Consider the following 57,671-nt stretch of genomic DNA (forward strand, 5'->3'; position numbering starts at 1 on the left):
ACGGCGGTGAGGAATTCGCGCAGCCCCTGGAAGTCGTGAATGCTCTGGGCGAAACCGCCGATGGTGGCCGGTCGCGCTTTCATCGACATGCCGGTGATACGCTCGAACAACGTCGCGGAGAGGATCACATCGGTTTTCTTCCCGGCGGTGTCGAGCAAGTGCGCACGCACCAGGCGCAGCACCAGTTCAAAACCGGTGCCGATCAACAGCCCGATCGACAATACCCACAAGGTCGACGTGGCCTGGTTCGGCACCACGCGGTCGTAGGTCTGCATGACGAACAGCGGCACCATCAAACCCAGCAGGTTAATCAGGAAACTGGCGAGAATCGCATCGCTGTACAGCCATTTCGATAATTTCAGGGTGTCGCGAAACCACGCATCCACCCTCGGTACCAGCGGCGCGCGCAGGTCTTCGAGCTCGTGGCGCGGGCGCGCGAACAAGGCTTGCCCCGTGTAGTCGGCCGTCAGTTCTTCACGGCTGACCCATTGCTCGCCGCCGTCGGCTTCGCTGGGCAGAATCAACAGGCGCCCGTCATCGCCGACGCGTCGCAGCACGGCGGTGCGTCCGTTGGTGAGCATCAACATGACCGGCAGATTGAGCGGCGAGATGTCCGCCAGCTCGCGCCGCAACAGGCGCGCCTGCAAACCGGCCCGGGCCGCTGCACGAGGCAGCAGGTCCAGGCTCAAGCGTTGGTGTGCCATAGGCAGCCCGGCACTGAGGCTGGCGCGACTGACAGTCGCGCCATGAAGTTTGCAGAGAATCAACAGACCATCCAGAAGCGGGTCGTCGAAGCTCAGCCGCGGATCGACGCCGGTATTGCCGGTTTCCATGCTGGTCACACTGATTGTTCCTGTAGATCCGTAGTAATGCAGCTGAGCGCAGGCGTCACCGAAGGCTTGAATATTTTGATCTTAAGGACAGCAAGATCAAAGGATCGCAGCCTCCGGTAGCTCCTACGGCTTATCTGAGTTCAGGCAAACGGGCTTCGCTTTTCACTTCAGTCTGAGCGACTGCATCGGCCGGCAGCACCACTCGTTGCTTGCTCAACAGCTGGCCCATGTTCGCCAGCACACGGTACATGGAATATTCCTCGGTGTAGCGAACTTCTGTGTAGCGACGGTTGGCATTGTAGAGTTCGTTTTCGCTGTCGAGCACGTCGAGCAGGGTCCGTTGGCCGAGACCAAACTGATCCTGATAAGCGGCGCGCACGCGAGTGGTCGTCTCGGCGTATTCGCGAGCGGTCGGGGTTTGCTTGCGCGCGTTGACCATGGCGTTCCAGGCCAGGTGAATGTTTTCGTTGAGCTGACGCAGGGCGTTGTTGCGAATGTCCATCGCCTGGTTGATCAGGTGCGCGTTGGAAGCCAGGCGTGCCTTGTCGCTGCCGCCGCGGAACAGGTTGTAGTTCATCACCACACCGACGCGCCACTCGTTGTCGTGGCCTTCCTCGCCTTGCACGTTGTTGTTCGCGCCTACTGCGGCTTCAGCGTCGAAGCGCGGGTAGAACGGCGACTTGGCAACTTCGTACTGGCTCTCGGCCGACTGCACATCAGCCTGGGCGGATTTCAGGTACGGGTTGTTGTCGACCATGCTCGTCTGCGCGTCTTGCAGATTGGCGGGCATTTCCCCGCGGATCGACGGCAGGGTTTCCAGTTCGTCGGGCATGCGTCCGGTCACCGCGAAGAAGTTCGACTCGGCATCGGCCAGATCGACTTGCGCGGTGTCGAGGTTGTTCTCAGCCAGCGCGCGACGGGCAGTGGATTGATCGGCGTCAGCATTGCTGCCGATGCCGCGCTGCGTGCGCAGGCCGATCTGGTCGTTGACCCGCAGGTGCGCCTGCAGATTGTTGGTGGCCAGTGTCACCAGCTCGCGACGCTTGAGCACTTCAAGGTAGACCTCGATGGTGCGCAGGGCCAGATCCTGGGCGGTGCCCTGAGCGTAATAGGCCCGGGAATTGACCACGCCTTTGGTGCGCTCGACTTCGTTGGCAGTGTTGAAACCATCGAAGAGCATCTGCCGCAGACGCAGTTCCGATTGGGTGTAGGTGAGGATTTTGGTGTTGTGGTTGCCGAACGCCCGGGTGTTGGTGTTATCGCTGTACCCGCGCCCGTACGCGGCATTCAGATCCACCGACGGATAAAACCCGCCTTTGGCAACTTTTACATCTTCGTCAGCGGACAAACGGCTGTCTACGCGCGAAGCCAGTTCCGGGTGTGTGGCGAGGGTACTTTGGATGGCCTCTGTCAACGACATGGCCTGAGCCTGAGTTGTGCAGGCCATGGCCAGTAATATCGCGCTGCAGAGGGGTGTTAAAAGGCGCATGGGTGCATCTCCCTGGATTCTGATGGTGCTTTATCAGTCGCCAAATATTTGACGACATTTATAGGTAAAACCGTTTCATGCTTGTAACAACAGAGCTAAGAACATTCCAGCGAAAAGTTAAGAAGAATTTCTCATAAACCTTATTCTAAAAAAAACTTATGCGCTATGCTGATTCCACGACATTGTTCACTCGTAAAACCCTTGAAGCAAGAGACTTGTAGCGCGATCAAGGGAACGTACAAAAAGTTCCATCCACTTATCGACATAGAGCGAAGAAGTGCTGGAGGGGAGGAAAAGTGTAACGGTTTGAGCGACATTTTTTTGTCACTCTGTGTGGTTAGACCGTTACAGATCGTTGACAGGGCTGCATTGCACGGTGAGTTGGATGCCACAGATGGCGAAGATTTTCACTGTTGCGGGCTTAACTGAAAACGAAGCGCTGGACGTAATTGAGGACTGACTTGCGGCTTGTTTTATCGTGCCCGCAGTCTTCAGCTACCAGCCACCTGCTCGAGCCAGTGCACCTTCTTCGCTGACAACAGGTGCCGACAGCGGTTGGCAGCGGAGGAAATGTTAATGGCTACGCTCATCGGTACCGTCACTCAAATCATTGGCCAGGTGTTCGCGGTTGCGGGCGATGGCGCGCGTCGGGTCTTGACCGAGGGCGACAAGCTGTACGCTGGCGATCAGTTGATGACCGGAGCCGACGGAGCGGTAGCGGTGCGCTTGCAAAACGGCCAGGAGCTGACGTTAGGGCGTGGCAGCAGCCTTCAGATGAATGCGCAGCTGCTTGCCAATCAGGCGCCGCACGTGGATACCGCTGACGCGACCACGCCGACCCAGGCGCAACTGACCGATGTCGAACAGCTGCAGAAGGCCATCGCTGCGGGCGCTGACCCGACTCAAACCGGCGAAGCCACGGCGGCCGGCCCGGGCAATCCGGGAGCACCAGGTGGTCCGCTGGGTGGCGGCCACAGTTTCGTGTTGCTGGAAGAAGTGGCAGGGCGCGTCGATCCTACCGTCGGCTTCCCGACCGAAGGCTTCAACGGCATCCCCGAGTTCCCGCTGGGGCGTCTGGCCGGTGACCCGGATAACGGGGATGATGGCCTGGGCGATCCTGGCGACCTCCCGGTTAATCCGATTGATCCAGTGGACCCGGTTGACCCGGTTGATCCAGTGGTGCCCGGTGACCCGCAGGTTCCCAACACGCCAAACAACCCTGTCACCCTGACGGGCCTCTCGGTGGCCGGTGGCGAACTGACGGTCAACGAAGCCAACCTCGCTGACGGTTCCGCACGCGACGCTGGCGCGTTGACCCAGAACAGCACCTTCAGCATTACCGCACCGGATGGTCTGACCAGCCTGAGCATCGGCGGGATCAACGTGATCAGCGGTGGCGTGGCTGCCGGTTTCCCGCAATCGATCACTACCCAGTTGGGCAATACCCTGACAGTGACCGGCTACAACCCGGCCACTGGCGTGGTGAGCTACAGCTACACCCTCACCGGCAACGAAACCCATTCGGCCGGTGACGGCATCAACAACCTCAGCGAACAGTTCACCGTCGTTGCCGGCGACAACAACGGCGATACCGCTACCGGTACGCTGGACGTCAACATCAGCGATGACGTGCCGCAGGCAGTCGATGACAGCAACGACAGCACGGCTTCGGAAAACCTCGTCACGCTGACCGGCAGTGTCCTGCCGAATGACGCGCAGGGCGCCGACCGGATTCCGGTTGGCCCCGACAGCGGCCCTATCATCGGCGGCACGTTCACCGGTACCTACGGCACGCTGGTGCTCAACCCCAACGGCACGTACACCTACACCCTCAATACCAGCGATGCGGATTTCAAAGCGTTGACCGGTGGCGGCAATGGCACTGAGACGTTCACCTACACCCTCACCGATGCCGACGGCGACACCAGCACCGCCAACCTGGTCCTGGAAATCAATAACAACGATGACCCGGTGGTTATCGATGGGCTGACCCTTGCGGGCGGCGAGTTGACGGTCCGTGAACAGAACCTCGGCGACGGCACCAGCCCGGACGCGGCGGCACTGACCCAGAGCGGCACGTTCACCATCACCGCTCAGGACGGCGTGCAAACCCTCACCGTCGGTGGTATCGCCGTGGTCACCGCGGGCGTGGCAGCAGGCTTCCCGCAATCGGTCGTCACACCGCTCGGCAGCACGCTGACCATCACCGGTTTCGACAGCGTTACCGGCATCGTCAGCTACAGCTACACCCTGGCCGACAACGAAGCTCATCCAAGTGCCAATGGCAGCAACAGCATCGCCGAACAATTCGCTGTGACCGTGGTGGATGACAACGGCACCACCGCCAATGGCAGCCTCGACGTCAACATCGTCGACGACGTGCCGCAAGCGATCAACGACAGCAACACCGGCACCGGGTCCGAAGCCCTGCCGGCGCTCGAAGGCAATGTCCTGACCAATGACGTGCAAGGCGCCGACCGTGTCGCGACCGGGCCGATCACTGCCGGTACGTTCACCGGCACCTACGGTACGTTGGTGCTCAACGCCAACGGCACGTACACCTACACCCTCGACGTCAGCGACGCCGATTTCAAAGCCTTGAATGGCGGCGGCAACGGCACGGAAAGCTTCGTCTACACGCTCACCGACGCGGACGGCGACACCAGCACCGCAACGCTGGTGCTGAACATCAACAACAACAACGATGACGTGATCCTTAACGGCCTCGACGTCAACGGTGGCGAGCTGACCGTTTCCGAACAGAATCTCAGCGACGGCACCAGCCCTAACACCCCGGCGCTGACCCAAAGCGACACCTTCACCGTCACCGCGCTGGACGGCCTGCAAACCCTGACCGTTGGCGGCATCGCCCTGGTCACCGGTGGCGTCGCCGCAGGTTTCCCGCAGTCGACCGTGACGCCGCTGGGCAGCACGCTGACTATCAACGGGTACAACCCGATCACCGGCGTGGTCAGCTACACCTACACGCTGGTCGACAATGAAACCCACCCGAATGCCGACGGTGCCAACAGCATCAGCGAGAGCTTCGACGTGGTCGCGACCGACACTGACGGCAGCACCGCGTCGGGCCAGATTAACGTCAACATCGTCGATGACCTGCCGACCGCCAACCCGGATGCCGACACTGTGCAGGAAGGCGGCACGGTCAGCGGCAACGTGCTTAACAACGACATCGGCGGTGCCGATGGTCCGGCGCTCAGCGGTGCCGTGGTGGGCGTGCGCGCGGGTAGCGACACCGCAAGCTCGGCCATCGGCGGGCTGAACTCGCAGATCAACGGCAGCTACGGTTACCTGACGCTCGACGCCAGTGGCAACGCGGTTTACCACAGTAATCCGAACGCAGTCAGCGCACCGGGTGCGACTGACGTGTTCACCTACACCGTGCGCGATGCGGACGGTGATGAAAGCACCACGACCATCACCATCAACGTGGCGGACTGCACTTTGGTTGCGGCCGTCGATACTGATGTCACAGTCAAAGAAAATGCGCTGGATCTGACCAAGGATGGCCAGGACCTCGCGCCTGGCACCGTGACTGGCAGCCAGTCTGGCAACACTGGCGAAACTGCGTCCGGCACCCTGGTCGGTTCGGTCACCGGCACGACCGGTGCGCTGACGTACACCCTGGTCGGCAACGCCACCGGGACCTACGGTCAGATACAGGTCAACCCGGATGGCACTTACACCTACACCCTGACTTCGCCACCGACCACCACGCCGAATGCCAACGACGGACCGAACACCCTGAGCGAAAGCTTCACCTATCAGGCCACCGACCCGCTGGGCAACAGCGTTACCAGTACGATTGTGATCAACATCGTCGATGACGTGCCTACCGCCTCTGTCGACCTCACCTCGGTGGCGGAAGGCGGGACTGTCAGCGGTAATGTGCTGGTCAATGACGTACTCGGCGCTGATGGCCCGGCCGCAGGCGGCGCAGTGGTTGGCGTGCGCGGCGGCAGCGACACCTCGAGTTCGGCCATTGGCGGTCTGAATTCGCAGATCAACGGCACTTACGGCTACCTGACTCTGGATGCCAACGGCAACGCCGTTTACCACAGCAACCCGAACACAGTTGGCGCTCCGGGTGCGACTGATGTATTCACGTACACCATCCGCGATGCCGATGGCGACGAAAGCACCACGACCATCACCATCGACGTCTCTAACAGTCGCCTCTTGGCGGCGACAGACAGCGACGTGAAAGTCTACGAAAAAGCCCTCGACCTGATTCGCGACGGCCAGGACCTGGCGCCGGGCGTCGTCGAAGGCAGCCGTCCAAACAGCACCGCTGAAACAGCGACTGGCACGCTGGTCGGTTCAGTCACCGGTGCGGTTGGCGCGATTACCTATTCGCTGGTCAGCAATGCCACCGGTAACTACGGGCAGATTTTGCTCAATGCCGATGGCAGCTACACCTACACCCTGACGTCGCCGGCCACGACCACGCCGGGCGTGGATGACGGACCGAACAGGCTGACCGAAAGCTTCACCTATCAGGCCACCGACTCGCTCGGCAACACGGTTACCAGCCAGATCGTGGTGAACATTGTTGATGACGTGCCGATCGCCCACTGCGATTTTGTCTCGGTCGTGGAAGGCGGCACCGTCACCGGCAACGTGCTGGGCAACGATATTCTCGGTGCCGACGGCGCTGCAGCGGCAGGCGCGGTCATCGGCGTGCGCGCCGGCGACGACAATTCGAGCTCGGCGATTGGCGGGCTGAACACTCAGATTCAGGGCACTTACGGTTACCTGACGCTGGATGCCCAAGGTAATGCGGTCTATCACAGCAATCCGAACAGTGTGAAGCCCGCTGGCGCGACTGATGTGTTCTCTTACACCGTACGAGATGGCGACGGCGATGAGGCCACCACGACCATCACCATCGACGTCTCCAACAGCGCCCTCGTGGCCGCGACAGACAAAGATGTGAAGGTCTCGGAAAAAGCCCTCGACCTGACCCGCGACGGCCAGGACCTGGCCCCGGGCACAGTCATTGGCAGCCAGCCGGGTAGCACTGCCGAGACAGCGAGCGGCACGCTGGTCGGCTCCGTCACCGGCGCAGTGGGCGCGATCACTTATTCGCTGGTTGGCAACCCCACCGGGACTTACGGGCAGATTTTGCTCAACGCCGATGGCAGCTACACCTACACCCTCACGTCGCCAGCCACGACCACGCCGGGCGTGGATGATGGCCCGAATCGGCTGACCGAAAGCTTCACCTATCAGGCCACCGACTCGCTCGGCAACACGGTCACCAGCCAGATCGTGGTTAACATTGTTGATGACGTGCCGATCGCCCACTGCGATTTTGTCTCGGTCGTTGAAGGCGGCACCGTCACCGGCAACGTGCTCGGCAACGACAAACTCGGGGCGGACGGCGCTGCAGCGGGTGGCGCGGTCATCGGCGTGCGCGCTGGCGACGACAATTCGAGCTCGGCCATTGGCGGGCTGAATACCAAGATTCAGGGCAACTACGGTTACCTGACGCTGGATGCCCAGGGCAATGCGGTTTACCACAGCAATCCGAACAGCGTTAACCCTGCTGGCGCGACTGATGTGTTCTCTTACACCGTGCGCGATGGTGACGGCGATGAAGCCACCACGACCATCACCATTGATGTCAACAACAGCGGTATCGTAGCCGCCAAAGACACCGACGTTACCGTCTACGAAAAAGCGCTGGACCTGAACAAGGGCGGTCTGGATCTGGCGCCTGGCACGGTCACTGGCAGCGAACCCGGCAACGCCGGCGAAACCGCCAGCGGCACTTTGGTCGGTTCGGTCAGCGGCGCCAGCGGTGCGGTCACTTACACCCTGGTTGGCAACGCCACCGGTGCGTTCGGGCAACTGTTGCTGAACCCCAACGGCACCTACACCTACACCCTGACCTCGGCCCCGAAAACCTCGCCGGGCGCCAACGATGGCGCGAACAGCGTCAGCGAGAGTTTCACCTACAAGGCCACTGATGCGCTGGGCAACAGCACCACCAGCACCATCCAGATCAACATTGTCGATGACGTGCCAAAAGCCGTCGCGTCTGATCGTTCGGTGGCTGCGGTGGAGATCGATTCCAACCTGCTGCTGGTGATCGACGTCTCCGGCAGTATGAAGGACGCATCCGGTGTCGCCGGTCTGTCGCGCATGGCGCTGGCCAAACAGGCAATCAGCGCCTTGCTCGACAAGTACGATGACCTCGGCGACGTTAAAGTGCAGATCGTCACGTTCAGCAGCGATGCCGCCGACAAGACCTCGATCTGGGTCGATGTGGCCACCGCCAAGTCGATCATCTCCGGCCTGGTGGCGCACGGGGACACCAACTACGACGCAGCCATCAAAGTGGCGCAAACTGCGTTCAGCAACGACGGCAAACTGGCCGGCGCGCAGAACGTTGGCTACTTCTTCTCCGACGGTAAACCCACTGTGGGCAACCTCGATAAAACGGAAGAAGCTGGCTGGAAAAACTTCCTCGAAGCAAACAACATCAACAACTATGCGATCGGCCTGGGCAATGGCGCTCGCAATCTCAACCTTGATCCGCTGGCGTTTGACGGTACCGCCGGTACGGGCCAAGGCACCGACACCAACTCCGTGGTGGTGACGGATCTCAACCAACTCAACTCGGTGCTTTCCGGTACCGTGGTCGGCGCGCCGGTCACCGGTACGTTGTTGGGCGAGGGCGGTACCTTTGGCGCCGATGGCGGTTTCATTAAAGCCATCACGGTCGATGGCACCACTTACAGCTTCGATCCGAAAGGCAACAGCAACCAGGGTTCGCTGACGGTCAGCGGGGCGGCCAACCATGGCACCTTTAACACGGTCAACAACACCCTGAGCATCGCCACCGACAACAAAGGCACGCTGGTGGTCAACCTCGATACCGGCGAATACACCTACACCTCGCAGAAAACCACGACGGTTGTGTTGACGGAAAACGTTGGTTTCACCGTCAGCGACAACGACGGCGACCTCTCCAGCGCCAAACTGGTGATCAAGGTCATCCCGAACGGGGCACCGGTGGCAGTGGACGATCACGTCATCACCAACGTGCTCGCGCCTAACATCGTCGTGCCCGGTGAGCTGTTGCTGGCCAACGACAAGGATCCAAATGGCGATCAGATGACCGCCTCGCCGACCACGTTCAAGACCGGCTGGGCCGCGAAAGGCGCAGACTTTATCGGCACCAAATCGAATTTCGTTTTCACCGGCAGCAATGAGCAGGCAGTGACAATTGCTCGCAGCCAGTTCGTTGCCAACACGGCGGCGATGACCGCTGTGCTGGTAGTGGGCGGTGCGTTGGGCGCGGTCAGCAACCTCAATGCCAATGACGAGGACCGCATCACCGTCAACCTGAAACAGGGTGAAACCCTCAACCTGGATCACAACCTGGCGGCGGGCAACATCGGCATGCAGTACTCGGTCAACGGTGGCGCGTTCATGGCGCTTGCGGACGGCCAGACCCTTACGGCGAACTCGGACGGCACCTACCAAATCCGTGTCATCAATACGCTGGATACCCCGGGCAACGGCGGAACTGATTCCGAAGCGTATAAATTGACCATGACTGTCAATTACGCCAACGCCAAGGATGTCACTCCCGACGCACATGGCACCTACGCGGCCAACGACAGTCACGGCGGCAGTGACAGCGCGGCAGTGTCCATCAGCTATCAGGCCGGTCACACCATCGCCGGTACTGCAGGCGATGATGTGCTGGTGGCGGGCGCCGGCGATAACATCCTCAATGCCGGCAACGGCAACGATGTGCTTAGCGCTGGCGCCGGCAACAACGAGCTGCACGGTGGCGCCGGCAATGACTTGCTCTACAGTGGCGCAGGCAACGATTTGCTCGACGGTGGCACAGGCGTCGACACCGCCAACTACGCCAACGCCACGGCCGGGGTCAAAGTCGACCTGGGTCTGACAAATGCGCAGAACACCGGCGGTGCAGGCACCGATACGTTGACCGCGATCGAAAACCTCACGGGCTCCAGCTTCAACGACCAGCTTACCGGTGACAGCCGTAGCAACGTCATCACCGGCGGGCTGGGCAATGACATCCTCAACGGCGGCGACGGCGACGACTTCCTGATCGGCGGCCTCGGTAACAACACCCTGACGGGTGGTGCTGGTGCGGACACCTTCCAGTGGCTGAAAGGCAACAGCGGGCATGACGTGGTGACGGATTTCACCCCGGGTACCGACAAGCTCGACCTGTCACAACTGCTGCAGGGGGAAAACGCTACCGTCAGCTCGCTGGACGATTACCTGCACTTCAAAGTAATCGGCAGCGGCTCCGAAGTGATCACCAGTATCGATGTTAGCGCCATGGCCGGCGCTGCGCCGAACTAGACCATCGATCTGGCCGGTGTCAACCTCGCCAGCCATTACGGCGTGACGCCGGGTGCGGGTGGGATGGTCGCAGGCGGGCATGACACCGCGACGATCATCACTGGCATGTTGAATGACCACTCGCTGAAGGTTGATACCGTTTGATCTGATAACTGCAACAACGAAGCCCGCCATTCCCTTGTAAGGGATGGCGGGCTTTTTAATGCGCGTGATTTGTGGATGTCGCCCCCCGACCAGCGGTTCTAAAACCTGTGATTTATGACAGTAGCCGGCACATCGAGTCTGCCTTTAAATCATCTCGTCAGGCGCGCGAAGCACGGTGGGAGTTCACCGGTTAATGACGATTCCACTTCGCTTCCACCGTCGAGCATTTGTATCGGGAAGGTTTTCAAATCGCCGTCGACTGCCGTCGGTAGCACAGATTCGCTACACCCCTTGGGCTACTCGAGCCCGGCCAATGGAAGGAACTGCGAAATGACCGTATATGAAAGATTCAAGACGCTGACTGCACAACAACAGCGGCTGTACAACAATAGGGTGATGCTGGGCAACCTTCCCAAACGCAAAAACTCTGCGCCGACCCTGAAAAGCGCCGTGCTGCTTGCTGCGACCGCAGATGACCCAGGCAACCAGCTGCAGCGCAAGGACCGAAACTTTGCCATGGATGTGAGCATTGCCGAGTTCCCGGATGCCAGTTCCCAACAAAGGCAACGTATAAGGGTTCAGCTGATTTGGGATGGGTCTCTGATCGGAGAAGAGCAGACTTTTATCATTCCTTTGACGCCTGCCGAAATTACAGCGAAATTCCCGATGACATTTCAAGTTGACGCGGCGCGCCTGAATGTTCCTGGGCCGCATTCGTTGGGTTTTAAACAGTGGTATGGCATCAACAGTGAAGACTCCGATGAGCTTAATATCAATATCGATATGGACCCGCCTACTCCTGTCGGTAAAGTAAATGTTCCTGCCGAAATTGAAGCGGAACAAATGATAACCAAGCAGTACCTCAAAACTCACGGGTTTGTTCTATTGAGCTGCAATGAGTGGGGCGGGGCAAAATTGCATGACAAAGTTCAATTTCGCTATGGCAAGTCATTGCCTCTGTCTCGTTTGATCGACGAAGTCGAACGCACGGATATGTCCATACTTCCGGAGACCCGTAAGCTGACAGAGGCATTTATTGGTGAGGAGGAGGGTGACCATTCGCTTTTTTATGTGCTTGTAGATCGTAAGGGTAATGAGAGCCTTCCATCAGAGTCCAGAGTACTGAGTGTAATTCTGTCAGATCCTCCGGAAAACTTGAATTTAAAAATTGAACTGCACGACGACGACGGAAAAATCCTGGTTGACGATGCACGGACCCCGGTTACTGTAATTATTACATACGATATCCCGTTGGATGGGGACAGGGCGCTAGTGAGCGTTGACGGGCAGATACCCATCAATGTTTCGGTTACGCAATCTCCGTGTGTGATTTCACTGCCGTATAAATATCTGCAAAACGGTAATAATGGTTTGAAAACGGTACCGCTTGTGTATCAGATCAGCCGCGGCAAGTTACTGTTTCCGAAAGTCCCTACGCCTAAGGATTTGACCATTGATCTGCGGTCACCGGTAACCGTTGATCCGGAGAATCCGGGTTTGCCGGGTTCTCCGCATCCGGATCTTTTACCCGTTAATGTGCAAGGCTCCGTCACAACTGAGGCTAACACGATCAGGGCAGGGGACCTCGTTGCCCCGGTTGATGCCACTGTGGACATTTATAAAGGGCATGAGGCCGGACAAGTGGTGTCTCTATTTGTCAACGGAGTCGCTGTTCCAGCGGACCCTGCCAACGCCAGAGGCAAGGGTGGCGTGTGGACGATGGACGGTTCTGAAACAGATGCGACGGTACTGGCATTTACGATTGAGCCAGGAATTTTCCAAGCCAGCGGAAACGATCCAGCCACATTGTGTCACTACAATGTATCGCACACTTTGAACGAAAATCTCAACCGTTCCCAGAATCAGCATGTTGACGTGTACATTGTGCCAATTAATTTACCAGTGCCAAAATTTTTGCACACGATCGATGATCTTGATGGGCCAACGTTAGGTTGCAGGTCCATTCGGGACGACTCGTTGCTGGGTAAGGTTATCGAAGTGGAAGTTCCTGGTGGTGAACCAAAACTGGCAAACCAAGACCTCGAATTTGTCTATCAGGGCTATTTAAACGACTTTACCGGCGGGGGTAATGATCCGGGTGCGGAGATCCCTGGCAATACGGTGACAGTTAGAAAAACCCCATCACCGGAAGAAGCAAGAGATGGTTTCCTGGTGAAAGTGCCCTACGCGCAATTTGCAATTACTAATGACGGTTGGGGCAAGGTTGCTTATAGCGCATCTATTGATGGTCAGACGATATCGGCCACCTCTGACCCCACCAAGGTGACGATGCGGATCAGCGGAGGTACTTGCGCAATCTGATGGGTTCACGGAGGCACGAAAGTGCCTCTTTTTTGTACTGTCAGGTAATTATCTAAGCCAGCCATGGCAGGCGAGAACTTTCCTTACTTTAAGAGAGATAAATCCTACATTTTTGCGTAGGAAGATTCTGTATTGTCCGCACCCTTTGGCGTCCCTGAACATTTAGCCGAAGGGACCGATTTTTTTAAAAGGTGCAGGCGCATGATATTGGGTAAAAAAATTTCAGGCGTACCTGATTCCACAGGTGCGTTCACAGTATTGTCATTGTCCGCTTTCTTTTTTATGAGCTGCCCGGCGTGGGCAGCGACCATCGTCGATAACGGCGCAACGCTGGACGTCGATTCGGCTACAACGCCAGTCACGGATTACCTGGTACGCAACAACAGCACTCTGAATGTCCAAGGGGCGTTAACCGAGAGCATCCGCGTGACATCCGGCTCTGCCCTCAACCTCAATGATGCGATGGTCAACGGACAAAATGGTGGCATTGGTGTCGCCATTAATAGCAGTAGCGCGGCCATCAATCGGGCGACAGTCAACAGTGATTCGACGGCCCTGTTGGTCAATCGCCCTAATGCGTCGACGCAGGGGTCCACCGTAACGGCTGCCGACAGTGAGTTCAACGGCGGTGAAACCGGTGCCGCCGTCTCCGGCTTGAGTACCCTCGAACTCATCAATAGCCAAGCGACCGGGACAACCGCGGGTAGTCACGGTGTGGACATTTTCGGCGGTGCAGTTCGCGCAACGGCGCGTACACACATCAGCGGTGATGTTGCGGGTGTAGTGATGGTCAATGATCCTGCACAACAGGGCAACGCTTCTCTGTTCCTGGACAACTCCACCGTGGAAGGCCGCAATGGCGCAGCAATTATCATTGATCAAGGCGTTGACGCCACCATCACTGTATCGAACAACTCCACGCTGATTGGCAGTAACGGAAACTTGCTCGAGGTACAGGGCGCTTCGGCGGCAGACATGGACATTGTGAACAGTCGCCTGCAAGGAAACGTGCAAATCACCGGGAACAGCACGGCCAGCCTGATGTTCGACCGGGCGGCGATGGCTGGCGATATCGTTCGTGAGGAAGGCTCTCTGGCCAATGTTGTCTTGAACAATGGATCATCATTCACCGGTCGTTTGAACGGCAGCAACCTTGCCCTCAACGAGTCGGATCTGACCATGGTGGACAACGACCGCATCGATACGTTGTCGTTGAACGACGGCACGGTCAACTTCGGTGTCCCTGGAGAACAGCGCGCCGCGCGCCAACTTGACGTCGTTACGCTTTCCGGCTCTGGCACCATTGCCATGCAGGGTAATTTTGCCACTGGGGAAAGGGACTTGCTAACAGCCGCAACGGCCACAGGCAGCTTTGATCTGGAGGTTAATGCGTCAGGCAAGGATGCCGCAGATCCACAGCCACTGACGCTGGTGCAGATCGAGCGTAACCAGGCCACTTTCTCGTTGCTGGGCGGCCGGGTTAATGTCGGCACCTGGGACTATGAACTGGCTGAAAGGACCAATACCGACGGCGGTACCGAGTATTACCTCAATCCCACCACGCGACTCAGCCCTGGTGCCCAATCGGTCGTGGCCTTGTTTCAAACGGCACTCACAGTCTCTTACGGCGAATTGAAGTCGCTGGAAAACCGCATGGGCGAGTTGCAATCGGACGCCAATCTGAACGGATTGTGGATTCGGCCTTACGGCAACGAGTACAAAGTTGCGGACGGTTCGGGCGTTGGCTACAGCCAACAACAGCAGGGATTATCCCTGGGTGTCGACACCCGACTGGGCCACAGTCAATGGCGGGTCGGCTTGATGGCCGGTTACAGCCAGTCGGATCTGTCGCTCGACGGCGGTACTTCGGCCGATGTCGACAGCTACTACTTCGGACCTTATTTCAGCTGGTCTAATCCGGACAATGGCGACTTCCTGGACGGCGCTCTGAAATTCAACCATCTGCGTAATGAATCCAAAGTCAGCATGAGTGATGGGCAGCGGGCCAAAGGTGACTATAGCAATTCAGCGGTGAGTGCATTGCTGGAGGGTGGTCGTCTGATCGATCTGGGCAATGACTGGTTTGCCAAGCCTTCGGTTCAGTTATCCGCTGCGGTTATCCAGGGCGGGAACTATCGGCTGGATAACGATATGCAAGCAGACAGTGATCGCACCCATTCATTGCGGACCAAGCTCGGTGTTTCGGCGGGTCGCTCTGTCAATCTGGGCAGTATGCGAGTGAGGCCTTACGGGCGGGTGGCCATGGTTCACGAATTTGCCTCGAACGATAACGTGCGGGTCAACGGCAACACCCTCAATACCGATTTGTCGGGTTCCGGTTTTGAAGTGGGCACCGGCATGACAGTTTCGGTGTCGGACAACATGCGCTTCGATGCGGGTGTGGATTATGCCAAGGGTAAAAACATTGAACAGCCTGTCGCGGTAACACTGGGGATGAGTTATCAGTGGTAGAAAAGAAGTAAAAAAACCGCTTTTAAGCGGTTTTTTTGTTGATGGTTCCCAAGCTCAGTTGCTTTCGGTTGGGTCCGCGGCTGCGACATGGGTGAATGTCCACGTATTGGACTCAGCGCTGTCGTCGTCGGATGAGACGGCGCTCACGACGTACGTACCGTTTTGCAGGCCTACGATTAACCCTGCCCATTTTCCGTCGTTGTTGGCAGGCTCAAGTTTGGGGCTGATGACGTCATTAACCTTGATTTTTACCGACTTCAACGCTTGAGTGACGCCGCGCACAACGACATAGGTGTCTGAGGTGGTGCCGTTGTCGGGAATCAGGCCTGACAGTTGGTGGACCCGCGTTTCCCAAGGCGCGGGGCTGGCTCTCACCTCGAATGAGTACCGATCGGAAATACCGCCCTCGGGGTAGTCTGGTCTGGCTTCGAGGCTATAACTTTTGACTGATAATCCGCTGATGGTTTTTTCGTAAAGTTGGTTGTCCTGGACAGTTGCATCACCCAATGAATCTTCACCATCAAAGAGCTCGATAGTTTCGCCTGGTTCGGCGGAGCCTTTGACAATCAGCGTCGTCTCGTAGGTAAAACCTTCTTTCTCAATGACCTTGCCGCCGGTAGTCACCACGCTGTCGAGTGTCGCCGAAAGGATTGCCCTTACAGTGAATGTGCGTGGATCGCTGGACACCTCTCCACTGGTCATTTCTTTCGCAGTAAGGCTATACGTACCTATGGACACGCGTAAGCGGATTTCCCAATATCCATCATCGTCGACGGGGCCTGTAGCACTGGTTGGGCTACCATTATTGTAAAGGACAATGGTTTCAAGAGGTGTGGCGTAACCACTGACGGTCACGCTGTCGTCGCGGATTGTGGCGTCTGGTTCAACCGTTTGTCCGTTGGAATCCTTAACGTCATCCAGGGACAGATCAACGTCTGTCAGAACGGTGAAATTCCATGGCGGAGTTGATTCGTTATCGGTGTCGACTTCTTTGGCGGTGAGTTTGTATGGACCTTTGGCGACGGTTAGTTCGACTGTCCAGATACCACCGTCCGTAGCAGGAATTGATGGACTACCGATCGCTTGCGCATCGTTGAGTAACTGGACGCGCTCATGAGGCGTGACTTTGCCCCGCACGGTGAGCGCGTTGTCGTAGGTTACGGTATCGGGAGCGACGGGATTACCTTGGGAGTCTTCAACGGAGTCGAGAGCAATATCGGCGCGTTGCAGGACGGTGAAAGTCCGGGGTGGGGTGGTTACAGCATTGTCGCCGTACATCTTTTTGGCAGTGAGTGCATAAGCACCCGGTATCACATCGATGATGGTTTCCCAGTCGCCGCTGTCTCCAACGGATACCGGCGGGCCCAGTACATTGCCCTTATCAAATAACTGAATGGTCGCCAGTGGCCGGGCTTTGCCTTTGATGGTTAACGTGTCATCGAAGGTTACAGTACCTTCTCCAACAGGAGCGCCAACGGAATCTTCGACAGCATCGAGCGTTAACCCGACATCATCGCGTACTGTGAAACTGCGCGGCTCGGATTCGTAGTCACCGTAAAGTGCCTTGACGGTAAGGTTATAGGTGGCATCAGTTTCGAGGTTTTCCAGGACGATTTTATAATCGCCCTTGCTTTCTACCGGCCCCTCGTCAAGTGGTATAGCGCCGTTGAAGGCCTGTACTTTTTCATTCGGCCGGGCTTTGCCTGTGATCGTCACCGACGTGAAATAGGTATTGCCAGCGTCTTCAACGTCCCCTTCTTCATCGATCACTCCCTCAATGCTCGGCTTTGCCCGCGCAACTATCAAATTCCGTGGCGGCGTGGAAACCGATTTACCATCCCAAACTGTCAGGGCATACCCTTTGAGTTCATTCAGTTCAAACAGACCGGTTGCCCATTTCCCTAGGCTGTCACTGTTTGCATTCGTCAGAGTGTCAAATCCATCCTTTATCAACAGTGACCTGGACGGCTCGGAATTACCACTGATGATGATCTTGGTATCGAACGTCAAGCCATTGTTAGGAATGAGATTCGCATTGGAATCCCTGACTTCCCGAATGCTCAAGACGGTCTCTGTTTCCTTGTTTTCAGTATCCGAAAAAATGTTCGTTGTTTTTGCGGTCATGGCGATTACTCCGATCCTTGAAAGAGGGATAACGGAGGAATTTAAGGGGGGATTGGTCAATATCGGCTACTGTCAGAAATCACAGGATGTACTGCATTTCAGATGAGTGGCTAGAGTGTAGTTATGCAGGCGACTTCAAGGTTCACTCCTTGCGAACGGTTTTTTGCCGCAGGATGTACACCGTCACCAGCACTGCACTGGTCAGCATGAAACCACGAGCCCACATTAGAGGCACCAGATAGCAGGAAAACAGAATGCTTATCCACATCATGCCAATGGCGTAAACCTTGCCTTTGAGTGGAATGCCGTTACCTTCAAGATAATCACCAATCCACGGTCCGAGCCGTGGATGCTCGACCAGCCAATGATAAAAACGCGGAGAACTGCGGGCGAAACAGGCGGCCGCCAGTAGCAGGAAGGGCGTAGTGGGCAATACCGGCAGGAAAATGCCGATCACCCCCAGCGCCACGCTCAGCCAGCCGACGGCTAGCAGCACGTAGCGCAACATCGGGGAGCGGTTGCCTATGGGTTTGTCCATAGGCGGCACCTTAGTGGTGACGTGGCTTGAGGATCGCCGGTTTTTCGTCCGGGGCATTGCACAGCAGGTACAGCGCGGTGAGGGCTTCCGGGATCTGCACGATCATGTCGTCCATCAGATTGGCGTCGGCCGCGATGTCGGAAAACTCCGGCTGCTCGTCGAACAGGCCGGAGCCAACCATGATCGGCAGTAACATTTCGCTGACTTCGTCTTCGGCGGTTTCAAACCAGGCCGCTTCGCGCAGAAACACACCTTCCATGAAACCAATGCACCAGCCGCGCAGGTCGGAATCGTCCGGCTCTTCGCCAAGGTCAAGATCGCAAGGCAACTCGAATTCTTCATCAGCGGCCAGCTGACGGGCGATGTGCGCCTTGAGCAGAATCAGCGTGGATTCGATCGCTTTGCGCTCGGTGTCGTCAGCGTAATGCGGTTCTTCAGCGAAGAGCGCGTCGATCCATTCGCGTTCAGGCACTTCTTCCGAACAGATTGACAGCGCGGTGAGGTAGCCGTGGGCGGCCACGTAGTCCAGCGCCTCGTCATGCAGTTCATCGGCGTCGAGGAAGACTTGCAGGCGGGTTAATTGCTCAGCGAAGGACATTAAAGGGCTACCTTGGGAATTAAACAGATGCGCGAATTCTAGGCCTTCTTGAGCACTCAGGCCAGCCGCGCGGCATATTTGCCCATGACCCGGCATTGTTCCCCCTGTAGGAGCTGCCGAAGGCTGCGATCTTTTGATCTGTCTTGTTGCAGACAAAATGAAAAAGATCGCAGCCTTCGGCAGCTCCCACGGGAAGATCGGGCATTGCCTGCTTGCCGGTCTTCTCAGCGGCGCCCTCTGCCGGACAGCCCTCGGGTATACTCCCGCGTTTTGTGAATGCCCTGCCAGCGTCGCGGCTGATGTGAAGTGTCATGCAACGCGCACTTACGATTTGTCAGTGCAGCACGCGTGTTTCTGAACCAGCCTTGCAGGGATGTTTCGGTGATTTTTGGAGTTTTTATGCTCGAACAGGCTCAACGCGTTCTCAAGGACATCTTCGGCTACGACAGTTTCCGTGGCCGGCAGGGTGCGATCATTGAGCGCGTTGCCAGTGGCGGCGACGCCCTGGTGCTGATGCCTACCGGTGGCGGCAAATCCTTGTGCTTCCAGGTGCCGGCGCTGCTGCGTGAAGGGCTGGCGGTGGTGGTTTCGCCACTGATCGCGTTGATGGACGACCAGGTCGCGACCCTCGAAGAACTGGGCGTCGCCGCCGCAGCCCTCAACTCCACGCTGAGCGCCGAGCAGCAACGCGATCTGGCCGCGCGGATCAAGCGTGGCGAAGTGAAGATGCTGTACCTCGCGCCTGAACGTCTGGTCCAGCCGCGCATGCTGGCGTTTTTGCAAAGTCTCGAGATCGCCCTGTTCGCGATCGACGAAGCGCATTGCGTGTCGCAATGGGGTCACGATTTCCGCCGCGAATACCTGCAACTTGGCCAGTTGGCGGAGTTGTTCCCCAACGTCCCGCGCATTGCCCTGACCGCCACCGCCGATAAACGCACGCGGGAAGAAATCGTCGACCGCCTGCACTTGCAGAATGCCGAGCGCTTTCTGTCGAGTTTCGACCGCCCCAACATTTTTTATCGCATCGTGCCCAAGGAGCAGCCGCGCAAGCAGTTGCTCGCGTTCCTCGCCGAGCGCCGCAGCGATGCCGGCATCGTCTACTGCCTGTCGCGCAAGAAAGTCGACGAAGTTGCCGTGTTCCTCAGCGAGCAGGGTTTCCCCGCGCTGCCGTACCACGCAGGCCTGCCCAACGAAACACGCTCCCACCACCAGAAACGCTTCCTCAACGAAGAAGGCTTGATCATGGTGGCCACCGTGGCCTTCGGCATGGGCATCGACAAACCCAACGTGCGTTTTGTCGCGCACCTGGACCTGCCGAAATCCCTTGAAGCTTATTATCAGGAAACCGGTCGCGGTGGCCGTGACGGTCTGCCGGCGGATGCCTGGATGGCGTACGGCCTGCAAGACGTGGTGATGCTCAAGCAGATGCTGCAAAACTCCGAAGGCGACGAGCGCCACAAACGTCTGGAGCATCACAAGCTCGACGCGATGCTCTCGTTGTGCGAAGAAACCCGCTGCCGGCGCCAGACCCTGCTGGCCTATTTCGACGAAGACATGCCTGAGCCGTGCGGCCACTGCGACAATTGCGTCGATGGCGTGCAAACCTGGGATGCCACCGAGCCGGCGCGTCAGGCGCTCTCGGCGATCTACCGAACTGGCCAGCGCTACGGCGTTGGTCATCTGGTCGATGTGTTGCTGGGCAAGGACAACGAAAAAGTGCGCAGCTTCGGCCATCAGCATTTGTCGGTGTTCGGCGTCGGCAAGTCGATGGGCGAAAGCGAATGGCGCTCGCTGTTCCGCCAGTTGGTTGCGCGGGGCCTTGCCGATATTGACCTCGAAGGCTACGGCGGCTTGCGCCTCAGCGATAAGTGCCGGCCGCTGCTCAAGGGTGAAGTCACCCTGGAATTACGCCGCGACCTCAAGCCGCAAACCACCGCTAAGAGCAGCAAGAGTCAGGCAAGCCAACTGGTCCGCGGCGAAGAGCGCGAACAATGGGAAGCCTTGCGTGCGTTGCGGCGCAAACTGGCCGAAGAACACGGCGTGCCACCGTACGTCATCTTCCCCGATTCGACCCTGCTGGAAATGCTCCGCAGCCAGCCGTCTTCGCTGGCGGAAATGGGCACGGTCAGTGGCGTCGGTGCGCGCAAACTCGAGCGCTACGGCGAAGCCTTCCTCGAAGTGCTCGGTGGCCAGGCCGAGGTGCCGAAAGTGGTGGCCGACGTGCGCCACGAGCTGATAACCCTTGCCCGCGCCGGTATGACGCCATTGCAGATTGCCGGTCAGTTGCAGTGCTCAGAGAAAAACGTCTACACCATGCTTGCCGAAGCCATTGGCAAACAGCAGCTGTCACTGGATCAGGCGCTGGATCTGCCCGAAGATTTGATGGGTGAAGTTCAGGACGCGTTCCTCGACGGTGAAGGCGAATTGCCGGCCGTGGCAGAGATCGCTGCATTGTTCGCCGGGCGCGTGCCGGAAGGCGTTCTCTATTGCGTCCGCGCTGCGCTGCAATCTGAATTTGAGATGTGAATCAGTTATTTGCGCGCGGTGCGGGTGATGTAACGATTCAGTACGGTGCGAGCCTTGCCTCAAGCCAAAGGTCATGCTTAGCTGACTAATAATTAGTTTTTTCTATTTCAGTCTGATCATGAGTGTTTTATGCCGCTGACCGATCAACACCGTTTTGGCATGCAACTGGCCCATATGTCGCGCGGATGGCGCGCCGAACTCGACCGCCGGCTGGCCGGTCTTGGCCTTTCTCAGGCGCGCTGGCTGGTGCTGCTGCATCTGGCACGATTCGACGATGCACCGACCCAGCGTGAGTTAGCGCAAAGCGTTGGCGTGGAAGGGCCGACACTGGCCCGGTTGCTCGACAGCCTCGAAGGCCAGGGGCTGGTGCAGCGTCAATCGGTGGTAGAAGATCGCCGGGCCAAGAAAATCGTACTTTGTGCACCGGCCCGTCCATTGATTGAACAAATTGAAACCATTGCCACGCAACTCCGACATGAATTGTTTGAAGGCGTCGATGAGGCGGATTTGAAAGTGTGCATGCGGGTTCATGGGCTGATTCTGGCCAATCTCGAAAAGTCTTGAGGCAGAACATCGCAGCGGTCTTTTGAGATACGCCATTCAGCAGGCTATAAAGAACTTTCAAGTGGAACGTATTTGTACCGATGTGCGAGCGCCTACAGCTCGGTCGCGGTTATTTAAGGGATGCTCATGCTCGAAAGTTGGCACGTAGTAATGCGGTGTTGCAGCCAATGGTTGCTGGCAGGTGGGCTCGTCACTTATTCGGTCGCGGCATCCGCATTGGGTCTTGGTGAGCTCACCATACATTCGGCATTGAATCAGCCGCTGCGCGCTGACATTGCTCTAGTGGATGCCGCAGGCCTGGAGGAGGGCGATCTGTCAGTCAGCCTGGCCACCGCGGAGGAGTTCGGGCGCGCCGGGGTCGAGCGAGTATTTTTTCTTAATGACCTGAAATTCACGCCGATTTTGCGCGGCAATCGCGCCGTGATCAGAGTCAGCTCCGGCAAACCGGTCAACGAACCTTTTCTGAATTTTCTCGTGCAACTCAATCAGCCCAATGGTCGGCTGCTACGGGAATACACGGTGTTGATTGATCCGCCGGGTGCTCCCGGTATCGTCGCTGTTGCCGACGAGCCGGAGGCCAGTGCGCCGAACTCGCCCTTCCCGAAAGTCACGCCTGCCGCTGTGCCACCTGCATCGGCAAAAAAACCTGCTGCGAAACCTGGCGCACAACAACCTGCGCCGCCGGTGATCGACCCTGTCGCCGAGCAGTTGGCCGCCAGCGTCCTGCAGAACCAGCAGCTGCAAAAAAATCTCGACGAGCTGAATGCGAAGCTTCTGGCACAGGATGAGCAGATTGCCGGCCAGAAAAAGCAGGTCGTCGAGTTGCAAACCCGACTGGCCGAAGTACAACAGGCGCCGCCAGTCGCGGTGCCGGCCGTGCCCGTTTCGTCCGCTCCAGACCCGGTTGTCGTTGAAGAATCAGAGCCTGCAGACTGGCCCATGATCATCGGCTTGCTGGCACTGGCGGGATTGCTGTTGCTAGGTTTTTTGATTCGCCGCCGCAGGCAACAGGCTCAGGCGTCGCCACTACAGGGCGCAGTCCTGGCAGAGCAACTTGAACCGGTCCTTGACCGGGAGGAAGAGCCCGCCGCACAGGCTTCCGCACTCAAGCACGCCCCTCTGCATCACGAAGAAACGCCTTCTGGCGATGTGCTGGAAGGCGTCGGCATCTACATCGCCTATGGCCGGTTCTCCGAAGCATCGGCGTTGCTGCGAGAAGCGCTGGTCAAGGAGCCACAACGCACGGACCTGGCGTTACGGTTGCTCGAGGTATTGGGCAAACAGGGCGATGTGCCGGCCTACGATGCTCAGGAACAAGGCCTGATCGATAGCGGTTTTGACCCACATCAACTTCAGGAGATTCGCGAGCGCTACCCTAAAATGACCAGCGCGCCGACTCCTGTAACACCGGCGGCGCCGATTATCGCCCCGACCATCGCGCCCATCGTCGCGCCGGTGCAACCCGCCGACGCACCGCCAGACGAATTTGAGTTGAATCTTGACGACCTGTCCATGGATTCAAACTGGGATTTGATCAGTCCATTCGATGAAACTGCGTCTGCCAGTCAACCCGCCAGGCCGGACGAGTCGGTTTTCTCTTCAAACCTGCAAGTGATGCCCGTTGAGTTCGACATGTCTGACGAACCAACGCTGGATGAGACGGAACTGGAGTGGGTGGCCGAGCCGGATTCAAAGTCTCTGGATGACGCTTTTCTGAATGAATTCAGCGACCCGCTGCAGTCATTCGAGCTGGAACCTCTAAGCACCGAATCGATCGAGCTGGAACCCGCCGTACCTGCTCATGCCGACAAGCTTGAGCAAGCCCAGACCTGTATTGATGACGGCGATCTCGACAGTGCGATCGAGTTGCTCAACGAGTTGCTCGAGGACGGCGATGAACCTCTCAAGCAAACAGCCCGGACGCTGTTGGCCGGCATCCGGTGACCCTTTATCATGCCTGCGTCCACAGTCCAGGAGCCCGGCATGGCCGCGCATAAACCGGAAATCGTCATCACCTACTGCACGCAATGCCAATGGCTGTTGCGTGCGGCGTGGCTGGCTCAGGAACTGCTCAGCACGTTCGGCGATGACCTCGGCAAAGTGTCGCTCGTGCCCGGCACCGGCGGGGTGTTCCATATCTTCTGTGACGACGTGCAGATCTGGGAGCGTAAGGCCGAAGGCGGCTTCCCCGAGGCCAAGGTGCTCAAGCAGCGGGTCCGCGATCAGATCGATCCGGACCGCGACCTCGGGCATAACGACCGCAGTCAGTGAGAGGCCGCCTAAGCCGTAACGGTTTTCCTGCTGGCGCTACCCGATAGTCGGCTCGACACCACGATCGCAACGATGATCAGCGCACCGCCGATCAACATGCGCACTGTTGGGGTCTCATCGAACAGCAGCCACGCCAGAGTGATGCCATAAACCGGCTCCATGGCGAACACCACGGCGGCGGTTCGCGCTTTGATCACGGCCAGGCTGGCGACGAACAGGCTATGCGCAACCCCGGTGCAGAACACGCCGAGCAGGCCGATCCATAGCCAGTCGACGGGGCGCACTTGCGCCAATTGCGGCACCGCCACCGGCAGCAGGCACAGTGCAACCACCACGTTCTGGCACAACGCAGCCTGCACCGGCGGAATTCGCCCCGAGCTGACGCGATTGGTCAGCGACAGCAACGCAAACAGCAGACCCGAACCCACCGCCCAGAGCAGCCCGGTGGTTGCGTCGCTGGCGAAATTGAAATCCGGAGTAACCAGCACCAGGCCAATGCTGACGAGCACCACCAGCAGAATCTCATTGGCGCGAATCCGCTCACGAAAGATCAGCCCTTCGAGTATCACGGTAAACGCCGGGAAACTGGCGAACCCCAGGGTCGCAATCGCTACGCCCGCGACTTTCACTGCGATGAAAAAACTTACCCAGTGTCCGGCCAGCAGTACACCGCTGAGCAGCAGTCGACGCCAATCCACAGCTTCAAGTTTGCGCCAAGGCGTCTGACTGGCGAATCTGGCGAAAACCGCCAGCGCCGAAACGGCAAACGCCGCACGGCCGAACACGATGACAGCGGGGGACGCGGCAGCCAGTTTGCCGAACACGCCGGTCAGGCCAAACATTAATGCGCCAATATGCAGGGCGCCGAGAGCGGTACGGGGAGTCATTGCGATCCTTAACAGTGTGCAGACAAAGCGTAGGAGCTGGCGCAGCCTGCGATCTTTTGATGTTGATGTTCAACAGAAGAATCAAAAGATCGCAGGCTTCGCCAGCGCCTACATTTAATCGCGTGCGCCTCGACAAGTCTGTCGGGCTACTACTGTCTTTTGTCGCCAGCCTCGCGTCGCAACTTCTTGGGCGGAACACCAAATGCACGCAATACCGCTGCAGCAAAGGCACTTTGCGAGCTGTAACCTACCCGACTGGCGATCTCGCCAATCGGCAGCGCCGAGCCCCGCAAAAGGTTCACGGCGATGTGCAGACGGCGGCTGCGAATGTAGTCCATCGGCGTCTGCCCGCATTCCGCAACAAAACGAGCGTGCAGACGCGCACTCGACAACCCGGCGATACGCGCCAGGTCGGCGACCTGCAGCGGATAGGCCGCATGTTGATCAATGTGCCTGTTCAGCGCGGCATAGGGCAAACGGCGGCCACCCACGGTTTCGGGCCGGGCGTTGTTCAGGCTGGCCAGCAGCAACACCGCGCCTTGTTGCGCGATCAGCGGATCGCTGACCTGACTGCCTGCCAACCAGTGGACCAGCTGGCTTTGCCCAGCGTCCAGCGACAGCCGCCCGGCGTTGTCGAGCAAGCGGCGGCTGGCGTCGGCGTGATCGCCCAGAGACTGTGAAAGCCACTGGTCGCCGGGCACGTCCAGCACCAGGCAACGACTGCCATTTCTGCTGCCACAGGCGTGATGGAAACCGGACGGCACCACCACAAAACTTTGTTGCACCACCCGACTGCCGCGGCCGTCGACTTCGAAATCCAGTGCTCCTGAAAGCCCGAACACCAACTGCGCATGGTCATGGCTGTGGACGATCAGGTCGTGTGTGTAATGGCGGAGCGTGAGGATCGGTCTCATCGCAGGTCTCTCAGTAACAGTCGCCGCCAGTCTACACCGAGGGCACACGTGGGCGCTGTCACACGCCTGACTTATGCCTGTCATGGGTGATTAATCACAGCGGCGCAAGCTTGGCCAAACCATCGTAGAGGTTCGCCCATGACCAGCGCCGAGCTCGCCAACCCCAGTCGTAAGCAACGAGTGCGTACCCTGTGGATTTCCGATGTGCACCTGGGCACGCGCGATTGCCAGGCCGAACACTTGTCGGCCTTCCTCAAGGGCCATCACGCCGACACGATCTACCTGGTCGGCGACATCATCGATGGCTGGAAACTGCGCGGCGGCATGTACTGGCCGCAGGCACACACCAACGTGATCCGTCGTCTGTTAACCATGAGCAAGCGCGGCACCAAAGTGATTTATGTCACCGGCAATCACGATGAGTTTCTGCGGCGTTATTCAAAACTGGTCCTGGGCAACATCCAGTTGGTTGACGAAGCCATACACGTGACCGCAGACGGCCGCCACCTGTTGGTGATTCACGGCGATCAATTCGATGTCATCACACGCTATCACCGCTGGTTGGCATTCCTGGGTGATTCGGCTTACGAGTTCACCTTGACGCTCAACCGCTGGCTCAATCATTGGCGCGCCCGTTACGGTTATGGCTATTGGTCGCTGTCGGCGTACCTCAAGCACAAAGTGAAAACCGCGGTCAGTTTCATCAGCGATTTCGAAGAAGCCATCGCCCATGAATGCGTCAAGCGTGAATTGCACGGCGTGGTGTGCGGGCACATTCACCACGCCGAAATTCGCAAGGTCGGAGGGGTGGACTACCTTAATTGCGGGGATTGGGTGGAGTCGTGCACGGCACTGATCGAGCATTGGGACGGATCAATCGAGCTTTATCGCCTGGCGGACGCGCAGGCCCGGGAGGCTGGGCTGCGGGCGATCAAGGTTGCTGAGCCGGCTTGAAAAACAAGCTGCCTCATCCGGCCCTTTCGCGAGCAGGCTCGCTCCCACAATTCAGCTGCGTATACGGTTCAAATGTGGGAGCGAGCCTGCTCGCGATGGGGCGCGCTTCAATGTGGGAGCGAGCCTGCTCGCGAAAGGGCCAGAGCAAACACCGCAAACAACTCAGGCAGTCGAACGCTCCTCCATCGCCGCCTTGTAAATCGAGTTCTTCGGCTGCGCAAACAACCGCGCCAGCATCGGTTCAAAGAAGCTCAGCGGCAGCGTCTCATAAGCAGGATCAAACGCTGCCGCATCGTATTTGGCGCAGAATTCGATGGTCGCCTGATACTGCGGATGCCCGCTGAATTGCTCGCGCAAATGCCGATCCATGCCCAGGTGATGGAAGAAATAGTAACCTTGGAAAATCCCGTGCTTCTCGACCATCCACAGATTCTCGGCACTGACAAACGGCTTGAGGATCGCTGCCGCAATGTCCGGGTGATTGTAGGAACCGAGCGTGTCGCCGATGTCATGCAGCAGCGCGCAGACGACGTATTCCTCATCGCGACCGTCGCGCCAGGCGCGGCTGGCGGTTTGCAGGGAATGGGTCAGGCGATCCACCGGGAAGCCGCCAAAGTCGCCTTCCAGCAATTTCAGGTGCGCCACGATCCGGGTCGGCAATTGGCGGGCATAGGCGCTGAAATCCGCGGCGATGATCGCCCAGTCTTCCTGTGTGCCGTCCTGCATGTGGGTGAAACGAGCGTTGGCATTCATCGGCTGTCCTCTTTGATGCTGTGCGCTAGAACGGCACGCGCCGCAGAAGCATGTCGCGGTACATGGCGAAATCGCCAAGCAGGCTGTAAAGCGGGTGCTGAAAGGTCGCAGGACGATTTTTTTCGAAAAAGAAATGCCCGATCCAGGCAAAGCTGTAACCGGCCAGCGGCAACGCCAAAAGCATCAACCAGGCGCCTTTGCTGATCGTGATGGCGAGAATCAAAATCACCAGCGTGGTGCCGATGAAGTGCAGTCGTCGGCAAGTACTGTCACTGTGCTCACTGAGGTAATACGGGTAGAACTCAGCGAAGCTGTTGAAACGTTTGATGTTTTCCACGACTGCGATCTCTGTGGTGTTGATCCGGCTGCAAGTTGTTCTGCGGGTACCTTATTTGAGTCTAGAGTCATCATTGGCATCAGCCAGTGACAATGGGCGCCACTTTAGTATCCTTCGCAAATTCTCCGCGATATGCGGCTCACCCTTGCAAGTAACCGCCATGAGTGAACGAACGACTTCTTCGAGTTGGGCGATGGGAATTGTCAAAGCACTGGAGATGGACGGCCTGGATTGCCGGGTTCTGTTCAAGCAACTGGGGCTCGACTTCGCGGCGCTGAATGATCCGGATGCGCGCTTCCCGCAAGATTCCATGACACGGCTGTGGCAGCGTGCGGTCGAGCTGTCCGGCAACCCCGCGATCGGCCTGAACATGGGCAAAGTGGCGCGACCGGCGTCGTTTCACGTGGCCGGTTATGCGTTGATGTCCAGTCAGACACTGGTTGAAGGTTTTCAACGTCTGGTGCGTTATCAGCGCATCATTGCCGAAAGCGCCGACCTGAGTTTCCGCCTGCTCGACGAAGGCTACGGACTGATTCTGACGGTGCATGGCGATCATTTGCCACCAACCCGGCAAAGCGCCGAGGCGTCACTGGCCTGCGCGCTGGCGCTGTGTGGCTGGTTGACCGGGCGGACCCTGCAGCCGCGCAAGGTTCTGCTGCAAGGCGACCAACCCGTCAACCTCGAACCGTATAATCAAACTTTCCACGCCCCCATGGTCTTCAACGCGCCGTATGACGCGCTGATTTTCGAGCGCGCCGACATGGAAGCGCCGCTGCCCACGGCAAACGAGGCCATGGCGCTGCTGCATGATCGATTTGCCGGTGAGTACCTGGCGCGCTTTTCCGAGAGTCGCGTGACGCACAAGGCGCGGCAGGTGTTATGCCGCCTGTTGCCTCAGGGCGAACCCAAGCGCGATACGGTGGCCCAGACGCTGCACCTGTCGCAACGGACGTTGCAGCGGCGTTTGCAGGAGGAGGGTACGAGTTTTCAGACGTTGCTGGATGACACCCGGCGCGAACTGGCCGAGCAGTATCTGGCGCAACCGAGGATGACTCTGCTGGAAATTGCCTACTTGCTGGGGTTCGCCGACCCGAGCAATTTCTTCCGCGCCTTCCGCCGCTGGTTCGACGCCACGCCCGGCGAATACCGGACGCGACTGGCGCAGATGGAGAAACCGGTCAGTGACGCCAAAACGCAGGAATACACAGCACAAACACGGTGATGATTTCCAGTCGACCCAACAGCATGCCGAACGAGAGGATCCACTTGGCGGCGTCCGGCAAGGTGGCGAAGTTACCAGCGGGGCCGATGACTTCGCCCAGCCCCGGACCGACACCGGAAACGGTACTGGCCGCACCGGTCAGAGCCGTCATCCAGTCGACACCCAGCAGTGACAACAACAGCGCGATCACACAGATGGTGATCGCGAAGAAAAACGAGAAGGTCAGAATCGAACGCACGATCTCTTCGTCGAGGCGGTGGCCGTTGTACTTCTGCTTGATCACCGCGCGTGGGTGGATCAACTGGTTAAGGTTGGCCTTGAGCAGGATGTAGGCCACCTGGAAGCGGAAAATCTTGATCCCGCCGGCGGTCGATCCTGAACAGCCACCAATGAAACCCAAATAGAAGAACAGCATCAGCGAGAAATTGCCCCACAGGCTGTAGTCCCCGAGCGCAAAACCTGTGGTCGTGACAATCGAGGTAACGTTCAGCGCCACATGGCGCAACGCGTCCAGCCAATGCAACTGAGTCGTCCACCAATACCAGGTGCTGAGCACCAGCCAGGTCAGCAGCAACAGCCCAAGCAAACCCTGCACCTGCTGATCCTTGATCAATGCCCGGCGATTGCCGCGCAAGGTCGCCACGTACAAGGTGAACGGCAGGCTACCGAGAATCATGACGACCACGGCCACCCAGTGCACCGCTGGCTGCGACCAGTTGGCCAGGGACTTGTCGGAGGTGGAGAAACCGCCGGTGGAGATCGCCGACATCGCGTGGTTGATCGCATCGAACAGGCTCATGCCCGCCCACCAGAACGCCAGGCTGCCGAGAATGGTGATGCCGACGTACGCCGCCACGATCAACCGCGCCACCATGTGCGAACGGGGCATGACTTTTTCGGAGCGGTCCGAGGACTCGGTCTGGAACAGGCGCATGCCACCAATACGCAGCAGCGGCAAAATCGCGACCGCCATGCCGATGAACCCGATGCCGCCGATCCAGTGCAGCATCGAACGCCACATCAGGATGCCGGGCGACATCTTGTCCAGATTATTGAGCACCGTCGCACCGGTTGCGGTGATGCCGGACATGCTTTCGAAAAACGAGTCGGTGTAACTGATGTGCTGAGTCAACAAAAACGGCAGCGCGGCGAAGATGCACACCACCAGCCAGCTGCTGACAGTGAGCAGGTACATGTCGCGCGGGCGCAGGTGGACGTGCTCGGGGCGCCCGGGAATCACCAGCGCGAGGCCGGCGACGAAGGTGATCATGCTCGCCCAGAGGAACGAGGGCAGATCGCCGGTGCGCTCGAAAATCACCAGAGTGGCCATGGGCACGACCATGGCGATCGCCAAGGTGATCAGGAAGATGCCGATGATGAAACCAATTGTCCGTAAGGTCGGCAACGCCATGAAGTCCGCTCGGGCAGTGATTAAGGAAGGGCGCCATTCTACCCGTGGAGCGGGGCATGTAAACCGGCAGGCCGGTGATGGATACCGCTAGAATAGCCGGACATTTTTTCTGGAGGTGGCCGATGCAGGCTCTCGACGCTTTGCTCAACCGTGTTTCCGTTCCCCGACTGCTCGATCCGGCGCCCACCGCTGAGCAGCGCGAACTGTTGTTTGGCGCCGCGATGCGCGCGCCAGACCATGGCCATTTGCAGCCGTGGCGCTTCCTGACCGTCGAAGGCGCAGCGCGCGAGCAAATGGGCGAGTTGCTGGCCGAAGCCGCGAAACTGCAGGATGGCGATGTGTCCGCGGCCGCAGTGGACAAGGCGCGCAACGGGCCACTGCGGGCGCCGTTGGTGGTCGTGGTGGTCGCGCGCTTGCAGGATCACGTCAAATACCCCAAGTCCGAGCAGTTGCTGGCGGCGGGCTGTGCAGCGCACGGGATTTTACTGGCGGCCTACGCGCAAGGGATTGGTGCAGTGTGGCGCACGGGGGAGTTGGCCTATTCGCCGCACGTGGCCCAAGGCTTGGGCTTGGCGGCAGGGGAGGAGGTGATCGGGTTTCTTTATCTGGGTACGCCGCAGAAGGAGCCGCGGGTGGCGGAGAAGGTTGATCTGAGCGGGTTCGTCAGCGCCTGGGCCGGAAAGGCCTGACGACAGCGATCTAATGTGGAAGCGGGCTTGCTCGCGAAACGGTTTGTCATTCACCAAGCGGGGTGACTGATACGACGCCTTCGCAAGCAGGCCCGCTCCTACAGGGATTACGGTTGAACCACCACCCCCGGCACCAACGGCAATTCCAGACTGGCCACAAACCCGCCCTCCGGGTGATTGGCCAGCACCAGACTGCCGCCATGTCGCTCCGCCGCGCGCCGTGCGATTGCCAATCCCAAGCCATGCCCCGCAGCCGTCTGCCCCGGTGCGCGGTAAAACGGCTCACCCAGCTGACTTAAATGCTCGGCCTCAACACCCGGCCCGTGATCGCGAACACTGATGACAATCCGCTCACCCTGCCGCAACGCCAGCATCTCGATGGGTAATCCACCGGGCTGATTGAACCGCTGGGCATTGCGCAGCAAATTGTCCACGGCGCGCTCGATCATCGTCGGCCAGCCCTTGAGACTCAATTGCGGTTCGGCTTCCAGATGAACGCTTTGCTCGGGCGATCCCAATTGAGCATCTTTTTGCAGCGTGTTCAGCAGTGCATTCAGGTCGACATCTTCGGCACTGGCGTTGTCGGCGTCTACGCGCGCCAGCACCAGAATCTCGCTGATTAGCGCTTCCAGACGGTCGCACTCCCGGGTCAGGCGCGGCCAGAGTTTCTCCCTCTCTTCGGGATTGGCGCGCTCGGCCAGTGCCAAGGCGATGCGCAATCGAGCCAGGGGCGAACGCAATTCGTGAGATACATCACGCAACAGCTGTCGCTGGCTGCCGATCAGGCTTTGCAGGCGAGCGCCCATGCGGTTGAAATCGTTGGCCAGTACGCCAAATTCATCGCGCCGGTTGGCCAGTTTCACCAGGCTATTCTGCTGATAAGTGGTCTGCCCCAGATCATGCACGGCACCGCGCAGGCGACTCAACGGCCGGGTGATCGACAAGGTGACGAATAGACTGAACAAGGTCAGCACCACCAGCGCAATCCCCAGGGCACTCAGGGGCCAGAGCAGACTTTCGCGGTGCCACGAATCCAGTTCCGGATGCGGGATGCGGTAAATCAGCAGGTAGGTGTCGCCGGTTTTCGCGCTGGTGTATTCGTCCGTCAAACGCCGCCACGGCAGGCGACGATCGTCGTTATTCTGGCGGGCTTCAAAGGCGGCGGCGCGACGTGGAAAAGTGCCGCGCACCACCGGGTCACCGCTTTCGTTGAGCACCTGAACGTCAATGTGGTACTGACGTTTGCGCTGTTTGAGAATGTCTTGCGCCGCCTCTTCACCCTGAGCTTCGAAAGTTTGCGTCCACTGTTCGGCCAGCGTATTGAGCCCCGGATGGCGGCTGAGAATCCACGCATCCTGGTTGAGCATGTGCCCCAACAGAATGGAAAGACCCGCTACCAGCGTGATGGCCAGCCAGAAGCTGGCCAGAATCCGCCAGAACAATGAGCGCACAGAAAATCCTCAAACAAATGTCGGTCAATGTGGGAGCGAGCCTGCTCGCGATAGCCGTGTGCCAGTCAACATTGCGTGATCTGATACACCGCTATCGCGAGCAGGCTCGCTCCCACATGGAACCGCATGGAAACAGGCCCGACGGGGTCAGCCATCGGGCCTAGGGTCAGCGCATTATTGCGCTTTTTGCGGTTGTTGCGCTTTCCAGGCTTTGAACTCTGCCCATTCGGCGCGACGTTCAGCTTTCTTCTTCTGCATGTCATCGAATTGCTTCTGTTGATCCGGTTTCAGCAGGGCGCGTACGTCAGATTCAGCTTTTTTGCGGTTGGCAGCCATTTCGTCTTTCATGGCTTTCTGGTCGGCTGGCGACAGCTTCTCCAGGTATTTGTCGACCACTTGCTTACGCTCGTGCATCTGCTCGCCCATGATCTTGCGAATCTGCTCGCGCTGTTCGCGGCTCAGGTCCAGTTGGCTGTACGGGCCCTTGCCGTGCATGCCGTGCATCTGACCACCGTGACGCGGGCCGTCCATCGGGCCGCCACCTTCAGGCATGGCCATGGCAACGGTTGGCAGAGCGGCAGCGAACATCAGAGCGATAAGAGTCTTGCGCATGGTGTATCTCCTTGTCTCGTTCCCGGTACGTTCCGGATGAGTTCAGATTACGCAGATCAAGGTCAGCGGCGGTCAGGGAAGCGTAAAGCTTCGGTAAAGAGGATTTTGTACCCGCCTGACAAACCCAGCGATTCACCGCGCCCCCTGTAGCAGCTGTCGAGCCCGCGAGGCTGCGTCCGGCGGCGCAGCCGTCGTCAATTCAGTCGATGGGATTTTTCAGGTAAACCGCGTTGTCAGGTTTTGCGACGGCTATGCCGCCGGACGCAGGCTCGCAGGCTCGGCAGCTGATACAAAGTCGCGGTGCTTTTACAGGCTGTAGTAATAACCGCGGCTGCGCAGCGCCACGATGCGGGGGCGGCCGTCGGGGTGCGGGCCGATTTTTTTGCGCAGGTTGCTGACGTGCATGTCCAGGCTGCGGTCATATAGGGTCAGCTTGCGGCCGAGGGCGATTTGAGCCAGTTCCTGCTTGTCCAGCGGCTCGCCGGGTTGTTTGAGCAGGGCTTCGAGCAGGCGACTTTCGGAGACAGTGAGGGTGAATTCCTGATCGTCGATGCTGACCACCCCGCGCATCGGGCTGAAACACAGGTCGCCCAGTTCGAGCTGGCTGGACACGGCCGCCGGATGGCTACGGCGCAGCACCGCGCGCAAGCGGGCGGTCAGTTCCCGTGGGTCACAGGGTTTGGCCAGGTAATCATCGGCGCCCAGCTCCAGGCCGAGGATACGGTCCAGCGGTTCGCCGCGAGCCGAGAGCATCAGCACCGGCAAGTCCGGGTGATCGCTGCGCAATTGCTTGAGCAATTCCAGGCCACTGCCGTCCGGCAGCATCACGTCCAGCACCACCGCTGCCGGCGACGTTTCGGCCAGCGCACGACGGGCACTCTGGCCGTCGTGACAGGCACGCACCTGAAAGCCTTCCTGGCTCAGCCAGCTGACCAGCAGCTCACACAGCTCCTGATCATCATCAATTAATAACAGCTCGCTCATGACTCACTCAATTTAGCCATTGTCGACGTTTTCTATACGCACCGCTGGCGAAGATACCGCAGAGCAGAGCCAATAGCGCTACTCCTGCGCCGACCACGAACCATTGCTGTTGATCCGTCAGAAAGCGCCGCAACGGGCTGCCTGACTCGTTTTCCTTGAGCTGCTGCTTCAGGCGCTGATTGTCCTGACGCAACCGGCTCAGTTGCACGCTCTCACGTTCGGCATGGGTGCTTTGCAGTTGCTTGCTCAGTTCTTCCCTTTGCTGCTCGCTCACTTTCAAGCGCTGCTGCAATTCGGCGATCTGACTAGCAGCGCTCAACGACAGCGGAGTCGCCTGACTGCCCTCGGCAGATTCTTCCCCGTGGGCGGGTGCCCCGATCGCTAACGTCACCAACATCAGACACAACGGACCTTTGCGCATAGGAGCTCCTGATTCCAATTATTATTGGGCAGGCTATCGGCAGGTAAACGGGAATAATGAGCGATTGATAGCGCGATGAACCGGGAAGGTTCATCGCGACACATGAGACTAGGGCAGGACTTGCTTGAATGGCTTGACCGACACATTGGCGTAGACGCCGGCCGCAATGTACGGATCGGCGTCGGCCCAGGCCTGTGCGGCGCTCAGGGAATCAAATTCGGCAACGATCAGGCTGCCGGTGAAACCCGCAGCGCCGGGATCATTGCTGTCGACCGCCGGGTGCGGGCCGGCCAGAACGATGCGGCCTTCGCCTTTGAGCACTTGCAGGCGCTCAAGGTGGGCAGGCCGTGCGGCCAGGCGGGCTTCCAGGGAGTTAGCGACGTCTGTGGCAATGATTGCGTAAAGCATGTCAGTCCTCGGTTTTGGGCGTTGTGGTATCAGCGTCGTGCATATGACGGGACAGGTAGATGCCCTGTGCGATCAGGAACAGCAACGTCAGGCCCAGGCTGCCGAAGACTTTGAAGTCGACCCAGTATTCCTGGAACGTGAACGCGACGAACAGGTTGGCGGCACCGCAAAACAGGAAAAATGCGATCCAGGCAATGTTCAGGCGGGTCCAGACCGGGTCTGGCAACGTCAGCGCATGGCCCATGATGCGTTTGATCAGCAACTGCTCACCAATGAAGTGACTGCCGAGGAATGCCAGGGCAAACAGCCAATTGACCACCGGCGCTTTCCATTTCAGGAAAGTCTCGCTGTGGAACGCCAGGGTCAGGCTGCCGAAGACCAGACAGGCAATCAGCGTCAGCCATTGGCTCTTTTCCAGTTTGCGCTGCTTGAAGTAGAGCGCGCCGTAGACGACCAGGGAACTGATGATCAGCATCGCCGTGGCGCTGTAGATACCGCCCACAGTCACCTGATGGCCGGCAATATCGACAACCCGTGGGTCAATTTTGAAAACGATGAAAAACAGCAGGAGCGGGATGAAATCGATGAATTGTTTCACAGTGGCAGCCAGAAGCAGGATGTGGCGGCATAATAACAAACATATGGGCGCGCGATAGCGCCAGCTGATTTGAGGTTACACATCCCTGTGAATGTTGATTTGCACTGCCACAGCACAGCCTCCGATGGCGCCCTCGCGCCTGCGGTCCTGGTTGCGCGAGCGTTCGAGAAAGGCGTGCGAGTCCTGGCCTTGACCGATCACGACACCCTCGAAGGCCTCGAAGAGGCGCGTAGCGCAGCGACGGCGCTGGGGATGCAACTGGTCAACGGTGTCGAATTGTCCTGCACGTGGGGCGGTGCGACCATTCATGTACTGGGTTACGGTTTCGATGTGACGGCGCCGTCGCTGGTCGAGGCCATTGCCCGACTGCACGATGGCCGCTGGCTGCGGTCCGAGGAAATAAGCCGCAAACTGGCGTTGAAAGGCATGCCGGGTGCGCTCGAAGGCGCTCGGGCGATCCAGCAGGAACTCGGCGACAGTGGCAACGCGCCGGCCCGTCCGCATTTCGCCGACTGGATGGTCCGTGAAGGTTTCGTCAAGGATCGCGCCGAAGCGTTTCGCAAATGGCTGGGGGCCGGCAAGCTGGGCGACGTCAAGCAACACTGGCCGACCCTCGAAGAAACCGTCGAAACCCTGCGTGCGGCGAACGCCTGGGTCAGCCTGGCGCATCCCTGGCATTACGATTTCACGCGCAGTAAACGCCGGCGCCTGATTGCCGACTATATTCAAGCAGGGGGCCACGCCATCGAAGTGGTCAACGGTCATCAGCCCGCCGAACAAGTGGGCAGCCTGGCCATTCTCGCCCGTGAGTTCGGTCTGCTGGTCAGCGCCGGCAGTGATTTTCATGGCCCTGGAGGCTGGTCCGAGATCGGTGAATATCGCCCGCTCCCGGAGGACCTGCCGCCGCTGTGGTGTCGGTTCAAACATGACCCAATTATTGCCGCCGTCTGAACAGGTAGAGAACGTGAGTCAATTTTTCCAGATTCATCCGGAAAACCCGCAAGCGCGCCTGATCAAACAGGCTGTTGAAATCATCCGCAGCGGCGGGGTGGTGATTTATCCCACTGACTCGTCCTACGCCATTGGTTGCCAGATCGGCGACAAGAATGCCGTGGAACGCGTGCGCCGCTTGCGTCAACTGGATGACAAGCACAACTTCGCACTGATCTGCAGCGACCTGTCGCAACTGGGCATCTTTGCCAAGATCGACACTGGCACCTTTCGCATTCTCAAGGCGCACCTGCCTGGGCCTTACACTTTCATTCTCAACGCCACCCGCGAAGTGCCAAGACTGTTGCTGCATCCGAAAAAACGCACCATCGGCCTGCGCGTGCCGAGCCATCCGATTGCTCTGGCGCTGCTTGCAGAGCTGGGCGAACCGTTGATGAGCGTGACGCTGATCATGCCTGGCGACACGGATCCGCTGACCGACCCCTACGAAATGCGGCAATTGCTCGAGCATCAGGTTGACCTGATCATCGACGGCGGCTACGGCGGGATCAAGGCGTCGACGGTGATCAGCCTCGCCGACGGTGAACCGGAAGTGATCCGCGTCGGTTGCGGCGACCCTGCGCCGTTCATGGCCGAGGCCTAGATGTCTGCAGTGGAACCCGTCGACAGCCAGGCCGGCGCCCAGCAGGAATTGCCGTTTGCCATGGTCTATGGCCAGGCGGTGCTGGAAATGCCGTTGGACCTGTACATTCCGCCCGACGCGCTCGAAGTGTTTCTCGAAGCTTTCGAAGGCCCGCTCGATCTGCTGCTGTACCTGATTCGCAAACAGAACATCAACATCCTCGACATCCCGGTGGCGGAAATCACCCGCCAATACATGGGTTACGTCGAGTTGATGCAGTCGGTGCGCCTGGAGCTGGCCGCCGAATATTTGGTGATGGCGGCGATGCTGGCCGAGATCAAATCGCGGATGCTGCTGCCGCGCGCCGAAACCATCGAAGATGAAGAAGACGATCCGCGTGCCGAGCTGATCCGGCGTCTGCAGGAGTACGAACGCTTCAAGGCCGCTGCCGAGGGCATTGATGGCCTCAGCCGGGTCGGCCGCGATGTCGTGGTGCCCAAGCTCGATGCCCCGGAAGCGCGGGCGCGCAAGCTGTTGCCGGACGTCAGCCTCGAAGAGCTGCTGATGTCCATGGCCGAAGTCCTGCGCCGCGGCGATATGTTCGAAAGCCACCAGGTCAGCCGCGAGGCGCTGTCCACGCGCGAACGCATGAGCGATGTGCTGGAGAGGCTCAAGGGCGGCGGATTTGTGCCGTTCGTCGAGCTGTTTACCGCGCAAGAAGGGCGCTTGGGCGTTGTCGTGACCTTTATGGCAGTCCTCGAACTGGTCAAGGAATCCTTGGTCGAGCTGGTGCAGAATGAGCCCTTCGCGGCGATCCATGTCCGAGCCCGAGCCGAATAACGAGTCGAATCATGAACCTGACTGAACCCCGCGAGCTGGCGCCACTGCTTGAAGCCTTTCTGTTGGCCTCGGGAAAACCGCAATCGCTTGAGCGCCTGTTCGAACTGTTCGAGGAGGGTGAGCGCCCGGAGCCGCCGGTTTTCAAAAAAGCGCTGACGCTGTTGGCGAAATCCTGCGATGGTCGCGCCTTTGAGCTGAAGGAAGTCGCCTCGGGGTATCGTCTGCAGATCCGCGAGAAGTTCTCGCCCTGGGTCGGCCGTCTATGGGAAGAACGCCCGCAGCGCTATTCCCGCGCCATGCTCGAAACCATGGCGTTGATCGCCTATCGCCAGCCGATCACCCGGGGCGAAATCGAAGACGTGCGTGGTGTGGCGGTCAACAGCCACATCGTCAAAACGCTCATGGAGCGCGAGTGGATTCGCATCGTCGGTTACCGCGATGTGCCCGGCAAACCGGCGATGTTCGCGACGACCAAGGTCTTTCTCGATCACTTCAACCTGAAGAACCTCGACGACCTGCCGCCACTGGCCGACCTGCGCGAGCTGGAGCCCGACCCCGTTCTTGACTTCGACGACGCGCCGGTGCCGGCAAGCCTGCAGGCATTGGCCGACGCCAGTGCCGAGCCGGAAGAGCCGAAGGAAGAAACCAGTTTCCACACGTTGTTGCTTGAGCTGGACACGATGGAGGAGGGGATCAAGACGGACTTTGATGATTTGTTGCGTGATGGCGTGGAAAGTTCAACCGAAGCGATCGTGGATCAGCCTGAGACCGAGCCAGCCCCGGAGCCTGTGATTGAAGTTAAACTTCAGCTCAAGCCAGACGCCCCAATCGAAGAAGCGCAGGAAGAGGATGTGCTGGGCGTTGCCGAAGCCCGCGAGAAACTTCTGGCCGCCGTCGCCGCGCTTCAACCGTCCGCACCCGAGCCGGAGTTGACCGACGAGGAAGCCGAGGCCCGGGCTCTAGCTGAAGCCATCGAAGCCGAACGCCGCGAATTCGACGACTGACCCCATTTTATCGGCATTGGAGTTCCACTGTGGGGGTGAGCCTGCTCGCGATAGCGCTCTTTCAGATACTTCAATTTGAATGTGCTGGCCTCATCGCGAGCAGGCTCGCTCCTACAGTGGTTTTGTGTTGACTGGAGAATTGGATGAGCTCAACCAAAGACCCCTGCATCAGCGTCTGCAAATTCACCGAGGAGCACATCTGCATCGGGTGCGGACGCAGCAAGCGCGAGATCAAGGCCTGGAAGAAGCTCGACAAGTCCGACAAACGCACTGTGCTCGCAGAGGCGGCCATGCGCTTGATCAAACTCGGCGCCACCGGTCGGCGGAAAAAATAACCTGGCGCCCATCAGCTAGTCTCTGATGCGCAAACGCGTGCATGAGCGTATGATTCGCGACCCTTCGGCGATCGCTTCGCCCAGGTTCTGCAAAAAGTACCCAGATTTACATCGCTTCAGGACGCTCAATTCAGCGCCGCCTGAACAGACCACACCGGGAGGTGCCCAGATGAGTATCAAAGACCAGAAAGACGGCTCTAAAGACGATCAGGAAATCGGCCCAGCAGGCGAAAAACTGCAGAAAGTCCTCGCCCGCATCGGCGTCGGCTCGCGCCGTGACGTAGAAGCCTGGATCAGCCACGGCCGCATCAAGGTCAATGGCAAAGACGCCACCCTCGGTCTGCGCGTCGACCTGCATGACGCCATCACCATTGATGGCAAGGTGATCAAGCGCGAAGAAGCCGCCGAGTCGGTTCGCCGCGTGATCATGTACAACAAACCTGACGGTGAAATCTGCACCCGTGACGACCCTGAAGGGCGTCCGACCGTGTTTGACAAGATGCCCAAGCCGAAAGAAGGCCGCTGGATCAACATCGGTCGTCTGGATATCAACACCACCGGTCTGCTGATGTTCACCACTGATGGTGAGCTGGCCAACCGTCTGATGCACCCTTCCTACGAGATGGACCGTGAATACGCGGTACGTGTGCGCGGCGAAGTCGATGACGAAATGATCGAGCGTCTGAAGGCAGGCGTTGTCCTTGAAGACGGCCCGGCCAAATTCACCGACATCAAGCAGGCGCCGGGCGGCGAAGGCTTCAACCACTGGTACCACTGCGTGGTGATGGAAGGTCGCAACCGCGAAGTCCGTCGTTTGTGGGAATCCCAGGGCCTGGTGGTCAGCCGTCTGAAGCGTGTGCGTTTCGGTCCGGTGTTCCTGAACTCCGATCTGCCGATGGGTCGCTGGCGCGAAATGAGCCAGTACGAAGTCGACATTCTGAGCGCTGAAGTCGGCCTCACGCCTGTGGCCATGCCGCAGATGAACGCCAAGAGCAAAGACAAGCTCGACCGTATGCAGCGCAAGTCGTCGCGTCCAATGGGCAAGACCGAACGCGTTCGTACCTTACGTCCAGCTGCGGGTACTCCGGCTGCCGGCCGTGAGTCCCGCGAGCCGCAGATCGAAGGCGAGCGTCCATCGCGCAAGCCAGTCGCGCCTCGTGCTGACGGTGAGCGTGGCCCACGTACTCCGCGGCCGGCCAACGGTCGCGGTGCACCAAGTGGTGGTCGCAGTGATCGCGGCGCGCCAGCAGGCCGTGGTGATTCCGCTCGCGGTACGCCGGTGGCAGATCGTCCTGCCGACACCAAGCGCCCGGCCAAGCCAGCGCCGAAACGTCCGGGGATCAAACTGGTCGACGACAAGCCATCGGGCAAACGCCGCGGTGCACCCGCCGGTTCGGGTCAGCGCCCGGGCTTTGGTCGTCGCAAGCCTGAGTGATCGGGTGAGCGATAAATCAAAAACGCCAGCCTTCGGGCTGGCGTTTTTGTTTGCGTATGCGTTTGGTTGGCGGATGAATCCAAGGGCCTCATCGCGGGCAAGCCCGGCTCCCACAGGTTTCGCATAAGCACAAATCTCCCGCGCATCCCAGAAATCCTGTGGGAGCGTGCGGTGCGGCGATCCGACTTGTCCGCGAAAGGCGTCGCCGCGGATCTTTGTGGGAGCGTGGCTTGCCCGCGAAGGCGTAATTAGCACCACCGCAGATCACCTCGACACCCTATCTCACCTGGCAAATATTCTTTACGCAATGTCAGAAAATCCTGACGGGATTTCCCCTTAGATACTCGACATTCACGCTTAAGCGAGAGATGTAAGGAAATCCTGCCGGGAACCCGCCGATTAGCATCCAAGTAACGCTCTGGCGCGCTTGTTTCACAGACGCTGTGAGGGTGAGATGCGCTCCATACCTGCCGTGCAGGTGCATAACAACAAGGAGGCGCAATGAACGCCGTGATCCAGTTCCTCTCCCAATTGTGGGGCGATATTGCCAGCGTCCCCGCCCATGACCCGCAAAGGTCTGACCCACCCTTCGCAGCTGCCCGAGACCCTCAGGGCGGACACAGGCAATCCCGGCATCCGACCCACTGATCCAGCGGTGTCTGGCAGCAGGGGGTTAGCGGTGTACAATGCGCCGCGTTTTACCTGTGACCTCCTGCGCAAATGCGCAACTTTCGAGGCTATCCGCCTTGTTCACTCCGCCACGCCACAAGCGTTTCGGGTTCGATTTCGTCACAGATAAAAACAAACAGGTGACGCATGACCGTTGTAAATCCGCTGAACTCCTGGTGCCTGCGCTGGGGTTTGATCGGCGCTGCTTGAAATCGAAACCGAGCAGCAACGTCTAGTGAACATCATCAAACCTTGCGTGAGACCCTTTTCATGAGTGGACAAAACTCGCATTCAGGCGAGCTGAAACGCGGCCTGAAGAATCGTCATATTCAACTGATCGCCCTTGGTGGCGCGATCGGTACCGGCCTGTTTCTCGGCTCGGCCGGCGTGCTGAAATCCGCCGGCCCGTCGATGATCCTCGGCTACGCCATCTGCGGCTTCATCGCGTTCATGATCATGCGCCAGCTCGGCGAAATGATCGTCGAAGAGCCGGTCGCCGGTTCCTTCAGCCACTTCGCGCACAAGTACTGGGGCGGGTTCGCCGGGTTCCTGTCGGGCTGGAACTGCTGGATTCTGTACATTCTGGTAGGCATGTCAGAGCTGACCGCGGTCGGCAAATACATTCACTACTGGGCGCCGGACATCCCGACCTGGGTGTCGGCCGCCGGGTTCTTCGTGCTGATCAACCTGATCAATCTGGCCAACGTCAAAGTCTTCGGTGAGGCCGAGTTCTGGTTCGCGATCATCAAGGTGGTGGCGATCGTTGGCATGATTGCCCTCGGCAGCTATTTGCTGGTCAGCGGCAACGGCGGCCCGCAAGCCTCGGTGAGCAACCTGTGGTCGCACGGCGGTTTCTTCCCGAACGGGGTCAGCGGACTGGTGATGGCCATGGCGATCATCATGTTCTCCTTCGGCGGTCTGGAAATGCTCGGCTTCACTGCAGCGGAAGCCGACAAGCCGAGAACCGTAATCCCGAAAGCCATTAACCAGGTGATCTACCGGATCCTGATTTTCTACATCGGCGCCCTGGTCATCCTGCTGTCGCTGACGCCATGGGACAGCCTGCTGGCCACGCTTAACGCGTCCGGCGATTCCTACAGCGGCAGCCCGTTCGTGCAAGTGTTCTCGATGCTGGGCAGCAACACTGCAGCGCACATCCTCAACTTCGTGGTGCTTACCGCGGCATTGTCGGTGTACAACAGCGGCACCTACTGCAACAGCCGCATGCTGTTGGGCATGGCCGAACAAGGCGATGCGCCGAAAGCGCTGGCGAAGATCGACAAGCGCGGCGTGCCGGTGCGTTCACTGCTGGTTTCGGCGGCGGTAACGCTGATCGCGGTATTGCTGAACTACCTGATCCCGCAAAGCGCGCTTGAGTTGCTGATGTCGCTGGTGGTCGCCACGTTGGTGATCAACTGGGCGATGATCAGCTACTCGCATTTCAAGTTCCGTCAGCACATGAACAAGACCAAGCAAACGCCGTTGTTCAAAGCGTTTTGGTATCCGTACGGTAACTACGTCTGCCTGGCGTTTGTGGTGTTCATTCTCGGTGTCATGCTGCTAATCCCGGGCATTCAGATCTCGGTGTATGCAATCCCGGTGTGGGTTGCATTCATGTGGGTGTGCTACGGGATCAAGAATAAACGTAGTGCGCAGCATGCGTTGCAGCCTGCGGTGAAATAACGCTGCGCTCAGGAACTACAAACCCGGCCTAGTGCCGGGTTTGTTATTTAAGGGACTTTTGCTAAGGAGTCGGTGTGTTCATACAGACGAGATCATGGTGTTGGCTTGCTCTCATAATTTGGTCGCGGCGGCTTACTTTACGCCACACCGCGTAATCTTGGGATATAAAAGCGCAAACCTGATATCGCAATGGGAATGTAGGTAAGTATGTAGGCGATTTTCAAGGCGCGTCCCTCCAGAGGGATCACTTCGGTTATGGCCCAAACAACTGCCCCCATAACAGGTATAGAGCACCCCAAAACCAAGCAGGTAACTGATAAGTAATACCGTGTATTTTCGAATTTCATTGAGAAGTCTGGTTCAGTTGTGCAAGAAACTAGATTAATGTGTTCGTTTGAAAAAAGACAACTTTAATGATTTTGTGTCGGAAAGTCTTGTAGGAAAAGTTTAAGTCAAGACCCTGTGGCAGCGTCCTGTCCCACAACAATTTTGGGCGCTATGATAAGCTAGGTGAAGTGTTCTATCTTGGGAGGTAGCCTGCAACACATAGTGCTAGCTTCATTTAGCCGCGTGCTTCAGGAGTAACTCCGTAGCGCAATTTAGGAGCGTGTGCGTTAATGACACTAGAGAATGTTCGGTACCATATTTCAGTTACACTCTTGGTGCTAGGTTGCTGTGGTCTGCCGACAGGCGCCATAGTGTGGTGTCTAACTGGGATTGCTCCGTTGGAAGGAGCGCATCTGAATATAGCTTACGCAGTAACGTACGTGACTCTCGTTTTTTTCGGTTTGCGCTTTTACCTTCCTAGAATGCGTGGCCATGCATAGCTCTGCCTGAGGATTTTGAACTGTAAGCACCGGTATTTTCCTACAGTGATTTCGGAAATTTTGCAAAACAGGGTATGACTTTCTGACTTGGGAAATTGCCTACAACTCATCACGATATATTTATTTTAGTCTGGCGCTCCAATTCACATGGAGTGCGAAGAGTAATGGCCAGCCATAGCTACATGACGATTACGGGCAAGCATCAAGGGTTGATTTCTGCAGGCTGCTCGGGATTTGACTCTATAGGGAACAAGTGCCAGTCCACGCACATGGACGAGATCATGGTGCTGGCTTACTCGCACGATATGGTTGCCGGCCAGGAGGGTGGCCATCAGGCTGGTCGCGGCAAACACATGCCAATCATGATTACAAAAGCCATTGATAAGTCATCCCCGTTGTTAGCGAGTGCGCTGCATGCGGGTGAAGAGGTGGAGTGCGTCATCAATCTTTTCCGGACGGCCTCTGCAGGAGGGCAGGAGCGATACTTCTCAATTCATCTGACAGGGGCGCGTATAGCGCATATCAGCCAGCAAGTTCCTCACGCTATCCGCATGAACGATGCGGAGCCGCAAGAACACGTCTCGATCCGATATCGGGAGATCGCCTGGGCGCATGTGCCTGGCGCGACAAGTGCTCATTGCACGTGGGGTAATGAGGATGAATGAGGAATCGTGTGATATTCACGATGTCGCCAAAGCCGCTTCCGATCTGGTGGCCGTTGGGTGCACGATCGGGTTGAGGCATCTGGCAGATGGAACTGCACGGTTGCGTTTCAGTGCGATTGTTTCGGCGTACGCGGATGAGGTTATTCAGGCGGTTGACCAGGGACTCATCAGCGCATGGCAAGGGCTTCAGGAGCTAAGAGCCGAGCATGACGAATTACTGTCAAAGACTGGTTTTTACCTTCAGAACGGTATTGGTGTTGCGGGTGGTGTGGTGCAGGTCGGGACGGGTGTTTCGATTATCGGCAGCTCGGGAGGGCTCGCTGTCGTGCCTGGAGGATTAATGGTGGGGCATGGTGTGAATAATATCTATGAAGGCATGAGTAATATTTTTCATGGGCAGGATGCTCTTCCGGCAGTCGGCCCTGTGAGAAATTTTTACAGATCGCTATTGGATGAATATCACGGTGACATGGCTTACTACTCGATGGATGTGTCGATTTCTGCATACGGTGTATTCAGAAGCGTGTTCAAGCCTGGCGCAGTGGAATTATTTAGGCGTGACCCCATAAATTACGAAAGCGCATACATGCAAACTGGAATTCTCGCTTTAACGTTTGAAGCAATAGTTGATTTTATAACTCTGAAAACCATTGTTTCAGAGGTGAAGTATTTTGATTGAAGGGGTTGTCAAGTCTTACCGCGCATTCTTGGAATGTAAAATACTAATCCACAAATAACAACGATTGCGTATACCATTAGGTAAGCCACAGACAAATATTTTTCATCTATAAGAATTATTTTTCTAATGCCGAATGTGATGAGCGCCGAGGGTAGGCCTGAGCAGCCTAAAACCATAAGAGTCACTGCGATGTGGTATCGGATGTTTTCAAGATTCATTTCTGATGTCTTCTATCAGCTGGCCCGGTAGATTAATATGGCCGTTCGGAGCCGAGCAACGGCCCTAATGAAAATCAGAAATCGCTGTAAGAAAAAATACCGAGAAAATTACCCTGATCGCGCCTGCACCATTTGATGGTCTGCAATTCAAAAACCATTATTCACGCTATCCTGCACGCTCTGAAACCCGGACGCTTTTCCATGCTGGTAATCTCCAACAATGTGCACCTCCCCGATGCCGAGATTGAGCTGACGGCCATTCGTGCTCAGGGCGCGGGTGGGCAGAACGTCAACAAGGTGTCCAGCGCGATGCACCTGCGCTTTGACATTCCGGCCTCGTCCTTGCCCGAGTTCTACAAGGAGCGGCTGCTGGCGCTGCGCGACAGTCGCATCACCAGCGAAGGCGTGTTGATCATCAAGGCCCAGCAATACCGCACGCAGGAGGCCAATCGCGCCGATGCGCTGGAGCGGTTGACCGAGCTGATCCTGAGCGCGACCAAAGTCGAAAAGAAACGCCGCCCGACCAAACCGACCCTCGGCTCGAAGAAGCGCCGGCTGGAATCAAAGACCAAGCGCGGCAGCATCAAGGCCGGGCGCGGCAAGGTGGATTTCTAGCGGGCATCCCGCTCTTGCCGATACTTTGGTGCTTGCCGGTACAGGTAAACGCTCAGAGCCAACCCGCTTAGCGCGGCGAGCGCAGCAAACAGAAAGATCGACGCAAAGCCAAACCCTGCCGCAATCGCCCCGGCCAATGGGCCAGTAATGCCCAGCGACAAATCGATGAACAGCGAATACGCCCCGACCGCCGCGCCGCGACTGGACGCCGGTACCAGATTGACCGCCTCCACGCCCAGCGCCGGGAACACCAGCGAAAAGCCGAAACCGCTGAGTGCCGCACCGGCCAGTGCCCATTGCGCGTCGGGCGCCAACCACAGCAGCAACAAGCCCAGGGTTTCTACCGACAAACAGGCAATCGCCACACGAAAGCCGCCAAGACGGTTGATCAGGTTGCCGAACAGCAGGCGCGCGCCGATGAAACTGGCGCCGAACAGGCTCAGGCACAGTACCGCGTTGTCCCAGTTGAGCGTCGCGTAATACAAGGTGATGAACGTGGCGATGGTGCCGAAGCCGATCGAGCCCAGCGCCAGACCGCAACCGTGCGGCAGCACGCGCCAGAGCACATGCATGAACGGCAAGCGCTCGCCGACCACGATCGGCGCGGCGGTCTTCGGCCAGGCCAGCGCCAGGCCCAGCACGGCCAGCAAGACGATGCTCGCGCCCATGCTCCACAAACCCAACTGACCGACCAGAAACACCCCAAGCGGTGCGCCGACTGCCAATGCGCCGTAGCTGGCGATGCCGTTCCACGAGATGACTTTGGCGGTATTCGCTGCCCCCACGCGGCCGATGCCCCAGCCGATCGAACCGGAGCCGACCAGGCTTTCGGCACTGCCCAGCACCAGTCGGCCGATCAACAGGCTGATCAGGCTCAGCATCGGCAAGCTTTGCGTCCACGCCGAAATCAGCATGAACACGCCACTCAAGCCGCACCCGGCGAGGCCGTACATCACCGCCAGTTTGCTGCCTTTGTTGTCGATGATTTTCCCCGCATACGGACGGCTGAGCAGGGTGGCGAGGTATTGCACGCTGATCACAAGGCCGGCAACAACGGCGCCGAATCCAAGGTCGCTGTGGACGTAGCCGGGCAGTACGGCGAGAGGAATGCCGATGTTCAGGTAGCCGATGAAGGTAAACAGGACGATGGAAACGACTTGCAGCGTGACCGCCAAGGGGCGCTGGTTTTCAGGCATGAGGTAAAGGTCCACGGAAAAGCAGGATAGATAGGCTGCTTATGATAGCGGCGCGAATGGCCGCGGGTCGTGGAAAAGTATAACTATTTGCCGGGCGGGCACTTCAGGGTTTGGTGGGGGCGACCAGGTGAGTCGTGACCAGGGCGGCCAAGGCGTTTTCTTCAGTGCCGAAACGGGCAAGCAGGGCAGCCTGTTTTTCGGGGGAGAGGCGACTCCAGATGTCGATCATCTTCTCGGCAGTGCCGATCAGAATGCTGGCCTGCAGCTCTTCATCAACAGGCGGGATGATTTTGTCGGTCATGGCAGGGCTCGGGGTTCAGGCGGTGTGGAAAGCGCATGTTAGCGCTTTCCACACGGTCTGGCATTGCGGGTGTTTCAGTCTTCGCTGTCGGCTTGGCGGCGTTCAGTGGCTTGTGTCGGCTCGGGCGGTTGGGCGCCGGCTTGTTGCGTGGTTGTCTGCTCAGTTTCGTGCAGGCTTGGGAAGGGGAGATTAGGAATCTCGTGCATGGTTCGCGCTCCTCGCAAAGTCTGTTGATAGATCTGGTAGATCCGCGCTTTTACAAAGCCTGCGCAGGATACAGCAGAAGAAATGACAAATAGACTTTTATCTCGATTTTCTGCGACCAATGGCCGCACCGAGGAACTTTTCGAAAAACCTGTAGCAGCTGCCGAGCCCGCGAGGCTGCGTCCCGCTGCGCCACGCACCCGACGCAGCCTCGCAGGCTCGGCAGCTGCTACAGGGGAACCGGCAGGCTATTTATTTGCAGACTTTGGCGATGGCTTCGGCCAGGAGGTCGAGGCGCGTTGCATCGATCCCGGCGACGTTCGCCCGGCCGGTGCCAACCATGTAAACGCTGTGATGATCGCGCAGGTTTTTCACTTGATCGGGCGTCAACCCGGTGTAGGAAAACATCCCGCGCTGTTCGCCAATGTGCGCAAACCGCTCGCGCAAACCGTGCGGTTCCAGCGCCTCCACCAGACCGCTGCGCAACTGGGCAATGCGCAAACGCATGGCTTCCACTTCATCGGCCCAGAGACTTTTCAGCTCCGGATCGCCAAGAATCGTTGCCACGACAGCCGCGCCATGATCCGGCGGCGTCGACCACAGGTTGCGGGCGATGTTGGCCAATTGACTGCGGATGTCGATCAGCTTGTCTGCGCTTTTCGCGCAAACAATCAATGCACCGGTGCGGTCGCGATACAAGCCGAAATTCTTCGAGCACGAACTGGTGATCAACACTTCCGGCAGTGCAGCCGCGAACAGCCGGGTGGACCAGGCATCCTGTTCCAGTCCGTCGCCAAAACCTTGATAAGCGAAATCAATCAGCGGCACAAGATCGCGGCTGCGCACCAGGTCGAGTACCTGCCGCCACTGGTCATGATTCAAATCGAAACCGGTCGGGTTGTGGCAGCAGGCATGCAGCAGCACCACATCGCCTTTCGGCGCTTCACGCAGGGCTGCGAGCATTGCCTCGACATCAAGACGATTATCGCTGCCGACATAAGGGTAGTGGCTGACCTTGACCCCGGCGGTGGCGAAAATGGTTTCGTGAATCGGCCAGGTCGGGTTGCTCAACCAGACGCCGCGGCCCGGCAGGCATTGCGCAATGAAATCGGCGCTCAGGCGCAGGGCACCGGTACCGCCCGGGGTCTGCGTAGCGCCGACGCGTTGCTCGGCGATCAGCGCCGAGTCGGCGCCGAGCACCAGTTCACTGATGGCTTTGCCGAATGCCGGTTCGCCGTGACCGCCGATGTAGGTCTTGGTGGTCTGACGATCCACCAGACGCTGCTCGGCCAGCTTCACCGCTTGCGGAATCGGCGTCAGGCCGAAGGAGTCTTTATAGACACCGACGCCGAGGTCGAATTTACCCGGATTCTGGTCCTGCGCGTAGGCCTCCATGAGGCCCAGAATAGGGTCGCCGGGAACTCGGCCAATGGCGTCGAAATGCATTATTTGCGGCCCTCGGCGTCTTTCGCTACGTCGTCAGTGCGCGCGGCCATGATGAAGTCGTTGCGGTGCAAGCCCTTGATCGAATGGCTCCACCAGGTCACGGTGACTTTGCCCCATTCGGTGAGCAGGCCCGGGTGATGACCTTCGGCTTCGGAGATTTCACCGACGGCGTTGGTGAACGCCAGCGCGTGCTTGAAATTCTTGAACAGGAAAACCTTCTCCAGCTGCATGACGCCATCGCGGACTTCGATATTCCAGTCCGGGATCTGCTTGATCAATACCGGGAGTTCTTCGTCGCTGACTTGCGGTGCATCGGCGCGGCAGGCTTCGCAGTGGGCTTGATTCAATGTCGACATGGTCTGTTTCCCGATTCGATTCTTGTTAGACGTTACTATTTTTCGGCGCGTGCCGCGACTGCCGGGGTATTCAGGCAGCCTTCGGTTTAGGCGGAAATTTCGGTGCGTGCAAGCCAAGCGTCATGCCTTGCTTGACCATGCCCATGATGTCTTCGTGGGCCAGATCAAACAGGCGCTTGAGATTCGGCAGGACAAAATACAGCGGTTGCAGAATATCGATGCGGTATGGCGTGCGCATGCACTCCAGCGGATCGAAGGCCTGATGCTCAGGTTCGGCCGACAGGCAGTAAACGGTTTCTTTCGGTGAGGAGAGGATCCCGCCGCCGTAGATGCGCTGACCTTCTGGCGTGTCCACCAGGCCAAACTCGATGGTCATCCAGTACAGACGCGCGAGATAAACGCGTTCTTCCTTGGAAGCCTGTAGGCCAAGTTTGCCGTAGGTGTGGGTAAATTCGGCAAACCATGGGTTGGTCAGCAGCGGGCAGTGGCCGAAAATCTCGTGGAAAATGTCTGGCTCTTGCAGGTAGTCCAGCTCTTCGCGAGTACGAATAAACGTCGCCACCGGGAACTGCTTGTTGGCGAGCAATTCGAAAAAGGTCTGGAAGGGAATCAGTGCCGGCACGCGAGCCACCTGCCAGCCGGTAGTTTCGCCGAGGACTTTGTTGATCTCGCCCAGTTGCGGAATACGGTCGTGAGGCAGGCCGAGTTTCTCAATGCCGTCCAGATATTCCTGGCACGCACGCCCTTCGATCACTTTCAACTGGCGCGTGATCAGCGTGTTCCACACCGCATGTTCTTCGGCGGGGTAGTCGATAAAACCTTGCGCATCGGGCTCGCGAGCCACGTATTGCGTCTGTTTCATGCTGCTCTCCTGCTAGGGGATATCGTTCTTGTTATGTCCTGCTATGGACCTAGAAGTACTCCATCAGGTGCCGGGTTGCAGCACATGCGGCGTGCCATGCGTAGGAAAATTCGCGAGATAACGTAAAGCATTCGTTACAAACTTGCGGGCATCTCGTAGCAATCATGATTTCCGGGCTTGAAAAGGGCGCCAGCTGTCACATAATCTTTACGAATATATTGAGGGCTGCGTAGAAAATTCCTGCCCTGATCTTTGTGGGAGCAGCCGGCTGGCGATGCGGTGGGTCACTCGACATCAATGTCGTGTGATGGATTGCTATCGCCAGCAGGGCTGGCTCCCACAGGTTTGGGCTGTGTCTGCACCCTGCTCATTGGTTTTTTCAGGCGTTTAATATGCGTATCAAAGTTCATTGCCAGAACCGCATCGGCATCCTGCGCGACATTCTCAACCTGCTGGTCGAGTACGGCATCAACGTCGCTCGCGGTGAGGTCGGTGGTGAGCATGGCAACGCGATCTACCTGCATTGCCCCAACCTGATCAACATTCAGTTCCAGGCGCTGCGTCCGAAATTCGAATCGATCGGCGGAGTCTTCGGTGTCAAGCGGGTAGGGCTGATGCCCAGCGAGCGTCGGCATATGGAGCTGAACGCTTTGCTGGGTGCTCTGGAGTTTCCGGTGCTGTCGATCGACATGGGCGGGTCCATCGTGGCGGCCAACCGCGCGGCGGCGCAGTTGCTCGGCGTGCGGGTGGATGAGGTGCCGGGGATTCCCTTGTCGCGGTATGCCGAGGATTTTGACTTGCCGGAACTGGTGCGCGCCAACAAATCGCGGATCAATGGCATGCGGGTGAAGGTCAACGGTGACGTGTTTCTCGCTGATATCGCACCGCTGCAATCCGAGCATGACGACAGCGAAGCCATGGCCGGTGCGGTGCTGACCCTGCACCGCGCCGATCGGGTCGGGGAACGAATCTACAATGTGCGCAAGCAGGAGCTGCGGGGTTTCGACAGCATTTTTCAAAGCTCGAAGGTGATGGCGGCGGTGGTGCGCGAGGCCCGGCGCATGGCGCCACTGGATGCACCGCTATTGATAGAAGGCGAAACCGGCACCGGCAAGGAGCTGCTGGCGCGCGCTTGTCACCTGGCCAGCCCACGCGGGCAGTCACCCCTAATGGCGCTCAACTGCGCCGGCCTGCCGGAATCGATGGCCGAGACCGAGCTGTTCGGCTATGGCCCAGGCGCTTTCGAAGGCGCACGCGCCGAAGGCAAACTCGGCCTGCTGGAACTGACGGCGGGCGGTACGCTGTTTCTCGACGGCGTTGGTGAAATGAGTCCGCGGCTGCAGGTGAAATTACTGCGCTTTTTGCAGGACGGGTGCTTCCGGCGTGTAGGCAGTGATGAAGAGGTCTATCTGGATGTAAGAGTAATCTGCGCGACGCAAGTTGATTTGTCCGAACTGTGCGCTCGCGGGGAATTTCGTCAGGATTTGTATCACCGCCTCAACGTGTTGTCGCTGCATATTCCGCCCTTGCGAGAATGCCTCGATGGTCTGACGCCGCTGGTCGATCACTTCCTCGATCAGGCCAGCCGGCAGATCGGTTGCGCGCTGCCGAAACTTGCGCCGGCGGCAATGGATCGGCTCAGCCATTACCATTGGCCGGGCAACGTTAGGCAGTTGGAGAACGTGCTGTTCCAGGCGGTTTCCCTGTGCGACGGCGGCACGGTCAAGGCAGAACATATCCGACTGCCGGATTACGGCGCGCGTCAGCCGCTTGGCGATTTTTCGCTGGAGGGCGGTCTGGACGCGATAGTCGGGCGCTTTGAAAAAGCCGTGCTGGAGAGTTTGTATGCCGAGCATCCGAGCAGTCGGCAATTGGGTAAGCGGTTAGGGGTTTCCCATACGACCATTGCCAATAAGTTGCGGGAGTATGCAGTGGACAAGGCTGAGTGATGGCTGGCATGCGATTTGCTCAATCGGAACCAGTCCCCGCTGTTTCATGTTCGGTGGCGATTTATTGACAGGGCAGAGCCCCGGTTCCCGCTGCGTACGTGAGGGTCAGGATGCACAAGAAAATAGCTGTGGTGCAGTCGAACTATATTCCGTGGAAGGGCTATTTCGATCTGATGCGCAGCGTCGACGCGTTCATCCTGTATGACGACGTTCAGTACACCCGGTGTGACTGGCGCAACCGCAACAAGATCAAAACCGCTCAGGGGGAGCACTGGCTGAGTATTCCGGTCCGGAAGAAGGGGCTCCTCGGTCAGTTGATCAATGAAGTCCAGATCAGTAATCAGGGTTGGGCTGAAGCGCACTGGAAGACTATCCAGCAGAGCTACCGCCGCGCAGCGTGCTTTTCCCAAATGGAGGCACCTATTCGTGCGCTCTACGAGCAGGCTGCCGACCTCACCCACCTGTCCCGAATCAACCACCTGTTCATCGCCGGGTTGTGCCCTCTGCTGGGTATTCACACGCCGCTGTACCGTTCCGAAGAGCTCGGCGGTGCAGAGGGTCGAAATGAGCGCCTGATCCACCTCTGCCAAGCGCTCGGCGCCCGCGAATACCTTTCCGGACCTGCCGCCAGTTGCTACCTCGACGAAGCGGCGTTCGCTGCCGCCGGAATTACCGTGTCCTATATGAGCTATGCCGGCTATCCCGAATATCCACAGGTGTACGGCGACTTTCAGCATGCACTCAGCGTCATCGACCTGTTGTTAAACACTGGCGCAGATGCAACAGCTTTTATGAAGCAAAGGTCTGCCTGAACGGGCCTTACCAGTGACACCTTGATTGATTTGGATTTTGGAGATTGCACCCGATGTCGAACCTTGCGCTGCCAGACGCTTACTCGCACGAACAGGCGTTGGCGCGTCTGCAGCTGATGTATGCCAAACCCGAGCATCCTTATTATTTCCTGGCGCCTCCTTACCGTGAAACTTCGTCCGGCATCGTCTCGCTGCACTACCTCTGCCACATGCTCAATCTCAACGGGCGCGAGGCTTACATCTGCGGCACTGACGGGGTCAATCCGGAACTGAAGACGCCACTGCTCGATTCAACCATTGCCCAGCGCCATGTCGCAGCGGGCAAGGTACCGATTGCGGTGTATCCCGAGGTCGTTTCGGGCAATCCGCTGAACCGTGCGGTCGTGGTGCGTTTCCTCCTGAACTTCGAGGGTTTTCTCTCGGGAACAAACATGGACGCTGCGGCCAGCGACCTGTTTTTCTATTACGCGGCTCGGCTCGCCGAGCACCGTGGCGACCCTGACGGTGACCTGTTGTGCCTGCCGACCATTGATGTCGGGCTGTTCTCGAAAGGGGTCGCTGAAACCGTGCGCGAGGGGTGCTACCTGTACCAGAACCGCCATCCGTTGGCGCAGATCGACTACTCGCAACTGCCAGCGGACATCCGTCTGCTGAGCATGGCCAATGCGCTGACTCTGCCCGAGCTGGCTGGGCTACTGCGCAATGCAGAGGTGATGTACACCTATGAATGGTCGATGACGTGCGTGATCGCGGTGCTTTGTGGATGCCCGGTGATATTCATTCCGGGATATGGCGTCGACCAGCAACTGCTCGACAACAGTTTTTTTGGCAGCGTCGGCTTTGCCATGCTCGATCAACCGCAGCCGTTGGAGCATGCTCGGGCGAGCCTCGGCGATGCCTTGCCGCGTTATGTTGAACGCACCGCATCTTTCTGGCAGCAGCTGGACGTGTTTATTGCCAAAACCCAGGCGGCTGCTGCTCGAGAGGCGGCCGGGAACCGTTTAGGTGCGCTTGACTGGTTGCGCCAACGCTACCCGCTGCCGCAGCAACTGCGTTTGATCAATGAGCGGCTGGCAAGTCCGGCGGCGCCCGGTTTCACTGTCCTGGTCCGCGATGACGGCGATCAGTTGGCACTGGCTCGCACCCTGGACAGCCTTGATAAGCGTTTGTACCAGCGTGTTCATGTGTGCGTGATGGGCGGCGCTGATCCAGGGCGGGTCGACGTTCAGTGGTTGCCGTGTGATCCGAGGCATCCTGCGGCCGCGATCAATACACTGCTCGAAAGCAGCCAAAGCGATTGGTTCATGCTGATCGAGGCCGGTGAGGAGTTCATTGCCGCGGGGCTTCTGGTGACGGCTCTGAATCTGCTGGAGGCGCCGGAAAGTTGCCTGGCGGTTTACGCCGACGGGGCGCAGCGCGGTGGGAATGGGGTAGTCGACATCGCGTTGCGGCCTGATCTCAATCTGGATTTGTTGCTAGCGTATCCGGCCAGCCTTTCCCGTCACTGGATGTACCGTCGTGAGGCACTGGTGAGCGTTTGCGGTTTTGATGATTCCTGCGGCGGCGCATTCGAATTGGCCTATCAACTGCGCCTGATCAGCGAACAGGGGGGGGCGAGCATTGGTCATGTCAGCGAACCCCTGCTGATCGCCAACGAGATTCGACAGTCGGAATGCGCTGATGAGTGCGCGGTCATTGATGCGCTTCTGCAAGCGCGTGGCTATAGCCAGGCGCGAGCGATTGCGCTGGAAGGGGAGCCGGGACGCTATCGTATCGACTACGGCCATGAGCGACAGGCCTCGGTCAGTATCCTGATTTGCCTGGAAGGGCAGCTGGTGCATTTTCAGCGTTGTCTCGAAAGCATGCTGACGCAGAGTCATTCTGTGGACTACGAAGTCTTGCTGGTAGAGCCGGGCTGTGACGATCCCGCTTTGCTGGAGTGGCTGGGGCTGGTCGAACAGATGGGCGAAGGTCGCTTCCAGGTTTTGCGTTTCACGCCGGGGCAGTCCCGTGCGGCCATGTGCAATGCGGCGGCACGGGAAGCGCGCGGCGAGTATCTGGTCTGGGTCGATGCGCAGGGCGCCGTGCTTGAGTCCGGGTGGTTGCAGGCATTGCTCAATCACGCCCAGCGCCCGGAAGTCGGCGCTGTGGGCGGCAAGTTGCAGGGCAGCGATGGCAGCACACGCCTGGGCGGTCTTGTGTTGGGGCTGGGAGGGACTGTCGATCGGACTGCAGAGGGCTTGTCATCCCGGTCGGCGGGTTACCCCGCACGGCTTGGACTTGAGCAGAACTGCTCCGCAGTGGGCGCCGAATGCCTGATGCTGCGTCGAGCGCTTTTCCTCGAGGCAGACGGCTTCGACACAGATCCGCTGCTGGCACCCTGGGCGGACGTCGATCTCTGTTTGAGGCTGCAGCAGGCCGGTTACCTGAACGTCTGGACGCCCCACGCACGGCTGTTGCTGGACGCTGTGTCTGGCCCCTGTGCGAGTAGCGAGCAGGAGGACGCCTTGTTCGCGCGCTGGCTACCCCAATTGGCCCGCGATCCGACCTACAACGTCAATTTTTCGCTGCGCGCCGACAAGGGATTTGCCCTGGAAAACAACGACCTGAGCTGGCAACCGTTGCAAGGCAGCGTGCCTAAGGTGTTGGTCGTTGTGACTGAGCAGCAGGCGGCAAGTGATTTGCGGCTGATTCAGCCGCTGAGGGCATTGCGTGAAGGCGGGCAGATCGAAGGCGCGGCTGTTCGCAGTGTGCTGTCGCCGGTGGAGATCGAGCGCCTGGCGCCGACAACGGTGGTGTTGCAGCGCCCTCTCGATGATGCCGGGCTACTGGCTCTGAGTCGCCTGAGGGCGTTTTCCAACGCATTCACTGTCTACGATCTGGACGGTTACTTGCCACAGATGGACTTGAAGAATGACTACACTGCCGATGAGCTGCTGGAGCGTATGCGATTTGGAATGATGCAGGCCGATCGGGTACTGGTTGGCACGCCTGCGCTGGCCGAACTGTTGCAGGGCCAGCACGACGATATCCGTGTGCTGGAAAGTCTGCTGCCGCCCGGATGGGGGCGTGTGCAAAGCAAGCGACGCACGGGGGTCAAGCCTCGCCTGGGCTGGCTGGGTGGCAAAGATACTCATCTGCTGATCGATGTGCTGCCTGCGCTGGCAGACGAAGTGGATTGGGTAGTGCTCGGCGAGTGCCCCGAGTCGCTGCGGCCTCTACTGACCGAGTTGCATCCCGGCGTCGAGCAGCACCAGTTGGCAGCGGCCCTGGCAGCACTGAATCTTGATCTTGCGCTGGTGCCCATGGCGCAAACCCTGGGCAATGCCTGTTCTGGTGATCTGCGTGTCCTGCAGCATGCCGCTTGCGGGCATCCGATCATTTGCAGCCGGGTGCCGGGTTTTGTCGGGGGCGATGTATTGCCGCTGTCGCGAGTGAACAACGAGTCGCAAGACTGGATCCGGGCGATTCGCTTGCACCTGGAGGACCGCGATGCCTCTGCGGCTCTAGGGGACGCTTTGCAGTCGACCGTGCGTGCGCAGTGGCTGCTCGAAGGCGAGCGCCTCGACGCCTGGCGACAAGCCTGGCTGGCCAGTTGATGCCTTTTAATTATTCCCTTGGCCGCTCAGTGGAGTGCATGTGAAATGAGCAACCATCTTGATACTTTTCTCCCAGCCTACAGCGACAGCTTTGGCTATGCCTATGACAACAACATCATGCTCAACTGGTACCCCCAGCGCATCATGGCGCTGTGCACCGAGGAGCAGAGCTTGCTGGAACTCGGCATTGGTCACGGTTTCACTACCAACCGCTTCTCGCAGTTCTTCCGAGAGCACACGGTAATCGATGGCTCTGCATCGGTGATCGCCCAATTCAAAACACAGTACCCGGACAATACTGCCGCAATTGTCGACAGTTACTTCGAAACATTCGACACCGACAAGCGATTCGATCTCATCGTCATGGGCTTTGTCCTGGAGCATGTCGATGATCCACAAACCGTATTGCAAAGGTTCAAACACTTTCTCGCGCCGGGCGGCCGTTGCTTCGTTCTGGTACCCAATGGCGAATCTCTGCATCGACGCTTCGGTCACGCTGCGGGGC

At 58.5% G+C, this 57,671-nt stretch carries 46 protein-coding genes (1 of these 46 running past the window's edge); 24 read left to right on the forward strand and 22 right to left on the reverse strand.

Annotated features, from left to right (window positions below; translation table 11 throughout):
* Together DU29_RS0111185 and DU29_RS0111190 are read right to left on the reverse strand one after the other, a co-directional pair.
* The coding region (locus DU29_RS0111185) for a cysteine peptidase family C39 domain-containing protein (RefSeq protein ID WP_028621783.1) at positions 1 to 842 on the reverse strand (842 nt) is incomplete at its 3' end.
* 121 nt (positions 843 to 963) lie between these two features.
* On the reverse strand, positions 964 to 2,322 hold the full coding sequence (locus DU29_RS0111190; protein WP_028621784.1) for a TolC family outer membrane protein: 1,359 nt from the start codon (positions 2,320 to 2,322) through the stop codon (positions 964 to 966).
* A 576-nt stretch (positions 2,323 to 2,898) separates the two neighbouring features.
* Here DU29_RS0111190 and DU29_RS01000000129825 point away from each other — a divergent pair.
* From DU29_RS01000000129825 to DU29_RS0111205, 3 genes are all read left to right on the forward strand, one after another.
* Positions 2,899 to 10,698: a retention module-containing protein gene (locus DU29_RS01000000129825; RefSeq protein ID WP_442961290.1), complete on the forward strand. Its 7,800-nt coding sequence runs from the start codon at positions 2,899 to 2,901 to the stop codon at positions 10,696 to 10,698.
* Between the two features lie 474 nt (positions 10,699 to 11,172).
* Positions 11,173 to 13,164, forward strand: coding sequence for a hypothetical protein (locus tag DU29_RS0111200; protein ID WP_028621785.1), 1,992 nt, complete (start codon positions 11,173 to 11,175; stop codon positions 13,162 to 13,164).
* A gap of 264 nt (positions 13,165 to 13,428) precedes the next feature.
* Positions 13,429 to 15,636 carry an autotransporter outer membrane beta-barrel domain-containing protein gene (locus tag DU29_RS0111205; protein WP_328286319.1) on the forward strand — a complete coding sequence of 736 codons (2,208 nt, stop codon included), beginning with the start codon at positions 13,429 to 13,431 and terminating at the stop codon, positions 15,634 to 15,636.
* Positions 15,637 to 15,690: 54 nt separating this feature from the next.
* Here the strand turns inward: DU29_RS0111205 and DU29_RS0111210 are convergent, their stop codons facing one another.
* The 3 genes from DU29_RS0111210 to DU29_RS0111220 form a co-directional block, all read right to left on the reverse strand.
* Complete coding sequence (locus tag DU29_RS0111210) at positions 15,691 to 17,760, reverse strand: hypothetical protein (RefSeq protein WP_028621787.1); 2,070 nt, start codon at positions 17,758 to 17,760, stop codon at positions 15,691 to 15,693.
* Between the two features lie 142 nt (positions 17,761 to 17,902).
* Positions 17,903 to 18,298, reverse strand: a complete 396-nt coding sequence (locus DU29_RS0111215) for a YbaN family protein (protein ID WP_028621788.1) — start codon at positions 18,296 to 18,298, stop codon at positions 17,903 to 17,905.
* A 10-nt stretch (positions 18,299 to 18,308) separates the two neighbouring features.
* Entirely contained in the window at positions 18,309 to 18,896 is a 588-nt protein-coding gene (locus tag DU29_RS0111220; RefSeq protein WP_028621789.1) for a UPF0149 family protein, read from the reverse strand.
* 399 nt (positions 18,897 to 19,295) lie between these two features.
* On the opposite strand from DU29_RS0111220, the gene recQ reads away from it, so the two are divergent.
* The 4 genes from recQ (at position 19,296) to DU29_RS0111240 (ending at position 24,257) form a co-directional block, all read left to right on the forward strand.
* The gene (gene recQ, locus DU29_RS0111225) at positions 19,296 to 21,422 is read left to right on the forward strand and encodes a DNA helicase RecQ (RefSeq protein ID WP_028621790.1); all 2,127 of its coding nucleotides are present in this window, start codon (positions 19,296 to 19,298) and stop codon (positions 21,420 to 21,422) included.
* A gap of 129 nt (positions 21,423 to 21,551) precedes the next feature.
* Positions 21,552 to 21,986, forward strand: a complete 435-nt coding sequence (locus DU29_RS0111230; RefSeq protein WP_028621791.1) for a MarR family transcriptional regulator — start codon at positions 21,552 to 21,554, stop codon at positions 21,984 to 21,986.
* A gap of 126 nt (positions 21,987 to 22,112) precedes the next feature.
* Positions 22,113 to 23,930, forward strand: coding sequence for a FimV/HubP family polar landmark protein (locus DU29_RS0111235; RefSeq protein ID WP_028621792.1), 1,818 nt, complete (start codon positions 22,113 to 22,115; stop codon positions 23,928 to 23,930).
* Between the two features lie 39 nt (positions 23,931 to 23,969).
* On the forward strand, positions 23,970 to 24,257 hold the full coding sequence (locus DU29_RS0111240) for a SelT/SelW/SelH family protein (RefSeq protein ID WP_028621793.1): 288 nt from the start codon (positions 23,970 to 23,972) through the stop codon (positions 24,255 to 24,257).
* An 8-nt stretch (positions 24,258 to 24,265) separates the two neighbouring features.
* Here DU29_RS0111240 and DU29_RS0111245 read toward each other — a convergent pair whose 3' ends face one another.
* The gene (locus DU29_RS0111245) at positions 24,266 to 25,144 is read right to left on the reverse strand and encodes a DMT family transporter (RefSeq protein ID WP_028621794.1); all 879 of its coding nucleotides are present in this window, start codon (positions 25,142 to 25,144) and stop codon (positions 24,266 to 24,268) included.
* 149 nt (positions 25,145 to 25,293) lie between these two features.
* Positions 25,294 to 26,058, reverse strand: a complete 765-nt coding sequence (locus DU29_RS0111250) for a helix-turn-helix transcriptional regulator (RefSeq protein ID WP_028621795.1) — start codon at positions 26,056 to 26,058, stop codon at positions 25,294 to 25,296.
* Positions 26,059 to 26,196: 138 nt separating this feature from the next.
* On the opposite strand from DU29_RS0111250, the gene DU29_RS0111255 reads away from it, so the two are divergent.
* Entirely contained in the window at positions 26,197 to 27,012 is an 816-nt protein-coding gene (locus DU29_RS0111255; RefSeq protein ID WP_028621796.1) for a UDP-2,3-diacylglucosamine diphosphatase, read from the forward strand.
* A gap of 162 nt (positions 27,013 to 27,174) precedes the next feature.
* Here the strand turns inward: DU29_RS0111255 and DU29_RS0111260 are convergent, their stop codons facing one another.
* Both DU29_RS0111260 and DU29_RS0111265 read right to left on the reverse strand, forming a co-directional pair.
* Positions 27,175 to 27,765, reverse strand: a complete 591-nt coding sequence (locus DU29_RS0111260; RefSeq protein WP_028621797.1) for an HD domain-containing protein — start codon at positions 27,763 to 27,765, stop codon at positions 27,175 to 27,177.
* Between the two features lie 25 nt (positions 27,766 to 27,790).
* Positions 27,791 to 28,102 (reverse strand): DUF962 domain-containing protein, encoded by a 312-nt coding sequence (locus tag DU29_RS0111265; protein WP_028621798.1) that lies wholly within the window; start codon positions 28,100 to 28,102, stop codon positions 27,791 to 27,793.
* Positions 28,103 to 28,262: 160 nt separating this feature from the next.
* On the opposite strand from DU29_RS0111265, the gene DU29_RS0111270 reads away from it, so the two are divergent.
* The gene (locus DU29_RS0111270; RefSeq protein WP_081832471.1) at positions 28,263 to 29,324 is read left to right on the forward strand and encodes an AraC family transcriptional regulator; all 1,062 of its coding nucleotides are present in this window, start codon (positions 28,263 to 28,265) and stop codon (positions 29,322 to 29,324) included.
* On the opposite strand, the gene DU29_RS0111275 is transcribed toward DU29_RS0111270, so the two are convergent.
* Positions 29,281 to 30,735, reverse strand: a complete 1,455-nt coding sequence (locus DU29_RS0111275) for a TrkH family potassium uptake protein (protein ID WP_028621800.1) — start codon at positions 30,733 to 30,735, stop codon at positions 29,281 to 29,283. The genes DU29_RS0111270 and DU29_RS0111275 overlap by 44 nt on opposite strands.
* 122 nt (positions 30,736 to 30,857) lie before the next feature.
* Between DU29_RS0111275 and DU29_RS0111280 the strand changes: the two genes are divergently transcribed.
* Entirely contained in the window at positions 30,858 to 31,424 is a 567-nt protein-coding gene (locus tag DU29_RS0111280; protein ID WP_028621801.1) for an NAD(P)H nitroreductase, read from the forward strand.
* A 107-nt stretch (positions 31,425 to 31,531) separates the two neighbouring features.
* Here the strand turns inward: DU29_RS0111280 and DU29_RS0111285 are convergent, their stop codons facing one another.
* The 6 genes from DU29_RS0111285 to DU29_RS0111310 form a co-directional block, all read right to left on the reverse strand.
* Complete coding sequence (locus DU29_RS0111285) at positions 31,532 to 32,875, reverse strand: sensor histidine kinase (protein WP_028621802.1); 1,344 nt, start codon at positions 32,873 to 32,875, stop codon at positions 31,532 to 31,534.
* A 174-nt stretch (positions 32,876 to 33,049) separates the two neighbouring features.
* A complete protein-coding gene (locus DU29_RS0111290; RefSeq protein ID WP_028621803.1) occupies positions 33,050 to 33,487 on the reverse strand; it encodes a Spy/CpxP family protein refolding chaperone in 438 nt (145 codons plus the stop codon).
* 306 nt (positions 33,488 to 33,793) lie between these two features.
* Entirely contained in the window at positions 33,794 to 34,471 is a 678-nt protein-coding gene (locus DU29_RS0111295; RefSeq protein WP_028621804.1) for a response regulator transcription factor, read from the reverse strand.
* A gap of 7 nt (positions 34,472 to 34,478) precedes the next feature.
* On the reverse strand, positions 34,479 to 34,892 hold the full coding sequence (locus tag DU29_RS0111300) for a translation initiation factor 2 (RefSeq protein WP_028621805.1): 414 nt from the start codon (positions 34,890 to 34,892) through the stop codon (positions 34,479 to 34,481).
* A gap of 108 nt (positions 34,893 to 35,000) precedes the next feature.
* Positions 35,001 to 35,300, reverse strand: coding sequence for a YciI family protein (locus DU29_RS0111305; RefSeq protein WP_008156126.1), 300 nt, complete (start codon positions 35,298 to 35,300; stop codon positions 35,001 to 35,003).
* Between the two features lies 1 nt (position 35,301).
* Positions 35,302 to 35,898, reverse strand: a complete 597-nt coding sequence (locus tag DU29_RS0111310) for a septation protein A (protein ID WP_028621806.1) — start codon at positions 35,896 to 35,898, stop codon at positions 35,302 to 35,304.
* Between the two features lie 87 nt (positions 35,899 to 35,985).
* Here DU29_RS0111310 and DU29_RS0111315 point away from each other — a divergent pair, with 87 nt between their 5' ends.
* The 10 genes from DU29_RS0111315 (at position 35,986) to arfB (ending at position 46,441) form a co-directional block, all read left to right on the forward strand.
* Positions 35,986 to 36,849 (forward strand): PHP domain-containing protein, encoded by an 864-nt coding sequence (locus DU29_RS0111315; RefSeq protein WP_028621807.1) that lies wholly within the window; start codon positions 35,986 to 35,988, stop codon positions 36,847 to 36,849.
* A 13-nt stretch (positions 36,850 to 36,862) separates the two neighbouring features.
* Positions 36,863 to 37,492, forward strand: coding sequence for an L-threonylcarbamoyladenylate synthase (locus DU29_RS0111320; protein ID WP_028621808.1), 630 nt, complete (start codon positions 36,863 to 36,865; stop codon positions 37,490 to 37,492).
* Between the two features lie 60 nt (positions 37,493 to 37,552).
* The gene (locus DU29_RS0111325; RefSeq protein ID WP_177326953.1) at positions 37,553 to 38,311 is read left to right on the forward strand and encodes a segregation and condensation protein A; all 759 of its coding nucleotides are present in this window, start codon (positions 37,553 to 37,555) and stop codon (positions 38,309 to 38,311) included.
* Positions 38,312 to 38,322: 11 nt separating this feature from the next.
* Entirely contained in the window at positions 38,323 to 39,315 is a 993-nt protein-coding gene (scpB, locus tag DU29_RS0111330) for an SMC-Scp complex subunit ScpB (RefSeq protein WP_028621810.1), read from the forward strand.
* Positions 39,316 to 39,458: 143 nt separating this feature from the next.
* A complete protein-coding gene (locus DU29_RS0111335; protein WP_028621811.1) occupies positions 39,459 to 39,650 on the forward strand; it encodes a DUF1289 domain-containing protein in 192 nt (63 codons plus the stop codon).
* Between the two features lie 169 nt (positions 39,651 to 39,819).
* Complete coding sequence (rluB, locus tag DU29_RS0111340; RefSeq protein WP_028621812.1) at positions 39,820 to 41,085, forward strand: 23S rRNA pseudouridine(2605) synthase RluB; 1,266 nt, start codon at positions 39,820 to 39,822, stop codon at positions 41,083 to 41,085.
* A gap of 939 nt (positions 41,086 to 42,024) precedes the next feature.
* Positions 42,025 to 43,437 carry an amino acid permease gene (locus DU29_RS0111355; protein ID WP_028621813.1) on the forward strand — a complete coding sequence of 471 codons (1,413 nt, stop codon included), beginning with the start codon at positions 42,025 to 42,027 and terminating at the stop codon, positions 43,435 to 43,437.
* 991 nt (positions 43,438 to 44,428) lie between these two features.
* Positions 44,429 to 44,929 (forward strand): Hcp family type VI secretion system effector, encoded by a 501-nt coding sequence (locus tag DU29_RS0111360; protein WP_028621846.1) that lies wholly within the window; start codon positions 44,429 to 44,431, stop codon positions 44,927 to 44,929.
* Positions 44,922 to 45,608, forward strand: coding sequence for a DUF4225 domain-containing protein (locus DU29_RS0111365; RefSeq protein WP_236645600.1), 687 nt, complete (start codon positions 44,922 to 44,924; stop codon positions 45,606 to 45,608). The genes DU29_RS0111360 and DU29_RS0111365 overlap by 8 nt, the downstream gene beginning before the upstream one ends.
* Positions 45,609 to 46,027: 419 nt before the next feature.
* Positions 46,028 to 46,441 carry an alternative ribosome rescue aminoacyl-tRNA hydrolase ArfB gene (gene arfB, locus DU29_RS0111375; protein WP_007902485.1) on the forward strand — a complete coding sequence of 138 codons (414 nt, stop codon included), beginning with the start codon at positions 46,028 to 46,030 and terminating at the stop codon, positions 46,439 to 46,441.
* Here arfB and DU29_RS0111380 read toward each other — a convergent pair.
* From DU29_RS0111380 to phhA, 6 genes are all read right to left on the reverse strand, one after another.
* Entirely contained in the window at positions 46,438 to 47,637 is a 1,200-nt protein-coding gene (locus tag DU29_RS0111380; RefSeq protein WP_028621815.1) for an MFS transporter, read from the reverse strand. The genes arfB and DU29_RS0111380 overlap by 4 nt on opposite strands.
* A 103-nt stretch (positions 47,638 to 47,740) precedes the next feature.
* Positions 47,741 to 47,938, reverse strand: a complete 198-nt coding sequence (locus tag DU29_RS0111385) for a hypothetical protein (protein WP_028621816.1) — start codon at positions 47,936 to 47,938, stop codon at positions 47,741 to 47,743.
* A gap of 74 nt (positions 47,939 to 48,012) precedes the next feature.
* Positions 48,013 to 48,144, reverse strand: a complete 132-nt coding sequence (locus tag DU29_RS1000000133515; protein ID WP_268871177.1) for a hypothetical protein — start codon at positions 48,142 to 48,144, stop codon at positions 48,013 to 48,015.
* A gap of 250 nt (positions 48,145 to 48,394) precedes the next feature.
* Entirely contained in the window at positions 48,395 to 49,588 is a 1,194-nt protein-coding gene (locus DU29_RS0111395) for an amino acid aminotransferase (protein WP_028621817.1), read from the reverse strand.
* Complete coding sequence (locus DU29_RS0111400) at positions 49,588 to 49,944, reverse strand: 4a-hydroxytetrahydrobiopterin dehydratase (protein ID WP_028621818.1); 357 nt, start codon at positions 49,942 to 49,944, stop codon at positions 49,588 to 49,590. Before DU29_RS0111400 ends, DU29_RS0111395 begins: the two co-directional genes overlap by 1 nt.
* A gap of 70 nt (positions 49,945 to 50,014) precedes the next feature.
* Positions 50,015 to 50,806 carry a phenylalanine 4-monooxygenase gene (phhA, locus tag DU29_RS0111405; protein WP_028621819.1) on the reverse strand — a complete coding sequence of 264 codons (792 nt, stop codon included), beginning with the start codon at positions 50,804 to 50,806 and terminating at the stop codon, positions 50,015 to 50,017.
* 392 nt (positions 50,807 to 51,198) lie between these two features.
* Here phhA and DU29_RS0111410 point away from each other — a divergent pair, with 392 nt between their 5' ends.
* From DU29_RS0111410 to DU29_RS0111425, 4 genes are all read left to right on the forward strand, one after another.
* Positions 51,199 to 52,755, forward strand: a complete 1,557-nt coding sequence (locus DU29_RS0111410; RefSeq protein WP_028621820.1) for a sigma-54-dependent phenylalanine hydroxylase transcriptional regulator PhhR — start codon at positions 51,199 to 51,201, stop codon at positions 52,753 to 52,755.
* A gap of 110 nt (positions 52,756 to 52,865) precedes the next feature.
* Positions 52,866 to 53,567, forward strand: a complete 702-nt coding sequence (locus DU29_RS0111415; protein ID WP_028621821.1) for a WbqC family protein — start codon at positions 52,866 to 52,868, stop codon at positions 53,565 to 53,567.
* Between the two features lie 53 nt (positions 53,568 to 53,620).
* Entirely contained in the window at positions 53,621 to 57,166 is a 3,546-nt protein-coding gene (locus tag DU29_RS0111420) for a glycosyltransferase (protein WP_028621822.1), read from the forward strand.
* 45 nt (positions 57,167 to 57,211) lie between these two features.
* Positions 57,212 to 57,671, forward strand: the 5' portion of a protein-coding gene (locus DU29_RS0111425) for a class I SAM-dependent methyltransferase (protein ID WP_028621823.1). The gene runs 269 nt beyond the window's last position; the window shows 460 of its 729 coding nt (coding positions 1–460); it begins with the start codon at positions 57,212 to 57,214; the stop codon falls past the right edge of the window.

This window comes from Pseudomonas sp. Ant30-3 (assembly GCF_000690905.1).
GTDB lineage: Bacteria > Pseudomonadota > Gammaproteobacteria > Pseudomonadales > Pseudomonadaceae > Aquipseudomonas.

What these genes read in the sequence shown, in the direction of transcription:
- DU29_RS0111190 (WP_028621784.1), bottom strand. Translation starts at nt 2,322, where the DNA reads ATGCGCCTTTTAACACCCCTCTGCAGCGCGATATTACTGGCCATGGCC.
- DU29_RS01000000129825 (WP_442961290.1), top strand. Translation starts at nt 2,899, where the DNA reads ATGGCTACGCTCATCGGTACCGTCACTCAAATCATTGGCCAGGTGTTC.
- DU29_RS0111200 (WP_028621785.1), top strand. Translation starts at nt 11,173, where the DNA reads ATGACCGTATATGAAAGATTCAAGACGCTGACTGCACAACAACAGCGG.
- DU29_RS0111210 (WP_028621787.1), bottom strand. Translation starts at nt 17,760, where the DNA reads ATGACCGCAAAAACAACGAACATTTTTTCGGATACTGAAAACAAGGAA.
- DU29_RS0111215 (WP_028621788.1), bottom strand. Translation starts at nt 18,298, where the DNA reads ATGGACAAACCCATAGGCAACCGCTCCCCGATGTTGCGCTACGTGCTG.
- DU29_RS0111220 (WP_028621789.1), bottom strand. Translation starts at nt 18,896, where the DNA reads ATGTCCTTCGCTGAGCAATTAACCCGCCTGCAAGTCTTCCTCGACGCC.
- recQ (WP_028621790.1), top strand. Translation starts at nt 19,296, where the DNA reads ATGCTCGAACAGGCTCAACGCGTTCTCAAGGACATCTTCGGCTACGAC.
- DU29_RS0111230 (WP_028621791.1), top strand. Translation starts at nt 21,552, where the DNA reads ATGCCGCTGACCGATCAACACCGTTTTGGCATGCAACTGGCCCATATG.
- DU29_RS0111235 (WP_028621792.1), top strand. Translation starts at nt 22,113, where the DNA reads ATGCTCGAAAGTTGGCACGTAGTAATGCGGTGTTGCAGCCAATGGTTG.
- DU29_RS0111240 (WP_028621793.1), top strand. Translation starts at nt 23,970, where the DNA reads ATGGCCGCGCATAAACCGGAAATCGTCATCACCTACTGCACGCAATGC.
- DU29_RS0111245 (WP_028621794.1), bottom strand. Translation starts at nt 25,144, where the DNA reads ATGACTCCCCGTACCGCTCTCGGCGCCCTGCATATTGGCGCATTAATG.
- DU29_RS0111250 (WP_028621795.1), bottom strand. Translation starts at nt 26,058, where the DNA reads ATGAGACCGATCCTCACGCTCCGCCATTACACACACGACCTGATCGTC.
- DU29_RS0111255 (WP_028621796.1), top strand. Translation starts at nt 26,197, where the DNA reads ATGACCAGCGCCGAGCTCGCCAACCCCAGTCGTAAGCAACGAGTGCGT.
- DU29_RS0111260 (WP_028621797.1), bottom strand. Translation starts at nt 27,765, where the DNA reads ATGAATGCCAACGCTCGTTTCACCCACATGCAGGACGGCACACAGGAA.
- DU29_RS0111270 (WP_081832471.1), top strand. Translation starts at nt 28,263, where the DNA reads ATGAGTGAACGAACGACTTCTTCGAGTTGGGCGATGGGAATTGTCAAA.
- DU29_RS0111275 (WP_028621800.1), bottom strand. Translation starts at nt 30,735, where the DNA reads ATGGCGTTGCCGACCTTACGGACAATTGGTTTCATCATCGGCATCTTC.
- DU29_RS0111280 (WP_028621801.1), top strand. Translation starts at nt 30,858, where the DNA reads ATGCAGGCTCTCGACGCTTTGCTCAACCGTGTTTCCGTTCCCCGACTG.
- DU29_RS0111290 (WP_028621803.1), bottom strand. Translation starts at nt 33,487, where the DNA reads ATGCGCAAGACTCTTATCGCTCTGATGTTCGCTGCCGCTCTGCCAACC.
- DU29_RS0111295 (WP_028621804.1), bottom strand. Translation starts at nt 34,471, where the DNA reads ATGAGCGAGCTGTTATTAATTGATGATGATCAGGAGCTGTGTGAGCTG.
- DU29_RS0111300 (WP_028621805.1), bottom strand. Translation starts at nt 34,892, where the DNA reads ATGCGCAAAGGTCCGTTGTGTCTGATGTTGGTGACGTTAGCGATCGGG.
- DU29_RS0111305 (WP_008156126.1), bottom strand. Translation starts at nt 35,300, where the DNA reads ATGCTTTACGCAATCATTGCCACAGACGTCGCTAACTCCCTGGAAGCC.
- DU29_RS0111325 (WP_177326953.1), top strand. Translation starts at nt 37,553, where the DNA reads ATGGTCTATGGCCAGGCGGTGCTGGAAATGCCGTTGGACCTGTACATT.
- scpB (WP_028621810.1), top strand. Translation starts at nt 38,323, where the DNA reads ATGAACCTGACTGAACCCCGCGAGCTGGCGCCACTGCTTGAAGCCTTT.
- DU29_RS0111335 (WP_028621811.1), top strand. Translation starts at nt 39,459, where the DNA reads ATGAGCTCAACCAAAGACCCCTGCATCAGCGTCTGCAAATTCACCGAG.
- rluB (WP_028621812.1), top strand. Translation starts at nt 39,820, where the DNA reads ATGAGTATCAAAGACCAGAAAGACGGCTCTAAAGACGATCAGGAAATC.
- DU29_RS0111355 (WP_028621813.1), top strand. Translation starts at nt 42,025, where the DNA reads ATGAGTGGACAAAACTCGCATTCAGGCGAGCTGAAACGCGGCCTGAAG.
- DU29_RS0111360 (WP_028621846.1), top strand. Translation starts at nt 44,429, where the DNA reads ATGGCCAGCCATAGCTACATGACGATTACGGGCAAGCATCAAGGGTTG.
- DU29_RS0111365 (WP_236645600.1), top strand. Translation starts at nt 44,922, where the DNA reads ATGAATGAGGAATCGTGTGATATTCACGATGTCGCCAAAGCCGCTTCC.
- arfB (WP_007902485.1), top strand. Translation starts at nt 46,028, where the DNA reads ATGCTGGTAATCTCCAACAATGTGCACCTCCCCGATGCCGAGATTGAG.
- DU29_RS0111380 (WP_028621815.1), bottom strand. Translation starts at nt 47,637, where the DNA reads ATGCCTGAAAACCAGCGCCCCTTGGCGGTCACGCTGCAAGTCGTTTCC.
- DU29_RS0111385 (WP_028621816.1), bottom strand. Translation starts at nt 47,938, where the DNA reads ATGACCGACAAAATCATCCCGCCTGTTGATGAAGAGCTGCAGGCCAGC.
- DU29_RS1000000133515 (WP_268871177.1), bottom strand. Translation starts at nt 48,144, where the DNA reads ATGCACGAGATTCCTAATCTCCCCTTCCCAAGCCTGCACGAAACTGAG.
- DU29_RS0111395 (WP_028621817.1), bottom strand. Translation starts at nt 49,588, where the DNA reads ATGCATTTCGACGCCATTGGCCGAGTTCCCGGCGACCCTATTCTGGGC.
- DU29_RS0111400 (WP_028621818.1), bottom strand. Translation starts at nt 49,944, where the DNA reads ATGTCGACATTGAATCAAGCCCACTGCGAAGCCTGCCGCGCCGATGCA.
- phhA (WP_028621819.1), bottom strand. Translation starts at nt 50,806, where the DNA reads ATGAAACAGACGCAATACGTGGCTCGCGAGCCCGATGCGCAAGGTTTT.
- DU29_RS0111410 (WP_028621820.1), top strand. Translation starts at nt 51,199, where the DNA reads ATGCGTATCAAAGTTCATTGCCAGAACCGCATCGGCATCCTGCGCGAC.
- DU29_RS0111415 (WP_028621821.1), top strand. Translation starts at nt 52,866, where the DNA reads ATGCACAAGAAAATAGCTGTGGTGCAGTCGAACTATATTCCGTGGAAG.
- DU29_RS0111420 (WP_028621822.1), top strand. Translation starts at nt 53,621, where the DNA reads ATGTCGAACCTTGCGCTGCCAGACGCTTACTCGCACGAACAGGCGTTG.